Here is a 57,671-nt window from a genome sequence, read left to right on the forward strand (position 1 = left end):
ACCCTTTGAACTCGTGCCCTTCTGAGGGTCTTTGACGTTATGAATATAAATACCGATCATTCCTTTTCCAAGCATGTGGCTTCTGTTTATTTCATGCCTTACCCAAGGTCGATTAAATGTATCCGAACCAATAAGCACTACAGTGACCGACGTCCCTTTGAGTTGCTTTTCAATCCAGTTTTCGATTGCTTTGTCGCTGCTTTTTTTTAGAGTTTCCCAATCGGCCTTATCCATGAAAGGCTGGGTGTCGTTTCCATTTCTAATGCGCCAAGAATTTCGGACTTGGGCAACTCGCCGAATATCATTTTCATAGTGGAAGCTAAAAAATACTTTCCTTGCCATATTTACTCCTTGCTTAATAAATTAAGAAAATCTATTACGATAGATATCAGTTCGTTTGGTTTTTCTATGGGCTTACCTAAAGCTTCGAATGCTTTCTTAATGTCATCTGATGAATTAGGAAAATAGTCGCCGAAACTAGTATTTATCTCTTCCCAGAGTTCTCGTGACATGAATTCACTGCCGCCAACAGGTACAAGCAACAAACCTAAATCTTTTGCTATTTCAAATTCTTTTCTTACGCCATCAGCATTGGCTACTTTCCCGTTAATAATCTTGTTTCCCATGATGAACAATGCTATACCTGCATGTCCAATGAGGTCTTTGCGATATTGCTTCCAAGTTGCTTCGCGTTCATCTTCATCAGCAATGAACTGAGGAAAGGGTCGCATGATAAGAAAGTCTTCAACGTGTCCAATGCCATTACGATATATTTCAGAAATTGCTCCTGAAATAATGGCATTGCCGATGCCAAGACCGACTCCAGTTGCAATTTTATAGCCTTGATCAATCATTGTAATACTCAATGTGCTGAGAGCTAATTCTGTATCCACTTGCGACCACTGACCAAAGTCACTTGCACTACCAGAAATGAATACGGTTTTTCGGCTAAATGCACGCTCAATGGCGTTGAGTATCTTAGGTATTTCTGAGTATTCTTCTACAAGCAAAGCCTTTATATTGAAACGACGTAAGTCACTAATAACTAACTGCTGTTTAGTATTAGCATGCTGGAATTCGGCATCAGAATCGTATTCTTTTGCATTGCAGGATTTAAAAATACAATAGTGCTGGCGTTGATTTTTTTTAAAGTAAATCCTAATCCGACTGAGGATGTAGTCTAAGTTTGGATCAGTAAAACTGAAACCTAGAAACAAAAATGTTTTGGATACCAAGTCGCCTGAAAGTGCATTCACGAAAGGCTCATAATCAATGGTGTATTTTTCGTAGTCATCTTTCGTTAGTACTGTTTGATCTGGATGTTCTATGTCACCATGCATTTTGTAGACTACAACATCTCGTCTTGGCTTTGTTGTGGCTAAGTGATTGTTTGTATATTTAGCGTCTACAATCTTTCCATTTTCTTTTAAGGCATCTTCAATCAAACGATCGTAGTTGGTTGTCCAATAAGTGCTTATTGGTAGTTTGGCTAAGATACGGTGGCTATCAGAGGGTTCTTTGTTAGAGGAGAGTTCATTAATCAGTTGTTGATTGATCCGGTGGCGACCATGTTCGTTATTATGAAATTGTGCAAGGCTGACTAAATCTTGTTCTTTATCAATATCTAATCCGAGCTCATCTACTAAGGGTCTCAGCAACTCTTTCCAGTTAACAAATCCTGCGGGCGCTGACAATCCGGCACCTGCAAATATTGCAGCATTGTCTGCTTCAATTTCCTTAAGGTATTGCTTTATGAACTGCTTAATGTCTCGATTCATCACTATTCCTCATCAAACTCAGAACTACTAAATCGCAGCACATTACAATTTTCTTTTATCGTGCGCTGAAGTGCTTCATCGAAACCATCTTTAGACATAGCTTGAATTTCTACGGATATTGACACTTCAACACCAAGCTTGGCAGTGAATTGCTGCACCACCTCGTCAACGATAGTGGCGAATTCCATTTTTGCTTTCACAGGGTCTAGCTCTATATTGCCGTAAAACTGTTTTTTTATTGCAGTTTGAATAGGCGGTGGAGTTGGTGAAGAACCAACTGGTACTGGTTGTGGCTGAACACAATTGGAGGTTCCTGACGCACCTGGAGTCAAAGGAGCCGTCGGCTCGCTGCCTGTAGAAGATATAGGCGTGGGTTTGGTACGCTCGCGATATTCAATGGCGGCTTCACGCTCAATCAGTAATGACGATTCGTCCAATGCTGGCATGGAGCCACAACCAAAAACAAAACCTAAATAACGGTCACCATCTTTACCCGAGGCAAAGCCAAAGTAATCTTCGCTCTCCAAGCCTGAGGTGATGGCATTTTTGAATACTTGATCATTGATCAGGCGAGGCATGTAAAGGTAATGGCAGCTGTCTTGCCATACTTTTAATGCGCTCACGTTTTTGACGTCATCTTTAAAATACCATTTCTGTAGAGTGTTACGCAGGTGAATAGGACTCCACTCGGAAGTCAACCATTCTTCTTCACGTAGGGTATTTTCAATCTCGGCGATCAGATTTTGTGTGGCAGGTGATACAGAAACAGCCTCCCATGTTAATTCTGGTTTACCTCTTATGAATTCTTCAACTGGGCAAATAATCCACTTATATGTTTCGCGTACAATTTGCTTTAAGCTTTGTTCCGCCACTTCTGTATTGCGTATAGCTTGTTTAGACAACGATACCGTTAAGTCCAGTTTTCCTTCTGTTACATCTGACACGATGCTTTTCCAAGCAAGGTAAGTTTTCCCTGCATCATTTAAACGACTGACAACATCATAATCTGCGGCAAAGAAAATAAGGCGGTTTTGTTTTTGTCGAGGCTGATCACCACGATTGCGAAGTATTTCTTCGGCGGCTTCGTAAGTTAGTCTTGCATCACCACGGCTATAGGCTGCACTGGGTGGTAACACAACTAAACGTGGACCAGTTGCATAGTCGTCTGGTATATCAATCGATGGCGTGAAGATATGGATCCCGCCAAAACAGTGATTACGGCCAAATATACGAGCGACACTCTCCTTTAATAAAGGGTGCAACTCTTGTTGCTGATTTATATTTTGTTTGCGACTTTCCATCTCACGACGCAGGTTTGGTCGTGTGTCCAAATAGTAACGCTCTTGTTCTGAGTATAAGTAGTGCAATCGGTCACGTAAGCGTTTTAGCACATCCTCAAACACGCCAATTGTTTGCCGAGGTTGGGCACAACCCAATAAGATGTGTTCTTGGTTAATTCCTTTAACACCCTGCGCTGCATTTGAAGGCGCGCTACCCAAAAAAATGGTTCGCATTGCACGACGTGCCGCTTGCACACTACCAAATCGCGTATCATGGCCATCAAGATCAGCAGGCTCTGACCGTGGTCCATCTACTTCTTTTTCCAGAACGGGTTCCCATCCTTGAGGCAGGTAGTGAATGCTCTTATTACGCACATTGCTGTCATCTAGGGGGATAGATCCAGGCATAATCAATGCATCTTTATTGTCTGAATTCCAAAGGCGATGGATGACAATCGCCATGTACTGTAAGACACCACGAGTGCGTTGGAACTTATCAAGCGTTGACCAATCCTCATATAAACGATCAAATACCTCAGGATGAATCGGATAAGATTGACAAAGACGTTCAAAGTAAACATTTGATTGTGTTTCTAGGGGAAATTTATCGCTGTGGGTGCGATAAAAATCTGAAAACTGACGGCTAATACCTTCGACTTCTAACCTCTCACCGGCTGATTCAAATAACCGTCTACGCACAATTTCAAAGGCCTCGGTGCTGGCAACGGGTTTCCAAATTGACTCAACACGGGCAAAGTATTTTTCTAAAGATTCTAGCGCGCGCTGACCCATTATACCACCTACTTCCAACTCGGATTCTGGCAAAGAAGCCAAAAGAATGGCGTTAGGTACGGCTTTCATAGCTTCAGTGAGCGCCTGAATAAATGAAATATTGCTATCGAAGGTACCGGCTTTAAATTGTTTACCCAATTCTAGCTGACGAACGAAAGCAACTAACTCGTCAATCAGAATAACGCAAGGCGCAGCTTTTTCAATCAACTGGCGCAATACCTCTTTTCCAGGGGAGGTTCCATCAACATCGCTTTGTGCAACCATGTCATAACCTTCTTCACCCAAAAGTTGCCATGCGAGCTCGCCCCACAAGGTATTCACTTCAAATATCTTGTTTTCTGCGACATGTTGTTGTGGCTGGCTAGGTGATAGTTTGATACCATCGATCACAGCAACATTGGCGTAGGGTAAATCATGAATGCCCGCTTCATCTAATAGTGATGAAATGCCTTCCAGTTTATCGGTGCTCACCTGGCGTGACGCCAAATGTAAAACTGCCAACATAGTATGCGTTTTACCACCACCAAAAGCAGTTTGTAGCTGAATGACCGGGTCGCCGCCTTGGCCCACTAGGCGCTGGGCCACCGAAATTAATAATAAACGCATACCTTCGGTAATAAAGGTACGGGAGAAGAATTTCTCAGCATCTTGGTATTCATTAGTAGCGGTACCAGAAGCCACTTGAGAAATATCTGCTGCAAACTCAGACTGCTTAAAAGTGCCTTCTAATACGTCTTTGTGAGGCCGGGCAATTTCACGCCATGGTTTTAAACTCATTCTTTTTTCCCCTAAAAATCTAAATCAAGTCCAAGCTGAGTCCCACGATGGCCAACTACGTGTGAAGCAGCAATAATGGCATGCCAGGAGCCAATCAGTTCGTTATAGGCTCGGGCTTCTTCTGCCCACTTTTTTCGTTCGCACAACGTATATAAGTGATAAGCCAATTGGCGTATTTGCTCACCTTTCTCTGGCATACGTGCAAGTAAAGCACCAGCCTTTTCTTCCCCGTGTTGATTCATTTCGCGAATTATATGGTGACAAGCTTCCCATATAGGTATTCGGTTATCTGTTTTAGGGTTCCAGTCAGTAGGGTATTCGTTCCATTTTAATAATCTTACTTTTCCAGAACCCGACTCAATCACACCTGAAGCATTTACACCAGGTAGGGAAGTGCCTTTTGCTTGCGCAAGTATATCTGCATCACCAAAATTACCTGTATCCCAACCTACACTACTAAACCAGTCAATACAAAAGCCTGTATCAGCATCCTCTGAACCAACACCACCTAAAATTTCATCTTTGGTCTTATTAATGATTTTGAGTGCATCATGCACACTCATTGATGTGCCATCTTGATTTAGAACAGCTTCATATTTTGAATAGATAGCCATGCCAGGCCCAATTGCAGATTGCGCCATATCCACTGGCTTAACAACAGACTGACCAAGAGTCCCTCCCATCATGGCATCTAATGCTTCTGGTAATTCAGAACGAAGCTCTCGCTGGAATTCACGTCGAGAAATTGTTCCAGAGCTCGTTTCTCGACGATGACAAACTAGAACAATCGATGAAGCCAACGCGTTCCAATTTTTTTTCAGATTTCCAGTTAACTCAGTTCGAACTGGCCATGTGCCTGAAATAACAAAACCTGCACGAATCACTGATTCCAAAAATGTTTCCCAACCCGTGGAAGATGTACCGGATTCATTTGTTTCGGATGAGCGGAATGCGTAATAAATGGTTACTGGAAACGCAGGATGAGAATTGACAGCAATTCGATGCATGACATCTGTCATACCTTTCATGAAAAATTTCTCAGCGTTTTCTCGCCCTCCATGACGTTTTTGGTCAGCGACCAGTTCCTCGTGTTTAGGCACTAACATCGTAGAGTAAGTATCAGGTAGAAAAGTTTTTAAACTACGACGAAGCCAGACATAGAAAAAGTCTGAGAGATCTGCATAGGGTATATTATCGTAATATGGTGGATCTGTAGAAATTACTTGATTCTTGTAATCAGCAGACTGTGCATCTTTTTGAAATGCAACACCTTTTTTACCTTCTGCGGGGAGCGTCGCAATTGAGTCTGCTAAGTATTCAATTTGTCCGTAAAAATTTCCAGATGAATTGCTAAAAGGATTCCCTTCTGCTGTATCCCAAATCATGGGTAAAGCGTGTCGAGCAAAAACTTGTTGTATCTTTTCAGCACTGTTTTCCCAGAAAGTATTTGTTGACTGACGGTTAGCCAATCGGCTAATTCCTATACCGAGGTAAATACATATCGCATCAGCATAGGCAGTTGCACCGTATCCCCCTTCATTTAGTGTGGTTTTGTCATCTTCAATGCCTGCTTTTAATGCATCAGCATATATTAGCTCATGCATTTCAATAAGCTTTTCAGCAAATGTATTCAGCGCTAACGTCTGACGATCCATAAATAGGTCAGCCACAAGTGAAGGGCCATAATTGATCACACTCATGTACTGTGGGTGAGTAGCTAGAGGAAAATCTGGCCGCCAGTTAGGTTTGGCAGACAAACCTAACTGTTCTTGTTCTGGCGTAGCCTCAGCATAAATCCTACCTTTTTTTCCTTCAGCCACTATGCCCAATAACTTCCAACCCATACGACCAGCTTTTCCTTCAGCTTTGACGTAATTTGCTGGAATTGGGCTGCCAGTTAAGATACAGGTAAAGTTGGCTCCTCTCGCTGATTTTGTGCCGGAGTTTATTTCTTCTGGTTTTTCAGGAATTCCTCGGTGAAGTTCAAATTTATACTCAAGGCCATCAATCATGGGCTTGATATACACTTCCTTTCCTTTTTTCTTACACAGCCAGAAAGTTGATACCAATGGGACATGTTTTCCGTGTGCTGCTGGGTTGGGGCTAGCAACTGTTCTTCCCCAAAGCCATGCTATAATCGTTGCATCTTCTCCACCAAAGCTTTCATGTACTTTTAATTTCGGATAATAATCTCCAATTGCCTCAAAGGCTTTATCTGATAAAACTTTTGCATAGCGTCTCACATCTTCAGCAAGACCAGTTGCTAGTTTCCAATTTTGAATTATTTTTTTTTGATTCTCTAATTCTGGACCTATGGGGGGTTGATTTGCAAAACGTGGTGGAATCTCAATCATTGCTTTATTGATTGTGACAGCTACTGGGTTTAAATCTGTAGAAATGGGTTTAAGGCCAAGACGCTGTGCTTCAACAGGTATTGTGCCACCTCCTGCAAACGGATCATGAAATTCTGGCAAAACATCTGGATCAAAACCGAATTTACCATCGTTAAGTTCACAGGTTTCTTTCCAACTTTTGATGATTTCTTGGCGTGCACGATCCAGTAGCTTTTCATTATTGAGATTTTCCCATTTCACCATTTCGCGGATAATTTCGAATAATTTTTCACGTTCTGCATCTGCTTGTTTTTTAGTTTTACCCTTATACCAGCCTCGGTCACCTCCTGGATCGTTTACCAACTGTGCAAATAAAATTGCGCGAGCAGTAGCTAGAGGACGACGAGCCCACCACAAATGCAAGGTTGATGGATGGCCTTTTCGAATCGATTTTTCACGAGTTGCGTGCATGTTAATATCATCAAGTGGTAATGCTACCTCAATCAATTTTTTGGGAATTTTTATATTGCTCATTTATCTGCCTTAAATAGTTTGCTCAGGCGCAATTGCTTTCGACAGTAGGTCACTGAGATCATAATTAATACTAGCTACACCAAAGTCTGGTTCGATGGTAAAAGGCGTTTTTACATAAAACGGCCCTTCGAATTCTTCTCCATCGACAATGACTATGGCGAGCATAAATTTGTCTGCTTGGTTTAGACCGTAAATTATTTCATTACGGCTTACAGTGATAGTGTTTTGGCCTTTGGCTCGTCCTTTCACTTCAATATGTCTATCCGGTCTGATTGAACCGTCTGCATTAGTGGGTGGGCGCGAGGTAATATCCCAACCACATTTTTCTGTACCTACATCGTTTACCTCAAATCCAAAACTGCGCTCGATATTAATCACGGCATTCATTGCGATATTCTCTACTCGCGAGCGGAATTCAGCATCAACACTAAATTGCGTTTCACCCTTCCGATGAGCTAGCAAGCCTTTAGGGATGACCAATGCTCCCCCCATCACCACTGGGGTGCTGGATACCACATTTTTCAGTGCACCCAGTTCAGCTTTACGCTGCTCTAATCGAGCGGTGAGTTCATCTACTCGACGACGCGCCATTTCGGGTTGCATGCGTGGCTGTTTTCCAGCATTTACATCGTCTTGCAGTTTAATATAACGGTCAGACCAATAGTTGATCTCTTTTACCAGTCTCTCATTTACTGCTGCGAGGGTTTTATTGGCCTGGCGTTCGCGACGTTCTTTAACTTCACTGTAATGCTCTGGTACTAACTTATGTGAGGCGTACTTTAGTGCCAATTCTTCTAAGCTGTTGTTAAGCCAGTTAGCATTCAGAATGTCACCAACTATCTTATGGTCGTAGTCGTCGATGGGCTGTAGATCTAAGTGAGGTGCCCAGCCTGCATTAATGGCATTACCTTTCTCATCAATTTCGATGAACTGTAATCGCCGCGACGCAATATTGGCTGAGTTATCGCCCTCCCTTACAGTATGATTCACCATAAAAAGCACTTTGGGATCCAGGCCATCATCGTTTGGATCAACCAGTACTGCGCCTTGTTTGAGTTTGGGGCGATGGGCCTCTAAAATTAAATCGGTTACAGCATGCATCAATGGGTGCATTGGGTGAATCATGTCAGCCATGGGCTTGCCCTGCTGGCGAACATGGTTCTTTTCAAAGCAGATGCGTTCGTACTTGCGTAAAACAGGTGTTCTTGTTTCACCGATGATGCGATCACGTTCGCGAATGGCAGCGGGAACATGACGTATTTCAAAGCGGCCTGGCTCACGATTGCGCATCTCTCCGCCCAAGGTTTGAAAGGTTTCAGTGAAAAAAGCGCGGATAAAGTATGGCTGGAGTTTACGTGCTTCTGCTTTTTCCATTTCTGCTTTTACCGCATAGAGCTCTTCGAGTCCCATATGCTGCTCAACCAAAGCGTTACGACGAAGGATTTCTTTTAGGTGTTCGGCATCAAGCGCAGAGTCGATCACTTCATTCATCTTGGCTCTAGTTTCTGGTGCTTCGCCATATCGAATGGCATCAACAAGTAAATCTTTTAATGAGACATTGTCAAAGGCCTCACCAAGCACGTCGAAAACTTTTCCTCCTAATGCCTCTTTTTCTATTTCTATTTTGTCAAAGAGCTTTTTGAATACCTCGCCTTCACGAGTTTCTGAAGCAACAATGTTCCAGAGGTGGCAAACTTCTGTTTGACCAATACGGTGGATACGACCAAAGCGCTGTTCAAGGCGATTGGGATTCCAAGGCAGGTCGTAATTGACCATGAGATTGGCGTTTTGCAGGTTAACACCTTCGCCCGCAGCATCGGTGGCGATGAGTATAATTACTTCGGGGTCGTTGCGGAATTCTTCCTGCACTTTGCGACGCTCATCTCGGTTGGTGCCGCCATAAATGGTGCGAACAGCATTCTCGTTACCGAGCAAGTCGCTAACACGCTTGGCCAGGTAATTCAGAGTGTCTTTATGTTCAGTAAAGATTATAAGTTTGCGACGAGCACCGCTGGTTGTGAGCATTTCTGGTTTGTCTTGTAAAAGGTAAGAGAGTTCTTCCCACTTTTTATCGTTACCTGATTGGACGACTTTGAGCGCTTGGTCCTCAAGATCTTTTAGAATAAGTATTTCGGCTTCTAGTTCAGGGATGGTTTCTGATGCAGAAGCTTGGTCTACCACTTGCTCTGAAAGAATCTCATATTCTTCTGCACTTAAATCTTCATCTATTTCATCAAAATTATCAGGTAAATCAATTTGTTTTTTCAGGTTGTACTCACCCAATGTTTCGGCAACACTATCCTTTTTAACTGCCTGTCCTCGGGCCATTAGCTTGGTTTCTTCTAAGCGATCTTCCAAACGTTTACGGCGACGTTTCAGCGATTGGTAAATTGCTTCTGGGCTGGATGCGAGCCTTCGTTGCAACATGGTTAATGCAAAACCGACATTATTTTTCTTTTTACTATCGAGGTTGTCAGCACGGTTCATCTCTTCACGAACATAAGTGGTGACCTGTTCGTAAAGTGACGCCTCCATAGGGGAGAGTTCATAGTTGGCGGTATAGGCTCTACGCTCCGGGAAAAGTGGTGTACCGTCAAATTTAAGCAATTCTTCTTTAACCATGCGGCGCATCATATCTGATACGTCAACCTTGTGCGCACCTTCTCGGAATTTGCCATAGAAGCGGTCGCCATCTAGTAAGGACAGCCAAGTTTGGAAATCCTCTTCTTTACCATTGTGCGGGGTTGCTGTCATCAACAAGAAATGGCGGGTAATTGAGCCGAGCATTTCACCTAGTTGAAAACGTTTGGTCTTGTTGATCTTTGAGCCGAAATAACTAGCCGACAGTTTATGTGCCTCATCAACGATGATTATGTCCCATTCAGTGTTTTTAAGCTTTTCTTGGAATTCTTCGTTTCGAGACAATTGATCCAAACGACAGATAAGTTGGTCGGCTTCATCAAAGTAATTGCCTGAAGCGCATTGCTCTTGTTTTTCCCTGCTGAAAATATCAAAGGTGACACCAAACTTTTCTAATAATTCATCTTGCCACTGTTCGGTTAGAGAGCCAGGTGAAACGATGAGTATGCGTTTGGCATCGCCACGCATGATGAGCTCACGAATTAACAGGCCTGCCATAATTGTTTTACCGGAACCTGGATCATCTGCCAGCACAAATCGTAGCGGTTGTTTTGGAAGCATGGCCTCGTAAACAGCGGATATTTGATGTGGCAGTGGCTCCACGTTTGATGTATGCACTGCCATCATAGGGTCAAACAAGGCTGCTTGGCTAATTCGGTAAGCTTCAAGTCCAAGCTTGAATTCCGCTCCAGGGGCGTCAAATGCCCATGGCCGGCCAATAGTGGCAAGTTCAAGGCGAGCCTCATCCGAACGAAACAGCATTTGCTCACCGAGATTGCCTTGGCTGTCTTTATAATAGACCGTGATAGCTGCATCACCGATTGGCTCTACCTGTACTACGCGCACAATCTCTTCTGCTTGGATGCCGCGAACCTGGGCGTCTTTTTTAATATCTTCTAATTTTAACATATATCAGATTCTTGCTTTGATCCTTTCTTAATCCAACTATCAACCTCATTAATTTTGAATTTCCAGAGGCGACCGATCTTACTGGCAGGCATGCCTCTTTCATTAATCCATTTGTAGACCGTATCTCTTTTAACTCCGAGGTACTCGCCAATTTCATCAACTGATAACCACCTATCATTCATTGCTTTTCTCTTATGATTATTTTTGCAATATAAAACAAGTATAGCCAATGAAAATTAGATTACATTAGGCTAAAGAGGTATAAAACCGGTTTATATTAATGAATTTATTTTGATCAATCAATTTTAAAGCATGATAATAGCCAGAGTGTACTAATTTTGATTTATTTGGTAGGTGCATCTGTTCTTTTAAGTCTCAAAAATCATAAAACAGATCTGGTATGACAGAAATTAAAAGCGTTAATGACTAATTAGCATAGTGAAATAATGAAATAGGTTGTGTGCTTTCGATGTTCCTAAGAACTCTTTTCCAGCCAATACCTGGCTGAGCAATAAGGGGCTGGCTTCAAGTATTTGAGCTAGCCCGTTGCAGTCTAATTTACTGTAAGACAGGATATAATCAATCAAATATTTCTGAGTATCTTTTTTTAATTGAAACTTAACTTCAATAACAGGCTCTGAAACCTCGATAAAACTTTCCATGTACATCCTCGCTTTCATATTATTACGGCATAGTCCAGTCGAAAAACAGTAAACCATAGCCACAATATCGATAAAATTAGTTTTTTTACATGGAAAAGATCAAAGGTAAAATGCAATTTTGAGCAATTTATTGACTTTTGACACTTATCTCAAGCAGTTGTTATAACCTCCGAGAGTTCTGAATCGTTTGTTTGCTCGATAACAGGTTTGATTCGCTTCGCGATCAAGTAAAGGAAAACAGCACCTAATATTGCCCACATACCCAGCTGGTTAAATACATGCAAGTAATCACTATTAGATAGTAATGGGTTTGTGGATTCACTTTGGGTCATAGCATTGGAAAAGTAATGTGATAAAGATGCTGATACACCTGATACCATCATCCAGGTGCCCATAAGCACTCCCTGTAGATGTGGAGGGGAAATTTTGCCAATCATGGCGTAGCCAACTGGGCCTATCAGTAACTCTGCAAATGCTTGTGTGGTGAAATAGAGCATTATCCAATAAACACTAACATATCCATGCTCATTAGCAGAGACGATACCGCTGGATAGGCATAAGAAAGAACATGCCAATATCAGAAATGCCCAAATAAATTGTTTGGTTATTGATATATTGTGCCCTTTTACTTGTAGCCGTGTTAGCACGGTGGATAACAACGGAGCGCCGATAATGATCACCATGGCATTTATATTCATAAGCCATTGGGTCGCTATTTCATAATGGAATAAATGTTTATCAACATTGTTTTTTATAAATAATGTTATGCCCATTGGGCCTGTGAAGTAGATCATCCAGAATAAGATGGATGTTACTGTCAGTATTAGAAAAGTCATTATCTTTTGCTTATCCAAAGTCGATTTTTGATGGTAGCCAAGATACAAAATGACAAAAAACATAATAACGCTAAGGCCTACTACTACTCCATTACTGAACTGAGTTTTATGAAAACAAAGCAGAGTGAATGGAATAAGAGATAATATAATTCCCCAGCCAATAGATTTTTTGAAGTTTAGTGAAGCTTTGTTTTTAACTTTGAGCAATGAAGTATCTCTATCATTCAAATTTGCCCAGTAACCCCACATGAGCAAAAGCGTAATGACGTTTGGAATTATGCTGGCATAGAGGAGAGTTTGATATTGATTGGAGTAATCAAAAAAGCCGCTGATGATGTAGCCAGAGCAAAAGCCTATATTCATGTAGGAATAACTCAAGAAAAAGGCTTTGTCTCTGCGATTATCATCAGGTGCAAACCGTTGTGTCAGAATACTGTTGTAAGCGGTAGTATTTAAACCACATCCAACCAGAAATAAACTCAATCCAAGATAAAGCAAAGACTTAACTAAAAGTGCCAAAAGCAAAATTCCAATCGTTTGTATGGCTGTGGTAATCAAAAATAAGGCTCTGTTACTTAGATATCGTCCGCCAACCACTCCTCCAAGCAAATGGAGAACATAATTAAATGCTAGAAACAATCCAACAATGCTGTTTGAAAGGGTATTAGACAATCCTAATTGTTTAGTGAGAAACAGGGATAATGAGGAATATAGAATTGCATAGGAGAAGGTTGAGAAAGCCTGTATTAAATACAGAGGTATGATTCCCTTTGGCATTTTATCTGATAACAACATATTTTTTCCCTAAAACTATTTTGGAAGGTGACTCTACCATTAAAAATGGCTAAACTTAATCCCTTTCTACAATTATCCTGATTTTCAAGGGATGATAATTGATATTCAATTGCTGTATGGGTGTTTAGGAATGAACAAGATTAGTAGAGTTTCATGGGATGAAGTCAAGCATCAAGTTAATCAAGTCAACGAATCGATATACCATGTTATTGAAGAAATTAAGCCTGGGAATAAGATACCTTTCTTTATAGCTCGTTATAAATTTGGTGAGCATTTCGGTATTAAAAATCATGCATATCTGCCAACCAGCAGTGGTCAAATTGAAAAGATTGACAGCAAGCACACCGATAATGAGTTATTCAATAGTCTTGGATACGGTAAAAATAGTTTACCCTTGGGCTTAATACTGGATAAATTTTGTGAGTGGCATTTTTTCGGTGAAGATAATCGCATCTTTCCTGACTGTGTTCAGGGACCTGGTGCAATTTTTAATATGCAGGTTATTTTTGATGAGGATCAGACTGTAGATAATAATGTGCTATCTGTTTCTTCTGGCGCACTTTCATCCTTTTTATTGCCTAATATTGGTTGTAAAAGGAAGCATGCAAGAATTCAGAAATATTTTAATGTTAATGCTCCGGCTCCTAAGTCTCCTTACGAACATTACTTGGTATTTAAGGATATATTGAAGGATAAAAATACTATTGATAACTGGTATAGCGAGATTCTTTATTTTTCTGAGCAGTTTATCAATGAGGTGAAACATAATGACAAATGGCTTAAATTAAAGCTTTACTTCTCCGAGTCATTAAGAAAAAAACTGACGCAAAATACCTACGATGCCTCTTGTAACGATTTATTTCTCAGCGCCAAGAGTATTAATCGTTTTAGACCTACGCCATTCATCATGGATACAGCAAAATATATTTTTAATATTTGTATGGGTTCAGGTGTAGGAGTGAAGCCGGCAATTGATGAGCAATACTTTCCAGTTAAAACGATTCAGAAAATTTATAGTGAATGTTATGATTTAGAATATACACCGACTGTAATGGTGCCGTCAGCTTTGAATAGTCAATCAGATAGTGTTTACTATCCTTTACAGTGCCCATTTGCCAAGATTAATACATTTAAAACCAATCAAAGTAACAGCGCTTATAGTGAGCTGGAAATGCTGAAAAATGTATTATTGTCATATCAGTCTGAGTTTACCGCAGATAATAGCTCCGCATTTGGAAGCCCGCTCTACTATGTAAGTAAACAAACAGAATTTTCTTTTTACCATTATAAATCCTCTAGCAATAAGGGCATTATTGGTTCTGAGGAATTAGAAAATACAGATAACAGGTTTGCATTTTCTTATTGCAATGACAAACCACAATTTGCCAGCGATGCGAAGTTATTCAGAGGTTGCGTAAGATTAAGAAAACAATAAGGTATATGTTATTTCAGTATTAAATCATCAACTGTTAGATTGAGCAGATTCAAATATTTGTCGCTAATTGCATTTTTTTTCATTGGTGGAATATATATTGTTGTAATTGAGGAAATAACTGATTGATCCAGATGACTGAGTTGAATCCATTCAATTCTAGGTGAACAGGTGGGCAGAGTAGGGGCCTCATATAGACAGATTGAGTAGGTATCTGGATAGAAGCCACATAAATAATCTTTTAGAATTGACAGATTGTTAGTTTTTTCCCCATCAATCCTGCCAAAGTTTGCTACTTGCCAAAGTATTAAATGCGCATGAACATCAATGCAGCGTTCAAATAATACCAGTTCAGTAGCTTCAATCGAAAAGCACCCTTGATCACCTGGATCAATTTCAAGATCACTAAACAAGCAGTCCTGGGTTGATACTGCTGGTAAAATAATGGCTTCACCACCGCCTTTTTTAATTTGTCTTACTGCATTAAGTGCTGAGTCTGCAAAAACAGTAGGGTGGCCATAAAAAACAACGCATAAAATTGAAACATTGTTATATTCTTTAACGATGTAATTTGTTAGAGCCTGGTATGCTTCAATTCGTTTTTCGCTACTAAAATAGATGGAATCTAACGATTCAGAACTTTTCGCCTCTCGTTGAATCCATTGTTTAAGGTTATCTTCATTGATAAGGTAGAGAACCTTATCAGCACTTTGAATAACCCGTTTAGTTTCTTCGGTTAAATGAGAAATGGATTTTATTCCCGACCCTACTACTATGAGTTTATGCATTAATTTTTTTACTATTCACTATCGTATTGTTTTCAGGCTTGTAGTGCCTTTGTATTGAAACTATTTTATTAGCATTAGCTTGCTTCTGTTTGTTTTGATTTGAATCTAATAATAAATCTTTGTGGCTGATCAAATACTCATTCCCTACAGCGTATTCAAGTTTGTCCATTAAACTCATTTTGATATCACCTTACATTTAATTTTGATAGCCATTGTACAAATAAAATTCTTATAGGTATAGCCTTAAAAAATATTTGCAGTAATGTGCTCAATATGATGTAATAAATACTCGAAATGAGTAATTATGATTTGAGAGTTACAGGAGTTGAGAAGTCATGAGCAATATTCATCTAATCCCTCGATTAATTCGTCTAAGAGACGCTCCTACATATTTAGGTATGGATCGCCATAGATTTAATAAAGATGTAAGGCCAAATCTGGTTGAGATACCCATGGGGACTCAGGGTATTGCTTTTGATCGACTTGATTTAGACGCTTGGGTAGACGATTATATACAGTGTAGTGGTCGTCCCGCGGCAGTTAAAAGTAGGAGTTTGGAACTATGGGACGAAAAAGAACGCCAGGGCTGCAAAAGCGTGGCAGCGTCTGGTGTATTGATAAAAAGGTCTTCGGACGACGACTTTGCGAAAGCACTGGTACTGACAACCTCGAAGAAGCGGAAAAGTATCTCGCAAGGCGCCTCGAAGAAATAAGACTGGCAACAGTCTATGGTGTTCGCCCTAAAAGAACATTCAAAGAAGCCGCGACTAAATTTCTGATGGAAAACCAACACAAACGCAGTATCAGTGATGATGCTGGTCGCTTGCGAGAATTGGTGAAGTACATTGGAGACATGTCTATTGAAGCAATTCATATTGGCAGTTTGCAATCCTTTATTGAAGGTCGAAAAAAGGATGGTGTGAGTATGCGAACTATCAATCATGGCTTGAAAATTGTTAGACGTATATTAAATTTAGCTTCTAGTGAATGGATGGATGAGTTCGGCTTAACCTGGTTAAACTCAGCGCCAAAGATAAAACTTTTACCTGAGCCAGATTTAAGGAAGCCTTATCCATTAAGTTGGGATGAGCAGAATAAGCTGTTTCAGCAACTACCTGAACATCTGAAAAATATGGCATTGTTTGCTGTAAACACAGGATGTAGGGATAGTGAAATATGCGAGCTGCGTTGGGATTGGGAAATACAGATTCCAGAATTACCTCATATCATCGTTTTTATTGTACCAGGTGAGTTGGTAAAAAATGGTGAGGAGCGATTGATTGTCTGTAATGAAACAGTTCGCGAAGTAATAGAAGGGCAGAGAGGTAAACATCCGACCCATGTCTTCAGCTTTAAAGGTCGACCATTAAGTCGTATGTTATCGACTGGTTGGCGACAGGCTAGAGAAAAAGCGAAATTGCCTGAAGTAAGAGTGCATGATTTAAAGCATACGTTCGGTAGAAGATTGAGAGCTGCAGGGGTAAGTTTTGAAGACAGGCAAGATTTACTTGGGCATCGTTCAGGAAGGATTACAACTCACTATTCTTCAGCTGAGCTGCAAAGTTTATATCAAGCTGCGAATAAGGTTTGTGAAAATCGTAAAAGCGGGGTGATATTAACCTTATTGCGAAACCCAAAGAGTCGACCTGCCAGTCAAAATACTTTAAGGGAAAGTCACGTAAGTTTGTAAGTGCGTGAGCTAGGTCACGCAAAAGTCACGCAAGGACTTTTGTGTTAAAACAGGTAATCAACGTAAGTTATTGATTTTAAAGGTCTAAATTGGTGGGCCCACTAGGACTTGAACCTAGGACCAACGGATTATGAGTCCGCTGCTCTGACCAACTGAGCTATGGGCCCGAAGAGGGGTCATTTTAAACTGATTTTGCTTTATGTTCTACTGTTTTTTTCATTTTTTAATTGCCGTTCTTTGAACGGCAATTAATTTATCCTTCATCGCCTTCTAGGAAGCTACGTAGTTTCTCTGAACGTGAAGGGTGTCGCAGTTTTCTTAGTGCTTTTGCTTCGATTTGACGTATACGTTCACGGGTTACATCAAATTGTTTTCCTACTTCTTCCAGGGTATGGTCGGTGTTCATTTCGATACCGAAACGCATACGCAGAACTTTGGCTTCTCGTGGAGTTAGTGTTTCCAATATTTCCAGAGTTGCTTCTCTTAAGCCTTCTGCGGTTGCCATATCAATTGGCGATTCGATGTTGTTGTCTTCAATAAAGTCGCCTAAATGAGAGTCATCATCGTCACCAACTGGGGTTTCCATGGAAATCGGTTCTTTAGCAATTTTCAGTACTTTGCGGATTTTATCTTCGCTCAGTTCCATTTTTTCTGCTAATTCTTCCGGTGTTGCTTCACGACCTGTTTCCTGAAGAATCTGGCGTGATATACGATTCAGTTTGTTGATGGTCTCAATCATATGTACCGGTATACGTATGGTACGTGCCTGATCCGCAATGGAACGGGTAATCGCCTGTCTAATCCACCAGGTAGCATAGGTAGAGAATTTGTAACCGCGACGGTATTCAAATTTATCTACTGCTTTCATCAGTCCGATGTTTCCTTCCTGAATCAAATCCAGGAACTGCAGACCACGGTTGGTGTATTTTTTCGCAATGGAAATTACCAAACGCAAGTTTGCTTCAACCATTTCTTTTTTAGCACGTCTTGCCTTAGCTTCACCAATAGACATTTTTCGATTGATGTCTTTAATTTCACTAATGATTAGTCCGTATTCAATTTCAAAAGAGGCTAATCGACTTTGCAAGCGTAGAATTTCATCTTTATATTCTTCTATCCGCGGTAAATCCAGTTTTTTAGCTTGTTTAGCGCACAGGGTTTCTAACCAGTTCAGATCAGTTTCCTGGCCTGGGAATGTGTCAATAAAGAGTTTGCGTGGAATGCGCGCCTTCTCAATACACAGACGCATAATTCCGCGTTCAAATTCTCTGATGTGATTTCGTAATTGACGGAAATGCCGTGTCAATCGATCCACCTGTCTTGAAGTGAGCTTCAGCTTCAGGAAGGAATCCGACATAATTTCCAGTAATTCAAGAGTCTTTTTATTCGTTCTGCCGTGTTCTTTTAATGCACTCATTGCATTATTGAAATTTTCACGCAGTTCATCAAAATACACTTTGGCTTGTTCGGGATTGGGGCCATCATCGACTTCGGCCAGTCCACCTTCACCATCTTCGTCTTCTTCATCAACAACACCAAGTATGACTTCTTCTTGTTGATCTTCATCCAGCATGGAACCAATATTGGCGGCAGGTGCTATTTCTTCATCTGTGTCAGCAAAACCACTAATGATTTCATTAAGTCGTATCTCTTCAGCATTGAAGCGATCGTAATCATCAAGAACTAATTGTACTGTTTCTGGATAGTGAGCAAGAGATTTGAGAACTTGATAAATCCCTTCTTCGATACGTTTGGCTATACGTATTTCGCCTTCACGGGTCAGCAATTCTACTGTTCCCATTTCCCGCATGTACATACGTACAGGATCTGTTGTTCTACCTGTTTCTTTATCAACAGAAGCCAGAACCATGGCCGCTTCTTCGATATCAGGCACTTCTTCAGTATTAAGCAGGAGTGCGAGTTCGTCATCTCCGGGTGGTTGCTCAAATACTTTGATGTTCATGCCTTCAAGCATGCTTATGATGACATCAAAATGCTCCGTATCTACTATGTTAGGTAGTAGGTCGTTAATTTGACTATAGGTCAAATAACCTTGTTCTTTACCAAGGCTAATGACTTTGGTAATTTGTGAGCTTTGCTGTTCTTGGTCATTTGTGGTCATAGGCACTTCTTTTAGGTACAATTAGGATCTACAAAAAGGGTTTGATTATAAACCGGGTAGCCTCAACATACCAGCTTTTCAGATTTTTTATTTTTCCAAATCGGTCTGAAGATGTCTTTCTTTTAACATTTGCTGTAAATTGTTGCGCTCTGTTTCAGTTAAACCCTCTTTCCGAGATTTATCTATCAATTGTCTTATTATAAGCTCTTTATTTTGTTTTTGTAAAAATAATAGAGTATCAACAAATTCTTTTATCAATTCTTGTTCTGGAACCTGATGATCCCAGGAGGCTAATCGGTTAATGGCATCAAAATAATTGGTAGTACGCCAGTATTCAATTAATGTTGCTGTAGTTGCTTGAGGATTTAATTCTAGTTGATGAAGAATTTGCAGTAAAATGTGATGTTCTTTTTTATGCAGCAAACCTGGATTGATTTGCGGCGCGATTCGTTTGTAAATTTCAGGGTTTTGTAACAGTAGTGCGATGGCTATTCTCAGTGGTGATCTGGAAATGGTTGTGGTCTGTTCTGTTGTATTGGTTTCCGTCTGCTGCGCGATGAGTTGATTGAGTCTGTGGTTATCTATGTGAGTCAAACGTGCTAAATCATCGACCAATAACTGTTTGAAAGAACCTTCTTCCATTTTTTGTAAAAAGGGTTTGGCGGAATTAATGAGTTGCGTTTTTCCTGCCGGGTTCTGAAGATTGATGTCCTTGGCTAAACTATCAAAGAAGAATCGATGCAGGGGCATTGCTTGTTTAAGACGGGCTAAAAAATTATCTTTACCTTCTTCGCGCACCAGACTATCGGGATCGTGACCTTCAGGTAAAAACATGAACCCCGCATCCAATCCCGAGTTCAGATGAGGCAAACTGCTTTCCAGTCCTCTCCATGCCGCCTGTCTACCCGCTGCATCGCCATCAAAACAAAAAATGAGGTGTTTGGTATGTTTCGCTAATAATTGGATGTGGTAGGTGCTCGTAGCTGTACCTAATGTTGCTACGGCATTCGTGATTCCGTGTTGCGCCAGGGCAATAACATCCATATAGCCTTCAACCAGAATAATATATTCGGCAGTTTTGTTTTGACTTAAAATCTGGTGTAAGCCATAAAGTTCACGGCTTTTCTGAAAAATTACTGTTTCAGGTGAGTTCAGATATTTGGGTTTTTGTTCGGGATCCAGTACACGCCCACCAAATCCAATGATACGCCCATGACGATCATGGATTGGAAACATAATTCGGTTTCGGTAACGGTCATATATTTTTCCGTCATCATTTTTAATCAGCATGCCTGTCGCGATTAATTCACGTTGATTTCGGGGAAATGATTTTTCGAGATTATGCCAGCCTTCAGAAGCAAATCCTAATTGATAGAGTTTGGCGACAGCTCCGCTGAGTCCTCTTTTGCGAAGATAATCAATGGCAATCTGTCCATCGTGTTTTAATTTTTTCTGATAATGCTGGCTTACTTCAGACAATAATTTGTAGAGATCGTTGGATGAGTTATTTTTTTCTACCTGACCGTCTCTGGGTACGGTTAAACCGAGTCGAGCAGCCAGAGTTTCAATAGCATCAATAAAACCTTGATTCAGGTAGTTCATCACAAAACTGATTGCATTTCCTGACGCGCCGCAGCCAAAACAGTGATAAAACTGTTTTTTGGCTACAACATTGAAGGAGGGGGATTTTTCATTATGAAATGGGCAACAGGCAATATGGCTTGTTCCTCTTTTTTTCAGAGGAACATAACTGTCTATTAATTCAACCAGATCGGTACGATGCAGGAGATCATCAATGAATGGCTGTGGAATTAAGCCAGACATAATACCCCTTAGCTCAATTTGGCCTTGATTAAGGCACTCACTTGAGTCATATCAGCGCGACCTTGCAGCTTTGCTTTAAGCTGTCCCATCACTTTACCCATATCAGCCATCTTCTCTGCTCCGGTTGCAGTAACGGCTTCATTGATCATCTGCTCGATTTCTGCCGCAGATAGGGGTTCAGGCAGATATTTGGAGATGAGTTCCAGTTCAAATTGTTCCTGAGCAACCAGATCATCTCGATTTGCTTTTTCATATTGGGAGATGGATTCTTTACGTTGTTTGGTCATTTTGTCCAAAATGGCCAGCATACGCTCTTCAGTAACTTCAATACGCTCGTCTACTTCAATTTGTTTCACCGCTGCGGTGATTAAACGTAGTGTAGTCAGCAAATTTTTATCTTTAGCGCGCATCGCATCTTTAATATCGTTATTGAGGCGTTCTTTTATGGACATAATTAATTCCTTAAAAACCAAAAGGCCACATGAAAATGTGACCTTGGTATCATATCTGACTATTCACCTAAATATTGATTTTGGTGAATGAATACGTAAATCTTATTTACGTCGGTGTTTCATGCTGCGTCGTGAAGAAGTATCGCGAGAAATTTTTTTCAGATGACGTTTTACTGCAGCAGCTTGTTTGCGTTTACGCTCAGCGGTTGGTTTTTCATAAAATTCACGACGGCGTAATTCGGTTAAAATACCGGCTTTTTCACAAGAGCGCTTGAAACGGCGCAGTGCATATTCTGGGTTTTCGCCTTCTTTTACACGAACGGTAGGCATTAAACTAATCCTCTGGTTATTTGATCTCAATAGGTGGGCAATTCTAGTGCTAGTTGAAGCACTCGTCAAGTCCAAACTAAATCTTTCTTATTATTTTGTTAATTATTTATTATAACTCAATTTTATCCAATGTGATAATTGTCTTTTATTTATTGAATGGATTTGCAGTGTGCATGATTTATCTCGAACACGATTTTGGGTATCAAGAATTTAATAAGCCGTCATCAGAAAATGAATCGCAGGGATTTAACTTTTAATTCATGATTGAGCTTGTGATATAATGACAAATGGTTATTGATTGCCAGTATTGAGGTAATGTATGCGCGTATTAGGTATAGAGTCTTCCTGTGATGAAACAGGGGTCGCAATTTATGATTCAAAATCGGGGTTATTGGCTCACGCACTGCATTCACAAATTGAAACCCATAGACTACATGGGGGAGTCGTACCGGAACTCGCATCAAGAGATCATGTCAATTATTTAATCCCTTTGGTCGATGAAGTGCTTAAGCGTGCTCAATTAAATAAAAAAGACCTGGATGGCATAGCTTATACAGCCGGGCCAGGTTTAATCGGGGCATTATTGGTAGGTTCTTGTTTTGCAAAAAGCCTTGCTTATGCACTAGAAATTCCTGCTCTGGGAATTCATCATTTGGAAGCTCATTTACTGGCAGCAAAAATGGAAACTCCAACCCTGGAATTTCCATTTATCGCTTTACTCGTTTCAGGCGGCCATTGTCAACTCATCGAAGTAAAAAATATGGGTGAGTACCAATTATTAGGGGATACCCTGGATGACGCAGTAGGCGAGGCTTTTGATAAAACCGCCAAATTAATGGGTATTCCATATCCTGGTGGTCCAGTATTAGCCGGACTCGCCGATCAATGTGCCTCAACGCCTTATCGCTTTCCTCGTCCCATGACTGACCGACCAGGATTGGATTTCAGCTTTAGTGGATTAAAAACCTTCGCATTAAACACCTGGAATCAAAGCGCAAAGGAAGATTCTGATCGTTCAGAAATCGCAAAAGCATTTCAACAGGCTGTTGTAGAGACTCTGATTATTAAAGCGAAAAGAGCAATACAGCACTCCAATTGCAAGCGTTTGGTTGTCGCCGGTGGAGTAGGGGCAAATAGCGCCCTGCGTTTGGCTTTAAAAGAGTGGATGACGAGCATCAATGGTGAAGTCTATTTTCCCGCTCTTGAATATTGTACAGATAATGGTGCAATGGTCGCGTACGCGGGGTGTTTGAGAATGGAGTTGGGGGAGCGGGATTTGGGGTGGGATGTGGTTGTCAAAGCCCGCTGGCCCCTCGCCTGAACGGGCGTATTTGGCGCATCTTGCGAGATCTCCGCTCTAAAAAAATGCTCATGTACTTGATGTACACTCCGCTTTTTTTAGATCGGTGATCTCGCAACTTGCACTCAAATTCGTCCGTTCAGAGGTTTAGTGCAATTTGGCGTATTTTGCGAGAACTTCGTTCTAAAAAATGCTCATGTACTTGATGTACACTCCGCTTTTTTAGATCGGAGATCTCGCAACCTGCACTCAAATCCGTCCGTTCAGGTGTATTGTGGTTTTTTGTAAATGGGATTTGGCAATGATGTATCTTGGTACATATTGCGAACGAGATTTAACAACGTAGCCCGTATTAGGCGCAGCCGTAATACGGGGATTTCGGAGCCTCATCAGCCCCGTATTACGGCTGCGCCTAATACGGGCTACGTTCCTACGTGGTTTAGCAGGATAGTTCTTACAACCAGCTGCTTAAAATCCGCCCGTTTAAGAGAAAGGTGAGTACTTAATAGAAGTACTCGCTCTATTGTTCTTCTTTGGGTTTTGGGGATTTGGGTTTTGTTGTCTTTGCTTTTTTTGTGGGCTCTTCTGCTTTGCTTGCTTTCTTTGGTGCGGCTTTTGTCGTTTTAGCGTTCTTTGTTGGCGCTTTTGATTTAGGCGTTTTTTCTTTTTCTTTGACTGTTACTTTTTCTATTTTGGATTCTGCTGCAACTGGCTTTTGAGTTGGAACCTCTGCGTTTTCATTAATCACAGGGGGTGATTCCATGATGTCGTGGATTACGTCTGGTTTAAATTTTATTTTAGGTTCTACACCATCAATTAATCGGTTAATGTTGTTCTTGTGTTTGTAGAGTACCAGCAAGGCAATAAAGAATAATGGAGGGAATATATCCAGCCGACCAACTATTAGTAATGAGTAGAAGGGCGATAAGGATATGGCTACGATAGAAGCTAAAGATGAATATCTAGAAAAATTAGCTACTAATAACCATGTTGCGGCAACCATGACCCCAATAATAAAGTGAAAGCCCAGCAATGCTCCAATCGCTGTAGCAACACCTTTTCCTCCTTTAAATTTAAAAAATACTGGAAACATATGACCAATAACAGCAGCTAAAGCTGTAAATGCTATAATTGCCGGGGTCGCGCCAAGTACTTTTGCAATTAATACAGGAATGGTTCCTTTAAGAACGTCCCCAACCATCACTAATGCCGCATATTTTTTCCCTGCTATGCGTAGGACATTAGTCGCGCCTGGATTTTTTGATCCTTCTTCTCTTGGATCAGGTAAACCAAATACTCGACAGACTATGATTGCAGAGCAGAATGAACCCATTAAGTAAGCAAGAATTACCAAGAATAGAAATAGAGTCACCGGGAGCTCCTTAAGCAAAATTATTTTTTATTATGAGATAATCTTTATGTTCTAGCAACTGAAAGTTATTCATTATGAATTGAGTGATTCGAGTGAATAAAATTCAATAGGCGGGTTCTTGATGAAGCCTGTTCAATTTCAGTGATAATGTCTCTATTTATAGAACTTCAAGGTAAAAAAAGAGCCTGCAGGTTATTGGTAAAGCGTCTTCCTAATGGAGATACTTGCCAATGATCATGAGTCAGAACGATAAGATTTTTATCCTGAGCTGTTTTTAATTTGGGGAGCAACAGATTTAAATCCAATCCTGTGGTTTGATTGAATAATTCCAGCGGGATGGGTTGTTCCAGGCGAGTAGTATTTAACATGAATTCGAACAATAATTCTTCATTAGTTACTTCTTCAATATGAGCCAAGTACGGTTTGTCCTGATTTAAATAATCTTTAGGTTGACGGTGTTTTCTGGTTCTCAGAATCGCGTGAGCTGTGGTAATTTTTCCATGTGCTCCGGCTCCAATTCCTAAATAATCGCCAAATAACCAGTAATTCAGATTGTGTCGCGCTTTTTTGTCAGGCTGTGAGAACGCTGAAATTTCATAACGTGTATAACCAGATTCTTGTAATAGGTTAAAACCTTGTTCTTCTAATATAAAAGCATCATCTTCTGATGGAAGAGGTGGTTTTTCTTTGTAAAATACAGTATTTGGTTCTATGGTTAATTGGTACCAGGATAGATGTTCTGGGTGATAACTTAATGCCGTGGTCAGATCAGCAAGTCCTTGTTCGACACTTTGATTCGGCAAACCATGCATGATGTCGAGATTAAGATTATCAAAACCGGCATTTCGTGCAGCAAGGATGGCAGCATGGGATTGATGTTCATCATGAATCCGTCCCAGAGCTTTTAAATGCACAGGGTTGAAACTTTGAATGCCCAGGGACAGTCGATTGATTCCTGTTTGTCTGTATTGTGTAAAACGCTGTTGTTCAACACTTCCAGGATTGGCCTCCATAGTGATTTCAATATCGGGAGCGAAAGGAAGCAGTTGCTTTAACTGGGTAAACAAGGAGTCATAGGCTTCTGCTGAAAAGAGGCTGGGAGTGCCACCTCCTATGAATATTGAAGTGATTTCTCGAACCGGAAATCGGGATAAATCGGATTTTAAGTCTTCAATTAACGCACGAACATAATGGTCTTCCGGTAAAGCATCAGGGCTTTTGTGGGAGTTAAAATCGCAGTAAGGGCATTTACGAATGCACCATGGAATGTGGATGTATAAAGATAAAGGAAGCATTAAAATTTTTAGACTGGCTTGTTTGAGAATGCGATAGTATCATGACAACTGTTTTGTCACCAAATAAGTGATATTGAACTATGAGAGAAAAGCCAATTTGCAATCAGAGAACGGTGATAGCCAAATCACGGTTGTTTACAGTAGAAGAAATGCATTTAGAGTTTTCTAATGGCGCGAAAAGAATTTATGAACGCATTAAAAGTCATGGACACGGCGCTGTGTTGGTAGTTGCGTTAACTCCTGGAGAGTCATTACTATTGGTTCGGGAGTATGCTGCGGGGACTGATAATTATGAATTGGCTTTTCCTAAAGGAGTTATCGATAGCGGTGAAACTCCTTTAGAGGCAGCAAATAGAGAGTTGCGGGAAGAAATTGGATTCGCGGCTAAAGAACTTCATTGGTTACGCACCATGAGTATGGCTCCTGGTTATTTTGGATCGCGAATCGAGGTGGTTATCGCTCAAGGATTGTATCATTCACCTTTGCAAGGGGATGAACCGGAACCACCAGAAATGGTTGAGTGGCCCCTAAGTGCTGCTTTGGAGTTATTAGAAAAACCGGATTTTACCGAGGCGCGCAGTATTGCTGCGCTATTTTTAGCTAAAGAGTGGTTAGATAAGAGGAAATAACATGTCGAAGAAACGAGTGAGAGTCGCGGTAACAGGCGCAGCAGGGCAAATAGGTTATGCGCTATTGTTTCGGATTGCGTCAGGCCAAATGTTTGGAGCTGACACTGAAGTAGAATTGAATCTTTTGGAACTTGAGCCTGCTCTTCCCTCACTGGAAGGCGTTGCTATGGAACTGGATGATTGCGCCTTCCCATTATTAAAACGTATTGTCTGTACCGCTGATATGAATACGGCAATGGATGGCATTAACTGGGCATTATTAGTTGGTTCAGTACCACGTAAACAAGGTATGGAGCGTTCTGATTTATTACAGATTAATGGCGGTATATTTACCAAGCAGGGTCAGGCAATTAATGATTACGCCAGCGATGACGTCAGAGTCTTTGTTGTTGGTAATCCGTGTAATACTAATTGTTTGATTGCCATGCATCATGCAAAAGACATTCCCAATGATCGGTTTTATGCAATGACCACCCTTGATGAATTAAGAGCAAGAACTCAATTGGCTAAAAAGGCTGGTGTTGACATCACGGATGTAACTCAAATGACAATTTGGGGTAACCATTCTTCAACTCAATATCCTGATTTTTATAATGCTAAAATTAATGGCGTTTCAGCAGCCAAAGTGATCACGGATGAATCCTGGTTGAAAGATACTTTTGTGTCAACTGTTCAACAACGAGGCGCCGCGGTAATTAAAGCACGTGGTTCTTCTTCTGCTGCCTCAGCTGCCAATGCTATTATTACTGGCGTTAATCATTTAGTAACGGATACTCCTGCAGGTGAATCGTTCTCTATGTCCCGTCGATCTCAAGGAGAATATGGCGTTGATGAAGGTTTGATCTTCTCTGTTCCATGCCGACGTGAGAAAGGTGAGTTAATTGTAATTGATAATTTACATTTAAATGAGTTTGGTCAAGAGAAGTTTAACATCACTCTAAATGAGTTGAGACAAGAACGCGATACAGTTAAAGATCTGGGATTGCTGGATTAGGGGCTGTTGACATTTTCGATTTCGACGTCCCGCGACTTGTTCGCGGGATCCAGTTCGATCTTGATGAATACATTATGTTTGATAATGATACTCGATCTCTGGATCCCGCGAACAAGTCGCGGGACGTTGGAAATAAATAGATGAATTGTCAACACACTCTAGAACATTTAGATTTATTTCACCTGGAATCCATGTTCCAGGTTTTATCCCCTCAGTTTTATACGTCATCCCCGCTTTCGCGAGGATGACGATCTTATAAAATGTGCTAATTAAGACTAAGCAATATGACTTTTTTATAAAGTGAGGTTCTTTCAAGCATTATCCTTGGGATCCCGATTTAAAAACCGGGTTTAAGTGACTCTGATTCAACCATAGTGGGTACTGACGGTTTTCTTTCATGACGATTAGCGTATTCTTCACTTTGATAGATTTGAAAAAATATAGAATTATCCAATATGGGTTTGGCTGTACCGTTACGTAATAGGGTTGAAACCGATCGACCATTGGATAAGATGTCATTGATTTTATGTACTAATAACTCCACCTGTTCAAAAGGTTCCTTTTGTTTATGTACCATGTTGGGCGAATGATGAATTATTGCTTTTGCTAACTGTTCGTCTGTTAAATACAGAATGAGTCGAGATTGAGATATTTTAATAAAGTTTTTTTCGGAATTCATAATCAAATCAAATAGAAATTCCGGGTGTTTTTTTAAGTGTTCATTCAATTTCTGACTAAATCCATGCCTGTCGCGATTGTCCAACATGGCCTGGGTCAATTCATTATGATCCAGTTTGGCATTCGGTTTTCCTGTTTTTGCAGTTAGCCAGACGATCAAGTTATCTTCAGCTCGTGAATGGTTCAGAGCGCTGAATTGAAATTTTGAAGATACTTTCGGATGCGACAAAACGATATTCCAATCTATAGAGGGCATATGATGAAGTTTAGCCATCGCGTCCATGGATTTTCTGATGGCATCAAAATTAACCCTCCATTTTTCAATATTAGGAAGAGCTTCTCTAATTGCTCGCAGTAAACTGATGAATGTATTTTTTGCATTAGGATTATAGTGTTCTGTTGCTTCTTTTAGTTGTTGAACAGCTGGATAGCTGTACTTCCCATTTCTCATTGCTTCTAAATGAAATACAGATTGTAAGGATTTTAGCAATGCGGAGAATGGGTCTTCCATACATAATGTTCCTTTATAGGCCCTTCTATAAAAGTAGTTTATAAAAGTCATAAAAGCCAAATTTTTTACACAATGAAGTTAAAATTATACTTATAATCAACAAAATCTATTGTAATAATAAAAACAATCAATTTTATTTATTTTTTGATTTCACCTAAATTAATGGTGTGAGTTAGATTAATTTACCGAGGAGTATTTTTATGATTACCGTAGGCAATAAATTTCCAATTTTTCAAATTAAATCAACCGTCAGTAATGATTTGAATAATGCGTTTCAAGTTATTACTAATGAAACGTATCAGGGTAAATGGTTAGTAGTATTTTTCTGGCCTAAAGATTTTACTTTTGTTTGCCCTACTGAAATCGCTGAATTTGGTAAATTGTATTCTGAGTTTGCTGATCGGGATGCTCAAGTGCTTGGAGGCAGTACAGATAGTGAATTTGTACATTTGGCATGGAGAAATCAGCATCCGGATTTAAATCATTTACCATTTCCAATGCTGGCTGATGTAAAACGGGAGTTGTGTAGTCAATTAGGAATTTTAGATGAGCAGGAAGGTGTCGCCCAACGAGCTACTTTTATTGTTGATCCTCAAGGAATTACCCGTTTTGTAATGGTTACCGATTTAAATGTAGGACGCAATCCAGCTGAAGTGTTACGAGTTCTAGATGCCTTACAAACAGATGAACTCTGTCCATGCAATTGGAAAAAAGGTGAAGAAACCATCCATTTAAAATAAATACACACAGAGGTATGCACCATGATTGAGAATATTAAAAACTTTTTACCAGAAATTGCTAAAGACATTCGCTTAAATCTAGGCAAGGTTCTGGATGTTTCCTTAAACGATGGATTGAGTAAACAACAGGTTTTAGGATCTGCTCTGGCTGTTGCCTATTCGTTGGGCGATAAAGAATTAATTACAGAAATCAAGGAGGAAATTGATGATGAACAGGTGATTAATGCCTCACAATTGGCAGCAAGTTTAATGGCAATGACCAATATTTATTATCGATTTGTTCATTTAACAGAAAATCCTGAAGTGGAACATATTCCTGCCGGGTTGAGGATGCAGGGTATGATGAATCCAGGCGTTGACAGAGTTACTTTTGAAACCTTGTCTTTGGCTGTTTCTTCACTTAATGGATGTGGTACTTGTATCAGTTCCCATGCCCATCAATTAAAGGAACACGGATTTTCAGCCGCAGCCATAGCTCGTGTAGGCAGAATAAGCGCTGTAATTCATGCGGTCTATGTAAGTAAACGATTTCAATAGTTGGTGATTTTTAGAAGACTTCGATTAACGACAAGGTGCGGGTATAAAAACCCGCAACCGAATAAGAGAGTGTTACTTAATTACACCACAGGCTATTCGAGCTCCACCACCACCTAATGGGGGAGTATCTGTATAATTGTCACCATCGGCATGAATCATAGCAGTTAAACCCTTTAAATCATTTAATTTTAATCGAGGAGCAAGAGTAGGGGTGTTGGCTATCCCTTCTTCGGATACATAAAGTACCGGCAGATCACCCAGATGTCCGTTACCGTAAGGACCCTGATGGCTATTGGTATTGGCGGGATCATAATGACCACCTGAATTCATACCGTCAGCACCGCAATCAGCATGTTGGTGCAAATGAAAGCCATGCAGTCCAGGAGTGAGTCCTGTCAGATTTGGCTTAATCAACAGACCAAAGGGTGTTTCGGTAAATACTACCGATCCAACGGCGTGCTGATTGACTCCAGTTGTATTGATTGTAGCCGACATTTCTGCTGCATGGGCTGCATTGAAGCTGAGAAGTGAGGCAATAATTAGAGTAGAACATTTTGTCATATTTTTTATCCCTAGTGTGATGTTCGTGTCATAAGTATTACTCAAGATAAAGATTTATACCACAGGTCTTACGAAAAACACCCAATCACTTATTCAAAAGGAATTCGGGAGACGTCATCTCGAACGCAGTGGGAGAGCGCCTGAAATGGGTATGGTGCCTGCTTTTGGAGATCCTTCACTTCGTTCAGGATGACGTAACAAGATTTAAGTAAAACATTCGTCATCCCGAGTGAAACGAGGGATCTCCTGATTGTGGCAACTAGACAGTTATTCTACCACCTTGAAGGAGATCCTTCACTTCGTTCAGGATGACGAAATTTCATAGAATGACGAAATTTCAGAGGCAATTGAGACGATACACCGATACTTTTTGCCTCGACCTTGAGGTTTTTCGTAAGTCTTGTATCAACCAGAAAACTCTAAAGTAAATTCATTGTTTTCTGCATAATTTCTCATTAAATTCATCTCTTTGTAAAAAAGTGGTTGCTGTATAATAAGCAGGGTTTATACTTTCTATTTTGATGTCTTTAACTAGAGAGCACTCATGGAATTGAGAATTGATAATACCCCATTTAAAGCCTTGTTCCAGCCATTGGATTTAGGGTTTACCCAAATTAAAAATCGTTTGTTGATGGGGTCTATGCATACAGGCCTTGAAGAAGATAAAGAAAGTTTAATGCGTTTGGCAGAATTCTACCGTGAACGCGCTTTAGGCGGGGTCGGTTTAATTGTGACTGGTGGTTTTGCCCCTAATCGAGCAGGACGTTTGGCTCCGTTTGCGGCGAAACTGACCAACAGCAAAGAACAGCATCGACATGAATTAGTGACTCATACCGTACATGAAGCTGGCGGTAAAATAGCAATGCAAATTCTGCATGCCGGTCGTTACGGCTATCACCCATTTATCGTTGCTCCCAGCGGCATCAAATCGCCAATCAGCCCATTTAAACCTTGGGTAATGAGTCAATGGCGGATTAAAAAAACCATCAAACATTTTGCCCGTTGTGCTCGGCTTGCTCAAGCGGCAGGTTATGATGGGGTAGAAATAATGGGTAGCGAAGGGTATCTGATCAATCAATTTATCGTATCCCATACGAATCATCGCCGGGATGAGTGGGGCGGAAGTTATGAGAACCGTATTCGCTTTCCTGTTGAGATAGTACGGGCTGTTCGTGAAGCGGTTGGTGAACAGTTCATTATCATTTATCGCTTGTCCATGCTGGATCTGATTGCTGAAGGAAGCAGCTGGGAAGAGGTAGTTATTTTGGCTAAAGCTATAGAACAAGCGGGAGCCAATATAATCAATACCGGTATTGGCTGGCATGAGGCGCGTATTCCTACAATTGGAACTATGGTTCCTCCTGCAGCATTTACTTCTATAACCAAGCATTTGAAACCGGAAGTGAACATTCCGGTTATCACCTCCAATCGTATTAATACCCCAGAACTTGCCAATCAATTGTTGGAAGATGGGGTCTCGGATATGATTTCCATGGCCAGACCATTTTTGGCTGATCCACAATTTGCTGAAAAAGCAAAACGTGGTGAATCTGAAGCAATTAATGTCTGTATCGCCTGTAATCAAGCCTGTCTTGATCAGGTTTTTGTTAACAAATCAGCGTCCTGTCTGGTTAATCCACGTGCCTGCAATGAAACAGAAATAGTCTATCAAGCGGTTCACAAGCCTAAATCGATCGCGGTCGTGGGCTCAGGTCCAGCTGGGCTTGCTTTTGCCGCTGTAGCTGCAGAACGAGGGCATCAAATTACTGTATTTGAACGAAGTGATCGTTTAGGAGGTCAGTTTAATTTAGCGAAACAAATTCCAGGCAAAGAAGATTTTCAGCATACACTGAATTATTTTAAGTACCAATTGCAAAAGTTTAAGGTCGATCTGCGTTTGAATACAGAGGCAAATGTGGATTTGTTAAACGACTTTGATGAAGTGGTACTTGCCACAGGCATCAAGCCTCGTACCCCGGATATTAAAGGTATCGATCATGAGAAAGTGGTCAGTTATATTGATGTAATCAATCGAAATAAACCAGTTGGTGAGCGAGTAGCGATTATTGGAGCTGGAGGCATTGGATTTGATGTCGCTGAGTTTTTAACCCATGAGCATCAATCAACCCTTCATCAATTTTATGAGGAATGGGGTATTGATATTAAAGGAGAACATCGAGGCGGGCTTCGACCTGCGCAAAATACTCCAAGCCCTCGTGAGGTTTTTTTATTGCAACGTAAAAACGAAAAAATGGGAAAACGTTTGGGCAAAACTACAGGTTGGATTCATCGATTAAGTTTAAAGCATAAAAAAGTCAAGATGATTTCAGGGGTAAGTTATGAAGCCATTGACGATCAAGGTTTACACATTAAATTGGATGAAAAACCACAAATTTTAAATGTTGATACTGTAGTTATTTGTGCGGGGCAAACCGAGTTAAAAGAATTATATGATCCGTTAAAGCAAATGGGTAAATCAGTTCATTTGGTTGGGGGTGCTTATAAAGCTTTAGAACTTGATGCGCGCCATGCGATCGATCAAGCATGCAGATTGGCTGCTTTAATATGAGCAGTCTTGCTGTTGTTATTAATCCAGAATCAGGTGGTGGGCGAGGTAAAAAAATCTGGCTGAAGGTTCAATCGGGATTAAGTATACTATTCGATAAAATTACTTTCAGGATGTCTGCTGGCGTAGATGAACTGGTGCCTCTGACACAGGAATTATTGTCTGATCATCCGGATTATTTATTAATCATTGGTGGAGATGGCACTTTAAGTTATGCGATTAATGGTATTATCAAACAGGATAAAATAGAGATTCAAAAAACTAAAATCGCTTTTTTAAACGCGGGATGTGGGGGCGATTTTATAAAACAATTTCCGCGGCAGGATATTAGCCAATTTTTAGACCGATTAAAAAACAACCAATTTGTAAATTGTAATATTGGCAAAATTAATTTTTTTGATCAGCCTTCCCATTATTTTATCAATATTGCCAGTTGCGGTCTTTCAGGACAGGTTGTTTCGACAGTGAGTAAAAGTCGATGGTTAAAAAAGCTGTGCGGTTCGGTTAATTACTTTCTTCATTCATTAGTGGCTTTATTTACTTACAAAAGACCGACAGTACGAATTCAAATCGATGATGCTTCATTCTTTGATTGTTCTCTACTTTTGTTAGCAGCATGCAACGGCCAATTTTTTGGCGGTGGTATGCATGTGGCTCCAACGGCAAAATTGGATGATGGGCTCATTGATGTAGTGCTCTTTGGTGATTTCACAAAATTAAACGCTCTACTAAAATTACCTGAAATATATTCAGGAAATCATATTTTGGATAAGAAGGTTCAATACTTACAGGCAAAAAAAATAGCTATTGAACCAAAAGATAACAGTATTATCAAGGTTGAGGCAGATGGGGAATGCATTGGGCATTTACCTGCAACATTTGAATTATTAGAAGATACTTTTGCACTCATCGTTTGACTAAGCTCCAACGACGTATTTTAAATGCACTACAGAACTTCCTGGTGAATTAAAGCTGGCGTTCTGTTTCTTGTCCGTGAGCTGTGCTTACTGTTTGTTCTAATTTGAATCATTGTTGACAGAAAAAAACCTATATTTTTAAAAGCAAAAGGGCTGCTTTTTAAGAGAATATAAATAAATATAGTGCATCATCCTGTTTATTTTGTTATTATACTGAGCAATTTTTATATTACTTAACCTTTTCAGGTTTACGCTTTACTATATCAGGAACACTATGACTCAAGAAATTACCAATTTCTCTGCTTTTAATTTTTCAGATGCTTTAAATAAAGCACTAGAGGATATGAAGTTTACAACTCCTTCTCCTATTCAAGCACAAACTATTCCGTTGTTATTGCAAGGGCGCGATGCTATTGCTTTAGCTCAAACAGGTACTGGTAAAACTGCTGCCTTTGCTTTACCGATACTTCAGAATTTATCACCTACCATACAGGGGACGCAGGCTTTAATTATTGCTCCTACTCGTGAGTTAGCTATTCAGGTTGCTGAGCAATTTGAACTATTAAGTAAACATCAACGTGGCACTACTATTGCTGTATTGTGTGGTGGCCAGGAGTATGGTCGTCAATTAAAACAATTACGTGGTGGCGCACAGGTTGTGGTCGGAACCCCGGGCCGTATACTGGATCATATAGACAAAGGTACTCTACCTTTGGACAATTTACGTACTTTTATTCTGGATGAAGCAGATGAAATGTTGCGTATGGGTTTTATTGAAGATGTTGAAACGATTCTGGCGAAGTTACCTGAGAAAAAACAAATCGCATTGTTTTCAGCGACTATGCCACATCGCATTCGCCAAATCGCCAATACCTATTTAACTGATCCGGCTTCAATCGAAATTCGAATGGAAACAGCTACAGTAAAAAGTATCGAACAGCGATTTCTGTTTGCTTCAGGTCATCAGAAACCTGATGCCTTGGTTCGTGTTTTGGAAGTTGAAGATTATCAGGGTGTTATCGTATTTGTTCGTACCAAAAGCAGCACAGAAGAAGTTGCAGAGTTATTGCAACAGCAAGGACTGCGGGCAATGGCTATACATGGTGATATAACCCAGGCATTGCGTGAACGCATTATTTCTCAATTTAAACAAGGTGCTATTGATATTTTGGTTGCTACTGATGTCGCGGCACGTGGTTTGGATGTAGAGCGTGTAACACATGTTATTAATTATGATTTGCCTCACGATAATGAAACGTACGTGCATCGAATTGGCAGAACAGGAAGGGCAGGTCGTTCTGGAGTAACTATACTGTTTGTGACTCCTAAAGAATCACGTTTAATCAGCAGTATTGAGCGACATACGCGTCAACGTATAGAAAAAGTCAATGTACCTAATGATCATATGATTCAAGTGGCCAGACAACAGCGCTTTATGGCAAATATAACAGAGCGTCTGGAACATGCAAATCTACCATCCTATAAGCGTATCGTTGAAGAATACATTAAGGAAAATGAAGTATCAGCAGTAGATGTCGCAGCAACCCTCGCATTATTGCTGCATAAAGATTTGCCCTGGAAAAAAGAATTGGCCTTACCTAAATCTCCTCGACCAGCTAAAGAGGGTCGTGTCAGCCGAAATGGTGATGGTCGCTCAGAGCGTACGTCACGTTTTGGTGAAGACAGAAAGGGATTTGGAGGCGACCGTAAAAGCTTTGGCGGTGATAAAAAAGCTTTTGGCGGTGAACGAAAAAACTTTGGTGATGATCGCAAAAAATTTAATGATGAATCAACAGCCCAGGATTTGTTCCGAATAGATGTGGGTAAAGTTCATGGCGTAAAGCCCGGGAATATTGTCGGGGCTATTGCTAATGAAGCCGGTTTACAAAGTCGATATATTACCGGTCTTAAAATTCATGAGGATCATTCTACTGTTCGACTTCCTAAAGGCATGTCTAAGGAAGTAGTTCGAGATCTTACTAAAGCATGGGTTTGTGGTCGACAACTGAATCTAACCTTAATCGGTAGTGCTTGAATAGACAGGTAGCAGCGACAAATGTCATCCCGAATGCGATGAGGGATCTCCTGAAGGTGGTGCAGTGCCTGCATTTGGACTTCACTGCGTTCAGGAGCTGAGGTATCCCCTCATAATTCTAGTGAGGATAATTAGTTACTATTCAGTATAAACGTTCGTCTTTGCGAACGTAGTGAAGCAATCCAGAACACAGTTCCAATAAGGCTCCGATGTGGATTGCTTCGCTTTGCTCGCAAAGACGGGTATTCATAGGATCATTGAGGCTTAAATAACTACATTTTCGGTGTTATTAATTTTGAAGGGATACCTCAGTTCAGGATAACGTCATAACTGAGGGATCTCCTGAACATGGTGCAGTGCTTGCCTTTGCATATCATTCACTACCTCCAAGATGACGAAATTGTGAAGAGACAAAATCTGGTTGTAACTCTCTAATCTATAATAATAAATGTTCCAGTTTTGATTTATCCTTTCAGTCCTGTTTTTAAAAAATCCAATGTAATGATGTGAGTTGAAGTAATGGGTGTTACAGTACACGAAGCGCATGATTTTTCTGTGGCAGATGATGGTTCAACATCGATGTCGTATGCAAAAATAAATCAGTTATATCCTGATTTGGTAATTATCAAGGACGGTCATTACAAAACACAAATTGGAGGTGTATCCAGACCTTGGACACTGTTTAATTCCGCAGATCCTTCTCAGCCTCCAAAAATCAAAGATTCAATATCTTTTGCCAATGTTTATAATGAATACGGTGCAAGCAGTGATTTTGTTGAGTCGCCATGGAAAATTCATCTGAGTATACACCCTGATGATCTGGGTAAAGCATGGGATATCATTTATGCCTTCTTGTCTTCGCGTGGAGTTCCCATTTTTAAAACGACACGATTGGCTGTTTCACGAGTATTATATAATCAAATGCATCAGGTAACTGCTGAGTTTTTGGAGAAGCGCAATCTGGCGGTAGAGGATAAAAATCAGTCACTTCAGGATATTGTTCGCGTGTATCATGGGATGCAGATTACCATTTATATAGAGCTTGGAAAAGAGAGTTCTTATAATGCCCTTCTACAAGAAATCGAGCCTCTTTTATATAAGGCAGGAATAACTCCTGGTATTATTGATAAAAGCGACCGGGCAATAGGTATATACAGTTCAGTGAGAAATGTGGGTAAAGGTTATACGTCACATGAAAAGGTTTCTGGATATAAAGCAGCCGAAGAGAGAGACATTTTTAAAGCAATTAAATACAAACTGAAAGACGTTCACATCAATTGGAATACTCTGGATTACAAAAGGCACATTTTAAAAGCTCAAATGACGTTGCAACAAGTAGTTGATGCCAGAAGAAAGTATGAAATGGCACTATTCAATAAATCTGAGTTCATACAGGCTTGTGATGTAGCAACCGAGTATTTTGAGCGTTGGCATCAATTGATTAAACGAGCGCCAGATGCAGCGGAACTTTCGATCAAGAATCAGGGCTTGATGGAGCAATTTAAAAAATGGATCTCTGATGGTCAATACCTGATCCCTTCGATTAGAAAGGAAAAAATCAGGAAAATCAAAGAGGCAGAGGACATACTCCAAGCCACTTCTGAATCATCCAATCTTAATGATATTCCTCCGCAGAGGATTCAACGACAGTTTGCCCGCAAGAATTTATTGGGCACTTTACCAGCTGATTTTATCAAAAAACATTCGGGTATCTTGTCTGTTCCGAATGAGAAAAAAGGTGATACAGCGAGCATCATCAGAACATTGTCTGAACATAGAAGAGAGGCTTTTGCTCATTTGAAGTCATTTACTGTCCCTCAGAAGAAAAGAACCCTTGTTTTACACGAGAGTGAAATTTTACCTGTTTCTAAAGTTAAACCTGAAACCGGTAGGAAATTGTTCACGGGACAAAAATCTGCAGCTACCACTTCATCAGTACACCAAAGTCAGGATTTGCAGCATACAAGAACGAGGTTGATTTCCAATCTGGGGTTTTTTGAACACTATTTCTGGTTGGGGGGATTAAGTGGCGCCACTCTAGGATTGGTAGGGGGAGCAAGCTTCATTTTGTTCTGTTTTCCGCTGACTCTGGAGCTGGCGCTGATGGTTGTAGCACTTGTAACTGTCTTGACTGGAATAGGTTTTCTTACCGGTAACTTTATTGATATGTCATTTTTGGGGCAGACTACTCAAGCGAAAGAGAACTTGCAGGCTTCTGAATCTTCTGCTGCATTTTTATCTCCCGCGCGCTTGTCTCCTGTACCGGAATTTCGTCGAGTGGCCTCAGCTCCTGTAGCGAAGAGCGAACAGGAACGTTCTATACCTTGGAATGTTGGATTGCAAAAGGAGACGGTGAGTACATCATCTGATAAAGATGAACTAATTGTAAATAATAGGGCTAATTTATAATATAAAAATACATTTTAGCTTGCCTTTAATCTGTATCGAATTTAATATCCCCGACCTGAAAAATAACATCAATACTCAGTTGAGGACATAACGTGAAAAATAATCCAAATAATTTTTTTAGATTTAAAGAAAATAAAGTTCTAAATGACGAGAAGCGAATAAAACAGGACGAAACACCTTATAAATACACTCAAAAAGCCAAGGGAACTCTTCATCATTATATAAAAGATGAAGTTCAAGATGTCCTTGAAGAAATTCATGGTCATTATCATTATGACTATGACAGTGATTCAGACTATGATGTTACTTCTGAGGAAGATTTAAATGTAATGGATTCATCAATTCGCTTGGGGTCATAATTTTGTTTTAGAACGAGCGTCAGTTTCATCTGACGCTCGATATTTAGTTAAATCTAAGTTTTATGGCTTAAATATAATGGAAGCTCCAATTGCTGTTACCACGCCGATAGCGGTTAAAGCAGTGAAAAAGGTATAATGATTTTCCTGTACGAAATTTTGCGGTGCATCGGATGGTACTTCTCTGCTGACTTCCGCTTTTATAACGTTACACTTTTGAATTACAGCAGTAATACGATCTTCAGCAGATGTATTGGATGAGAGTAAAGGCTTGTAATGATCTTGCCAAAATCTTTGTGCCAAAGTGACTTGCATTGATAATTCCGGGGCAGTCAGAAATCGGCAATTTGCACGCGCAGTGGCTTCAAAAAAAGCAGCAGAGAATTTAAGTTTATCTGTATCAGTCCAAAGATCAGAATCAGGAATAGATGAGTTGGAGTAGTATCGGCTCTGTTCAGATTGCTGACCAGCAAAATCGGTGATCGCAAGATCCAGTTGTTCTGAATCGGAGAGGATCTCCATAAAAGAATCCAGGCATACTAAAACATATTCCTTTTCAAACTGGGTCATTTTCATATCTCAAAAATGCTCACTATAAATTCGTTTATATTTTAGATCAACATGAAAATTAGTGCGCATGTTTTTACTTCCAATTTAGAGGAAATTGATTAATAACCTTGTTTCAGAATATAATGATCAATGTTTTTTTAAAAAAAAATCAATTAACTAAGGGTATTCATGAAACTATTAGCTACCGTGGGTGCTTTTTTATTTTCGGGAATTGTTGCTGCTACACCACTTAATAATATCGTTATATTCGGTGATAGCTTATCTGATAATGGGAATTTATACGAATTCATGCAACACCAATTACCTCAATCTCCTCCATATTTTGAGGGGCGTTTTTCTAATGGACCCGTTTGGATTGAACGCTTGATCGCTTCGTATTTTCCTAATGATCCGGCATCACACCTGAACGATTATGCTATTGGTGGGGCAGGAGTATCTGAAGAAGATGAAGACGATGATGTTTTATTTACCCTGAGAAGAGAAATTAAAACGTATCTGCTGACACATGACGACAAAGCAAGCGAAGACAGTCTCTTCGTTGTTTGGATAGGTGCGAATAATTACCTAGGGATGCCTAGTGAAATTGAACAAACATTGATTGATGTCAATACAGGCATTACCCATGGTTTGCAAAAACTGGCTGATAAAGGTGCGAAAAACATACTTGTTCTTAATTTACCTGATTTAGGCAGGACTCCTGCTGCCATAGAGTTTGGTTCAATTGAAACGATGAGTTATTTTTCCAGCCAACATAATGAGGCATTAAATAAAACGCTTGCCAATATGAAACAAACCTATCCCGATGTGAATTGGTTATATTTTGATATGAACTCGGCATTTAATGAAGTATTGGAACATGCAGCAGATTATGGCATCACCAATATAACAGGTACTTGCGCGAATTCGATAGCGGATGAGATCACCCGTAAATCTGTTTTAAAAATGGTTTCCAAGGTGACTCCTGGAACAACAGGAGATGGATGTGATGGTTATCTGTTTTTCGATCTAGTACATCCTACTGCATTTGCACATCAACTAATGGCAGATAAGGCTCGCGTCATGCTGGACGCTGCTGGTGTTGAACTTTCCGATAAACCCGTTTAATACTGTATAAACCGGGATAAAGCAATCCCGGTTCGTTATTCGATAAACTCTATAGGGACATATGGAACGAATTACACGGATGATCCTTATTTTTTTCTTTATTTCTACCAGTCTATGGGCAGATCAATTAGAAATCTCAATAGATCAAAATTCTGTTCGTTTGCCCTATTGGCCTGCACAAAAACTCCATTATGGAGCGGTGATGATTGTTCATGGAGGAGATCAGCCACAATGGTCGGAATTATTGGCTCAATGTGCAAAACAACTGGCAGCAAATGGTTGGTCCGTAGTGCTGTTGAATTGTAATTCAGATAATTCTGTCCCTTGGATTAAACAGTTACCTGAAGTAATCAGTTCTTTAAGACAAAATAAAAACAAACGCATAATCATGATTCATTATGGTGAGCAATTAAACCAATCTCTTGATTATTTCAGTAAGCCACAATCCAAGATGATTAATGGATTGGTGTTGATTTCAGCATATGGTGAATCCAGTACCAAGGATAAATCACTCTCATTCCGCTTTCCCATTTTTGATGTTGCCGGTCAGTTTGATTACGAAAATGTATTAACGCAAATGCATCATAGAAAAAAAGAATTTAAGGATCGGCCTTATCTTGCTGTAGAAATGCCAGGTGCAGATCATGATTATGAATATAATCAACGTTTATTAGTCTCTTTTGTACACGGATGGATGACTAAATTGCCAGAAACGCAAACACAGCCTCGCCCTATTTTAGAGTCTTATATTGAACCCGTATATTCCTCACAAAGTCAGATTGTTTCTATTACTCATTCGGATTGGACTGGCTTTATAGATAATCCTGTCGAGCCTTGATGGATTACCATCCTTTACTTTGACAAATGAGTTCATAAGCTTTCATGATTTTATGTGTTTTATCATTAGCCAGTTTAATCATTTCTTCTGGTAATCCCTGCGCGATTAATTTATCTGGATGATTACGGCTTAATAATCGTCTGTAAGCCCGTTTTACTTCTTGTTTACTGGAGTCGGGATTTACTTCTATTAAAGCATAGGCATGTGCCAGATTATTTTGTGGGGATTGCTGTTTATATTGGTATTGCTTCTGCGATGAGGAGGAGTGGCTGTATTCCCTATAATGGTGTTGTTGCTGTTGTTGATACGTTTGTTGCTGAGCCTGCTCTTGTTGCTGTTGTGCATAGGAACTGTAACTGAAATCCTCGTAAAATCGATATTGTTTATGCAGTGGAGCAAAGCCTAGGCAAGCAAAAACAATATCCAGAACTTTAATTTTGGGGGTTGTCAGTCCATCTACCTGGGCCGCACGATATTGAATGTCCACGAATAGTTTCAGTAACTCGCGGTTATCCCGGCATATTTTTTTTAATTGAAACAGTGCGGAATCTAATTTAAATTGTTTTTGTTTTCCTTCATTGAATAAACGTTTGGCAAGTGTTGTTTGCTCAGAACTCAGGCGCATCTCCTTCATGAGTAATTTTGCCATGTTAATTTCTTGTTCTGTAACACGACCGTCGGCTTTTGCTATGTGTCCCATTACTGAAAAAGTGGTTTCAAAAAATGCTTTTTGAACTGCTTTTCTTTTTTCGGAAAGATAGTACCAATGTGGGTTGGTAAAATGGCTGGCTAATCCTCTATCAAAAAAATTACCAACAAGTATACCAAACAGAGCTCCAAGAGGTCCTGCGGTTAAGTATCCAAAGAAAGCTCCGAGAAGTTTTCCCCACCAGGTGGATAATGTAAAAAATTCCCTAAAAGTCATCGTTGATGTTAATCCTCAAAGGGTATAAATGATATATGACGTCATATATTTAATATATGTACAAGAAGTTGAATTATCCAACAGAATTAATAAAAAAGCCAATTTTTCAATAGAGTACTAGGGTGTGTTGACAATTCATCAAAATATTCCCAACCTCCCGCGACTTGTTCGCGGGACGTCGAAATCAGAATTGTCAACATACCCTAATGAATCTAATATAAAAGTAAAACGATTGAACGTGTTCAATTCAATTACATGTGATTCGATTGGCTGGTTTTGACGAATTCACTAACTTAAAGGGAATTTGGAGTACTTGTCAACAGCAGGTAACGCAATTCGGTAGTGATATATCGCACAATTCACTGTTTTGGGTATATACTGTGCCCTTTTGGGATTTTGGTACACCTCTATGCGATTGATTTATTCATTATTAATGTATTTGCTTACTCCTTACATACTTCTCCGGCTGTGGTGGAAAGGTAGAAAATTACCGGGATACAGAACCCGAATTTTGGAGCGTTTTAGTATCGGTGTTCATGATAGCAAACCGGTAGATGTCTGGCTTCATGCCGTTTCTCTGGGTGAGGTTATTGCAGCCATACCCTTGATTGATGCCATGCTGGAGAAACATTGGTCTGTTTTGGTTACGACTATGACGCCAACCGGTTCAGAACGAGTAAAAGCGCGTTTTGGTGATAAGGTGGCACATCGATACATACCTTATGACTTGCCTGCGGTACTCAAACGATTCTTCAAGCAGGTACAGCCTCGCATTGGGGTCATTATGGAAACTGAACTGTGGCCTAATTTAATTAATCAGGCTCATGCAGCTAAAGTTCCCTTATTGCTGGCTAATGCGCGTTTATCCGAACGATCATTGAAAGGATATATGAAGCTTAAAGTTTTATTTAAACCAGTTCTGAATCAATTTTCCGCTATTTTGGCTCAGAGTGAAGATGATGCAAAACGGTTTATCGCTCTGGGGGCCAGGACTGATATAGTTCAGGTTTTGGGAAATATGAAATTTGATTTACAAACCAATACAATCGATAGTGCCCGGTTTAATGAGTTAAAAAGTCATTGGGGAAGTGAACGAGTTGCGGTAATTGCCGCCAGTACTCATGATGATGAAGAATCACGTATTTTATCCGAGTTACCTCGTCTGCAAAAAGCGATTCCTAACGTAGTATTATTAATTGCCCCACGTCATCCAGAGCGCTTTCAAACGGTGTATCAGCTGAGTGTTCAAGCTGGGTATAATACCGGCTTGCGAAGTGACTTGAATACTGTCTCAAGCGCGAACGAAGTAGTGATTTTAGATTGTCTTGGTGAGTTGTTAGGTTTATTTCAGATTAGTGATTATGCCTTTGTTGGGGGGAGTCTGGTGCCAGTGGGTGGGCATAATGTTCTGGAACCTATCGCCATGAACGTTCCTGTTTTAAGTGGAAATCAGGTCCATAATTTTAAAACAATTTGTACTGATCTCGAAGAAGCCGAGGCTATACAGATCGTAAGTCAGGCAGATGAATTAATCGATGCCATTATCAAATTACATCAAGATAAAGAATTTCAGAGTCGAATGGTAGAAAATGCTACTGCGGTTCTTGAACAGAATAAAGGCTCGGTAATAAAGCATTTACAAAAAATTGAATATTCTATGAACCAATAACGTTATGACGTTAATTTCACTCAACCTGGGTTGATGCTTTGTGCAGCGTCAGCCTGCATTATTTAAACAGACACACTTCGATTTATTCTCTTGTTTGAACCGGTTGTAGAAACTCGTCATCTCAGTTATGTAAAGATGACGAGTATTGGACTGTTTTGTAACAGGGCATGATAATTGATGAATGTAAAGTTTAACGAGGTCTCTATGAACCTTGATTTTGTCGTTCCTTGATTTCGGATAAAGTTTTGCAATCGATGCATAAAGTGGCCGTTGGTCTTGCTTCCAGTCTTTTCAGACCAATTTCTATGCCACAGGCCTCACAGTAACCAAAATCGTCATTTCTTAATCGTTCCAGTGCATCTTCAATTTTCTTAATGAGTTTGCGCTCACGGTCACGTGTACGTAATTCAATACTGAACTCTTCTTCCTGGCTCGCTCTGTCAGAAGGGTCAGGAAAATTGGCTGCTTCGTCTTTCATGTGCGTCACAGTTCGGTCAACTTCTTCCATTAATGATTGACGCCAGGCTAGCAATATTTTTTCAATATGTGCTAACTGCTTTTCATTCATATATTCTTCCCCATCAGCTTCCTGATAAGGGGCAATTCCCATGCTTCCTATTGCGTCGTTTTTCACGTTGTATAATCTCTCATTGGTTTTATCAATTAATTGTTCTGTCATTTTGGCCTCCGTCTCCAACTGTTACTCTGAAACGAGCTTTACAGAAAATGGCTAGGTATACCAAATTACTGCAGCATCATCAACAAAATAATGTTACCTATTTATTAATTAAGGATGCCAACCTCCACTAACCCTATCATGACCTTGAATATCCTGCCAACATTGAACATTTTTATATCCTAATTTATTAAGTATAGCGTTAAGATGGATTTTTTGATCGTATCCATGTTCAAGTAATATCAAGCCACCGGGTAAAAGGCATTCATAACTGTGCTGGATAATATATTGTAGATCAGCTAATCCATCTTGACCACTGGCTAAAGCACTTAGTGGTTCAAATCTGACATCTCCCTGTTTTAAATGAGGATCCTGCTCAGCAATATAAGGTGGATTGGAAATAATAGCATGATAATGGTGTCTGGGGAGAGTACTAAACCAGGATGAATGATAGAAATGGACGTTGGTAATTCCAAGGTGTACTGCATTGTCCTGCGCGACTTTTAAAGCTGCTTTACTGAAGTCGGAAGCGATAATCTTCCACTTGGGCCTTTCACTGGCAATTGCCAGGGCAATAGCCCCACTCCCGGTACCCAGATCCAATATGCAGGTTTCGGGTGTGTCAGGTATTAAATCCAGGGCTAGTTCTACAAGAAGTTCCGTTTCATGTCTCGGGATTAAAGTATCTTTGCTTACTTTTAAATTCAGAGACCAGAATTCACGTTGGCCTGTCAGATAGGCAATAGGCATCCCCTCGGCGCGTTGCGCGATTAACTGCTGATATGCTTCCAATTGACTCGGGTTTATTAATGCTTCGGGATGGGCAAAAATATAAGCTCTGTTTTTATGTAATACATGGCTTAATAAGAGTTCTGCCTCCAGACGTGATTCAGCATGGGGTTTGTCAAGTTGTTGCATGGCTCGTTCAAGAGCCGTGCGAATATCAATCATGTCGGCCCAATTCCGCAAGTAACTCAGCATGGTATTCGCGTTTTAATGAATCGATTACCAGGGATAAATTTCCTTCCATTACATCGTTAAGTTGGTAGATGGTCAGATTGATCCGATGATCAGTCAGACGCCCTTGAGGGAAATTATAAGTTCGAATACGTTCGGAACGATCTCCTGATCCTACCAGTGATTTACGGGTTTGTGCCTGTTCTTTTTTTTGTTTGCTTTGTTCTGCATCCAATAAGCGGGTTTTTAACAGGGACATCGCCTTGGAGCGGTTTTTATGCTGTGAACGTTCATCCTGGCACTCAACGACAACACCAGTCGGTATGTGAGTAATTCTAATCGCGGAATCGGTTTTGTTTACGTGCTGGCCTCCCGCTCCAGATGAGCGGTAGGTATCAATGCGTAAATCATCCGGATTTATTTGAATTTCATCAATTTCCTCAACTTCTGGCATGATGGCTACCGTACAGGCTGAGGTATGAACTCGCCCCTGAGATTCGGTTTCAGGAACTCGTTGTACACGATGTGCGCCTGATTCAAATTTGAGTTGGGAATAAACTGCATTGCCGCAGATTCTGGCAATTATTTCTTTATATCCCCCGTGCTCGCCATGGCTGGCACTGATTAACTCAAGCTGCCAGCCTTGATTTTCCGCATATCGGCTGTACATACGATAAAGATCGCCAGCGAAAATCGCGGCTTCATCTCCGCCTGTTCCTGCGCGTACTTCCAGATAGATATTTCGTTCATCGTCTGGATCTTTAGGAATTAAATGCCATTGTAATTGCTCATCCAAATCATCTATCAGTTGTTTTGCACCATCCAGTTCCTCTTCCGCCATAGACGCTAACTCTGCATCATCGCCATCCAGCATTTCCTGAAGGGAGTTCAGATTATTTTTAGCCTCAATATAAGACTCATAACAGGTAGCGACGGGTTCCAGTTGTGCGTATTCTTTAGATAACGATTTGAACTGATTTTGGTCGGCGATTACGGATGCTTCAGACAGTAAACGTCCGACTTCCTGAAAGCGTTCCAACATTTGCTGTAATTTTAATTCAAGAGATTTCTTCATAAGGTGTTTGACATCAGGTTGTAGTATTAAAGAGATATTGTGCCAAAGCCAATAAATCTTCTCGTCCATCCCAGGCTATTTGTCTCAGGCCGGTGGTTGGATTGTGAATTAACTTATTGACCAGGCGCTCGCTAAATTCATTTAAAACAGAGGACTGACTTTCTCCCGTGGATAATTTTTTCAGGGCACGTTGTAATTCCAATTGAGCCAATTGTTGCATTTGATTGCGATAATCACAGATTACGTCTTTGGCTCTTAATGAGCGATGCCAGCGTATGTAGTTATCGAGTTCACTTTCGATTAATTGTTCTGCCTGAAGTGCCGCATTGCGTCGTTCATTCATCCCATTTTCTATCATGATTTGCAGATCATCAATATTATAGAGTTGTACCTGATCCAATTCTTTAACATTGGTTTCAATATCTCTGGGGACTGCTAAATCCAGAAAAAACATGGGAGCATTATTTCTTTGTTTCAGAGCATGTTCCACCAGACTTTTATTAATGAATGGGAGGGGGCACGCGGTTGCAGAAATAACGACATCAGCCTGAGGAAGGTATTGAGGAATATCACCAATAGACAGTGTGTTCCCTCCGAAAGAATCGGCAAGTTTTTTCGCATTTTCAAGGGTGCGACTCGCAACCATGAACTGATGCACACCTTGCTGGTGTAAATATTTGGCTACCAGGGAAGTGGTTTCTCCCGAACCAATTAAAAACACATTCAGAGATCGGAAATTTGTAAATAATTGGCCGATCAATTGCACCGCTGCATAGGCAATAGATACCGGGTTCGCTCCAATTCCACTGTGCGTTCTTATTCTTTTTGACGCACTGAATATGTATTCGAATACTGGCCTTAGTTGAGATTTGACCGTGCCTAATCGGCATGCTTGATGATAGGCTTGTTTCATTTGGCCAAGAATCTGAGGTTCGCCTATCATCATGGAGTCCAGTCCGCTGGCGACTCGCAGAGTATGTTTTATACCCTGGTGACCTTCGTGCAGATAGAGAAAGGGTGTCAGTAAATCCTGTGGTATGTGATGTTCATGAGCTAACCAACCTGCGATAACGTTGGGATCATCTGTATCACAATAGATCTCGGTGCGATTGCATGTTGATAAAATAGCGGCCTCATTAATTTCAGGAAGACTCATCAGTCTATTTAATAATGAATCCTGCATAGCAGGAGGCAGAGCGACTTTTTCACGCACGTTTATTGGAGCAGTTTTATGATTGAGCCCGCAAGCAACAAACACCATGGAATCTGAATTCTTAGTTAGGACTCGCGAAAAATGCCCGGTTTCTTCGTTAAAAGATATTTTTAATCAGGGAATTTTAGGGTTATTCGTAAGTCAAGTTAGTAATAAAAGTTAATTGATGGATTGTAACCGATTCACGGTCAAATTTGTAGAGAATGAAGAAATTCCTTGTATTTCTAAAGAACTTTTTTAATTGGCCGCCAACAATGATAGCCACTTTTTGCACACAATGTGTAATCTGAAAAGGAGCGTCAAATGGATATTATCCTTCAAGGTCAACATAATGCTGATGAAACGGTGAAGAGTCTGGAGCGAGTATTGCAATTATTTAAAGAACGTTATCATGTTGAAGGATTTCGTGAAATTCATTTAACCGTTACATTAGTTGATGAACAGGGTGATGAGGTTGAACTCATTGATAGTGAATCCAATCAAGCCTATCGTGTATTTGAAGTCTATAGAAAAGGCTATGAGTTAAATGGAAGAAAAGGAATTCCCATGCTGCAATTAGTGGTAGATAATACCAGTAAATAGGTTGGCGGATTTAAAATACAGGAGTTCTCTATGGTTATGGCAGTGATCGCCATAATATTCACACTGATATTAGTCGTGGGAATACATGAAGCAGGGCATGCGCTGGCAGCACGCATGTTTCAAGTAAAGATTAAAAAAATATCAATAGGTTTTGGTAAACCCCTGGTTCAATGGAACAGTGCCAGTGGATGCGAATGGGTATGGGCTATGTGGCCATTGGGCGGCTATGTTCAATTGCTTAATTCAAGAATAAGTCCGGTGGATCCTGCAGAATATGCCTTCTGTTTTGACAAGAAACCAATCTGGAACCGTAGTGTTATTTTGATTTCTGGCGCTTTAGCCAATTTGATTACCGCCTGGTTGGCGTTTGTTTTTGTATTCTATATTGGTCTGAATTATCGATTACCTTTGGTGCAATCCGTTCAACCCAACAGTATCGCTGCTCATGCTGGCGTAATATCTGGTGATCAATTTATTGCTGTTGATGGATACAGTACGTCATCGTGGCAGGATGTTGGGATGCAACTGGTCATTCTGTGGGGAAAAAAAGAGGTTAATATCTCTTTGAAACAGCCTGATAATCAGGAAATCAAGGAATTAAAAATCAATTTAAGTCAGATAAAATTTACTGGCACTGAGCGTTCGCTATTGTCTGGTCTTGGTATAAAACCTGATTTATCAGCCCCAACCGGATTGTTTCAAGCACCTTCATTGTTACAGGCTATTAATAAAGCAAGCAGAGCTATGGTACATCTGTTTTATTTTTTTCTGATGATATTAAAACAATTATTTACCGGGGTCATTCCGTTTACCATTTTGCTCGGGCCTTTAGGTTTGTTTGCAGCTTCAGTTGCCTCTTTGATACAGGGGATTGTTGTTTTTTTCTATTTTATAGCCAGTTTAAGTTGTGCAGTTGCATTGGTAAATTTATTTCCCGTTCCCGGGCTTGATGGTGGGTCTATACTCTATGCGCTTATAGAAAAAATCCGTGGAAAACCTATTTCTGTAGCAATGGAAGTCTTATTACATCGATTAATGGTCATTGTGTTTACCGTTGTGCTGGTTAATCTTTTAGTGAATGATTTGAGCCGATTTTTGCATTAATCCCGATGAAGTGTATGGGATGATGTGCGTATTTTCGGGTTTGAAACAGAGTGTGTTTTTACCCTGGTTTATCTGGTAAAGAGTGAGTCACTGTTCTGGCACAGCACCAGACATCCACTTGTTTAATTCCGGTTTTTTTCAGCGCCAAGGCTAATTCATTAGCAGTATTTCCGGTAGTGAGGAGATCATCAATGATAGCAACATGTTCATAAGGCAAGGGCGTTGCATGAAATGCCTTACGTACATTTTTTTGTCTTTGCTCTCGGTCCAGACTGGCTTGGGGCGCTGTATTAATTCTTTTTTGGCAACTGGTTAAATCATAAGGTATCTTTAATTTTCGAGCTAATTTTTTGGTAAGAAGCGCGGCCTGATTGAATCCGCGTTGCTTGATTCTGAGGGGATGCATAGGAACCGGAATTAAGCATTGGGGGATATCCTGTGTTTTTTGTAGGGCATCAAGCATTAACTGACATAAAAAATTACAGAGATGGAGGCCATTTTGGTATTTGAATTGATGAATAAGGCTGCGCAAAGGCTCATCAAAAGTATAACCGATAATCGCTTTATCATAATGTGGTGGTTTTATAATACATGATCCACAAATGAGGTATTGTTCATCAGGAAGGGGCGATGCACAATGGATGCAAGCAGATCCTAAAGGTTTTATCAATCCCACACAAAAAGAACATACTGCAAGAGGTCCTTTATGAAATTGGTTGCAGAGTGTGCATATTGAGGGCAGACGCAAACTCTGTGTTATACTGAGCAATTTCTGACGCACGAGCGTTGGATTTCCTATATATTAACTTATCCTTGGTCTTATGATGGCTGTCAAAAATGAAATTAGCAAGGCATTTAGTAACCATGCCGAAGAATATGAACGTGCCGCTAAGGTCCAGCAAGAGATTGGAGATCGGTTGTTTGAGCGTCTTCATTATTTGAAAATTGCTCCTCAGCGAATTCTTGATCTGGGATGTGGTCCTGGCTCGTTTTCAAAGGAATTATCCTTACTTTATCCTAAAGCTCAGATTATTGGATTGGATCTGGTTCCAGGCATGTTAGCTCTCGCCAGAAAAAAACAGACCTGGCGCCGAAAATGGTCTTTAGTTGCCGCAGATATGAAGCATATGCCTTTTGCAACCGGAATGTTTGACTTGGTGTTTACCAATCAGGTAATTCACTGGGCCAATCCATTGGCTCAGGTTTTTCGTGAAATTAATCGCGTGATGAACGTTAACGGCTGCCTGATGTTTACTACTTTGGGACCTGATACATTCAAGGAACTTAAAATGGCTTGGTCTGGCGCGAATCATTATGCTCATGTTAATCAGTTTAGTGATATGCATGATATTGGTGACAGCCTTATGGCGGAGCATTTTTTAGATCCTGTTATGGATATGGAATTATTATCGGTTCACTATGAGACCCTACCCAAATTAATTGCTGCATTGAGAGCTCAGGGAGTACGAAATATAAATCCTGAAAGAAATCATGGTTTAACCGGTCGGACTGCATGGCAACAATTTGAAAAGAATTACGCTGGGTTGATTGCTGATAACGGTAAGTATCCTTTGACTTATGAAGTGGTGTATGGACATGCATGGAAGGGCGAACAGAGGAAAACTGATAAAGGCATTGAGACCTTAATCCCGGTATCACAGATTCGGATTAATAAAGCTTAGATTGAACGAATTCTATTCGTCTATTCAATATAAAATTCGTCTTTGCGAACGGAGTGAAGCAATCCAGAACAGCTATCTAATAATGCTCCGTTCTGGATTGCTTCGCGTTGCTCGCAAAGACGGGTATTTATAAGGCCATTAAGACATAAATATATGCATTTTTGGCGTTATAAATTATAAGGGGATACTTTAGGTCACTAAGCCTATGCGGCAAGGCTACAAGACTAGAGGTAATTCTAGCAAGGATAATTATCTTCTATTCAATATAAAATTCGTCTTTGCGAACGGAGTGAAGCAATCCAGAACAGCTATCTAATAATGCTCCGTTCTGGATTGCTTCGCGTTGCTCGCAAAGACGGGTATTTATAAGGCCATTAAGACTTAATCATATGCATTTTTGGCGTTATAAATTATAAGAGGATACTTTAGGTCACGAAGCCTATGCGCCAAGGCTACGAGGTCAGAGGTTATTCTAGCAAGGATAATTATCATCTATTCAGTATAAAATTCGTCTTTGCGAACGTAGTGAAGCAATCCAGAGCACCTATTCAATAATGCTCCGTTCTGGATTGCTTCGCGTTGCTCGCAAAGACGGGTATTTATAAGGCCATTAAGACTTAAATACATGCATTTTGGGCGTTATAAATTATAAGGGGATACTTTAGGTCACGAAGCCTATGCGCCAAGGCTTCGAAGCGAAATTCCTTTACTTAATGAGGGGTAACCCCAACAATACCGAACAGGTCGCGGTAGGTTGCGAATGTGTCAACGCACCCAGGCATCATTATTCAGGAATAATTGCTTCTATTGTGCAATTGCCTGGTTAATTCAATTAAAGCGATCGCTTTTTTATCAAATACTTGGAGTGAATCCAGGGCAATTTGATAATGCTCCGAAATTTTTTCTTCCAGTTGGTTTTGGGTATAGAGTGTAGCAAAGGTGGTCTTTTGATTTGCTGTATCTGATGATCTCCCTTTACCAAGAAGGTTTGCTGGCGCATACCTGTCCAGATAATCGTCTTGCATCTGGAATACCAGACCGATATGTTTTGCATAATCCCTAAGCGCTGCTTCAGTGTGTTCGTGAGTCGTATTTTGCGCAGCCAATACCATTTCAAAACAGGCCGTGATCAGTTGACCAGTTTTGAGAAGGTGTATTTTTCGCAGTTCTTCTTCGGAAACTGAAGAAGATGCCAGTTTGGTCAGATCAAGGCATTGTCCGCTAACCATCCCGCTTACACCGCTGGCTTTCACTAATGTTCTGGTAATTGAAACAATCTGTGATGGGTTTAATAATCCTGGTAAATGAGTTAATAATACTTCAATAGCCAATGCCTGCATTCCATCGCCAACCAGAATTGCGGTAGCCTCATCGTACGCTTTATGACAACTTGGTTTTCCCCTCCGTAAATCATCATCATCCATGGCGGGAAGATCATCATGTATTAATGAATAACAATGCGTTAATTCTATGGCTGCAGCAATAATATCAAGAATTTGAATATCGATATCGAGCAGTTCACCAGCTAAATAAACCATGATGGGCCTGATTCTTTTGCCACCCGGGAATAATGAATAATTTAATGCTGAATAAATACGATCTGCAGGAATATGCGTGGTATTCAGTATCTGTCTGAGACAGTTCTCATGACGTTGGATATAGGTATCAATCACTTGTTGGCTCATCCGATTGGGGTTCAGAGGTAGAATGAGAGGCCGTAAGCGTTTCTATTTTTTGTTCGGCCTGATTCAGTACATCCTGACAACGTCTGGCTAATCCAATTCCTTTTTCAAATTGTTTTAGAGAGTCCTCAAGAGAGAGTTCGCCTTTTTCTAACTGTTTAACTATTTCTTCGAGCTCTGTGACTGATTGTTCGAAATTAATGCCTTTACTCATTAGAGTTCTCAATATCCTGAAATGCTGTGATTATACTGAGTTAGGCTGAGGATTCAACTTTCAATTGGGGTTGAATTGGGACACATGATGACCTGAATCTTCAATTAAAAAAATTTTTAATAAAATCTTAATGTAGAGCATGTTAAACTTCTGTCCAAAAAAGGCCATGAATTATTGATTTTAAGGAGTCTTATATGAGTCAAGTGGAACAAAGTTATACTGACTTCAAAAAAAATATGTACGATACGTTCAATCTATCAATAACGCCTCTTAATCTGTTGATTACACTTTTTAGAGGAACGGCTACAAAGGAAAATAGTGATCTTGTAAGAGGTTTTTCTTTATTTTTTGCACTCATTTCAAGTCCCGTATTGTTACTTGCTATTCCAGTGACTCTTGCATTAGGGGTAATAGCCGGAGTGGTTCTGACCGTGTTTTTACCTTTTCAATGTGTATTATCTTTGTTTCAGGATCTGAGATCAGCGCATGTAATGAACACGAAACACGATGTTATGAAGCCTGATTTAATGGATGCTTCCGAGCAGCTGGTTGATCATCTGGAGCCTGATCCCTCTGCAGGAGTCCATTTTCCACCGCTATTCAATTATGATGAGCAAAAAGCCACTCCTGTAATAGCCGTACCCTCAGTTACGACGTCTTTATCTCCTCACTAGGGTCTGTTGACAATTCAACTCCCCCTCTCTACGTGCCGCGCTTTATGCGCGGCATCCACTCATCCTGTATTAACATATTACAACACAAGACCCGTAGTTCAACTGGATACCGCGCATAAAGCGCGGTAGGTAGGCGATTTGGGTCAATTGTCAACACGCCCTAATGAAGCTATTGTGCTCCATTAATAAAATTCCTTAGGTAATTATTTTAACTATCAGTTATCATTTATCACTTAATTGTAATGGATTAATCAAGGTTAATTGTAATGAAGATAAAAACCCAGTTTGTTTGTAACCAATGTGCAGCAACGTTCAAACAGTGGGCTGGGCAATGTACTCAGTGCGGATCCTGGAATTCAATATCTGAAGAAGGAATCGTACCTGAGAACCGAAATTCTCGAAGTGGCCAATGGGCTAATCAGCGTTCTGTGATCACTGCTGTTGAAGACGTAGTTATGGATAAAGAGATTCGCATGGACTGTGGATTATCTGAATTGAACAGAGTGTTAGGTGGTGGTTTGGTTTATGGTTCTGTAGTCTTGATCGGGGGCGATCCAGGGATTGGTAAATCCACTTTGTTATTACAGACTTTGGCAAATTTATCCATGCAGGAAACGGTATTATACGTTACCGGTGAAGAATCCTTACAACAGGTTGCCATGCGAGCTCAGCGACTGGGTTTACCTCTTGCGGGATTGCGGTTATTGGCTGAGACTCAGGTGGAGTCGATAATTGCCCATGCCCAAAAGGAACAACCGCGAATTATTGTAGTCGACTCCATTCAAACTATTTTTACCGAAAGCATCAGTTCAGCACCCGGAGGGGTAAGCCAGGTCAGAGAGTCTGCTGCTCAATTGGTACGTTTTGCCAAAATGACGCAAACCGCTGTTTTTCTCGTAGGCCATGTTACCAAAGAAGGTACTCTGGCGGGGCCCAGGGTTTTAGAACATATGGTTGACAGTGTTCTTTATTTTGAAGGGCAAAGTGACAGCAGATTTCGGGTGATTCGAGCCATTAAAAATCGCTTCGGAGCCGTTAATGAACTCGGTGTCTTTGCGATGACCGATAAAGGTTTGAAGGAAGTGGCGAATCCTTCAGCAATATTTTTATCACGACAACCGGAACCCACTCCCGGCAGTGCGGTGATGGTGACCTGGGAGGGCTCACGCCCGATGCTGGTTGAAGTTCAGGCCCTGGTTGATGAGGCCCATGGACAACAGGCTAAACGAGTAACTGCAGGGTTGGAGCATAATCGACTAGCAATTTTGCTTGCTGTGCTGCATCGGCATGGGGGTATTGCAACCTACGATCAGGATGTGTTTATCAATGTGGTGGGCGGCGTTAAAGTCACAGAAACAGGCAGCGATCTGGCTCTGTTGGCTGCCGTAGTTTCCAGTTTGCGAAATCGGGTCTTTGATAGTGAAACCATTATTTTTGGTGAAGTCGGTTTGGCTGGAGAAATCAGGCCTGTACAGAGCGGTCAGGAGCGGATTAAAGAGGCAGTAAAGCATGGATTCAAAAGAGCAATAGTTCCTTTTGCTAACGCTCCCAAGCAACAAGGTTCCACCATGATTATTGAGCCGGTAAAATATTTGCGGGATGTATTGGAGAAAATGTGATGTTCAATCGTACTGTATCAGAACGGGTTCAACTTGATGATGAAATAAATTCCTTCCAGAGAGATGGCGCGGTCTGTCTCCGTCAATTATTGAGTGCGGATGAAATCGATACCTTACGTCAGGGCATAGAGCTAAATTTATCCAATTTAAGTTCAAGAGCTAAAGTGGCGAGCAGATCGGATGATCCGGGTTTTTTTGTTGAAGATTTTTGTACCTGGCAAAATAATCCGTTTTACCAAAATATCCTATTTGATACCCAACTTGGAGCTGTTGCGGCTCAGCTAATGCAGAGCCAGGACGTAAGGCTTTATCATGATCATTTACTGGTAAAAGAACCCGGAACGCGTCAAGTCACACCCTGGCATCAAGATCAACCTTATTATAATGTGGCGGGGAAACAAAATTGCAGCTTTTGGATTCCGGTAGATCCGGTGAGCAGGGAATCCACTTTGGAATTTGTTGCCGGCTCTCATTTAGGGCCATGGCTAATGCCCAGATCGTTTATGGACAATCAGGCTAAATGGTTTCCTGAAGGAAGTTTGCAGGAGTTACCTGATATTGAGCAGTCAAGAGAGGATTTTCCGATTATCGGTTGGGATATAGAACCAGGTGATGTGGTCTGTTTTCATATGTTGACCTTACATATGGCAAGGGGAGTAAATATTCAGCAGAGAAGGCGAGTGTTTTCAGTACGTTTTCTAGGGGATGATATGACTCACGCGCCAAGATCATGGGTTACTTCCCCAGATTTTCCGGGACTGGTTGATGAATTACCTGCTGGAGCCAGAATGGATCATCCTTTATTTCCAACTGTGCTTAAATAGGGGGAATGTTTTGAAACAACCTATAGAAGTGATTAGCATATTCATCAGTTTTGACTAAACTTATTATATAAAAATTAATAAGTTGAGCCTATATATGGATATAACTCCTTTTTTTAAATTGATGGTTGATAAAGAGGCTTCGGATTTATTCTTCAGTGTGGGAGCTCCTCCCAATATTAAAATTCAAGGGGTTACTTCACCTATAGGTCAGGCTGCGATTAAGTCGCAGCAAATGGCTGAAATCGTTTTATCAATAACCAATGATGAACAACAGAAGGAATTTGAGGCCAATATGGAACTGAATATGGCCTTATCCATAAAAGGTGTGGGTCGTTTCAGGATCAATATTTTCCGGCAGCGTGGGGAAGTAGCGATGGTGGTGCGTTATATAAAAGGGATAATCCCATCCATAGAAGAACTAAGACTGCCGTTGATATTAAAAACCATAGTACAGGAAATTCGCGGTCTGGTATTGGTTGTTGGATCTACCGGTTCAGGTAAATCAACTACTTTGGCTGCCATGATTGATCATCGTAATCAAACGACTAGAGGTCATATCCTGACTATAGAAGATCCCATTGAATACCTACATGAACATAAAAAATCCATAGTCGATCAACGTGAAATTGGGATAGATACTTTAAGTTATGATAATGCTTTGAAAAATGCCATGAGAGAAGCGCCTGATGTTATTTTGATTGGGGAAATACGTGAACGGAACTCCATGAAACATGCTATAGCCTATGCTGAAACCGGACATTTATGTATTTCTACCCTGCATGCCAATAATGCAAACCAAACTTTGGATAGGATAATCAATTTTTTCCCGGAAGACGCAAAACAACAGATTTTAATGGATTTATCCCTTAATTTACGCGCGATCATTTCTTTGCGATTAATTCCTGGAATTGCTAATCAACGCATCGCAGCAGTTGAAATATTAATTAATACGCCCTACATTTCTGATTTGATTGAGAAAGGTAAAGTCGAGGAAATCAAGGAGGTTATGGCTCGAAGTACGGAACAAGGGATGCAGACTTTTGATCAGGCATTACTCAATTTATATAAAGAAGGTAAAATTACCAAAGAAAGCGCAATTAAATACGCTGACTCTAAAAATAATGTGGGTTTGCAAATTCGGCTTAATGAAGAAAAGAGCTTTGATTCTAAAGACGATAATCTAACTATCCAACCGGATGATTTAGATAAATTTTAAATAACACGCGCGTTTTGATTTTTTTGAACACTATGTTAAAATAATGAACTTATTATTTTTGACGTATCCTCATGGTTTCACTTTATCAAATTAAAGATATTGAACTCGGAAAGTCCTTGCTTTCCGGGCATGAAACCTATCCTGACGCAACCTATATTCCTCCTGATAAAAAA

The 57,671-nt window shown here is 40.4% G+C and carries 50 protein-coding genes and 1 tRNA gene (2 of these 51 cut by a window edge); 23 read left to right on the forward strand and 28 right to left on the reverse strand.

What is annotated here, in order from left to right; all coding sequences use genetic code 11:
• The 8 genes from Lqua_RS12440 to Lqua_RS12475 form a co-directional block, all read right to left on the reverse strand.
• On the reverse strand, window positions 1–342 hold the 5' portion of the coding sequence (locus Lqua_RS12440; RefSeq protein ID WP_058474607.1) for a TIR domain-containing protein. Its footprint begins 150 nt before the window's first position; 342 of the gene's 492 nt are visible here — the first part of the coding sequence; the start codon lies at window positions 340–342; its stop codon lies off the left edge, out of view.
• A gap of 2 nt (window positions 343–344) precedes the next feature.
• Complete coding sequence (locus Lqua_RS12445; protein ID WP_058474608.1) at window positions 345–1,778, reverse strand: SIR2 family protein; 1,434 nt, start codon at window positions 1,776–1,778, stop codon at window positions 345–347.
• A gap of 2 nt (window positions 1,779–1,780) precedes the next feature.
• Window positions 1,781–4,627 (reverse strand): ATP-binding protein, encoded by a 2,847-nt coding sequence (locus Lqua_RS12450; RefSeq protein ID WP_058474609.1) that lies wholly within the window; start codon window positions 4,625–4,627, stop codon window positions 1,781–1,783.
• A gap of 11 nt (window positions 4,628–4,638) precedes the next feature.
• Window positions 4,639–7,494: a DUF1156 domain-containing protein gene (locus Lqua_RS12455; protein WP_058474610.1), complete on the reverse strand. Its 2,856-nt coding sequence runs from the start codon at window positions 7,492–7,494 to the stop codon at window positions 4,639–4,641.
• A gap of 9 nt (window positions 7,495–7,503) precedes the next feature.
• Complete coding sequence (locus Lqua_RS12460) at window positions 7,504–11,043, reverse strand: helicase-related protein (RefSeq protein ID WP_058474611.1); 3,540 nt, start codon at window positions 11,041–11,043, stop codon at window positions 7,504–7,506.
• A complete protein-coding gene (locus Lqua_RS12465) occupies window positions 11,037–11,225 on the reverse strand; it encodes a helix-turn-helix domain-containing protein (protein ID WP_058450414.1) in 189 nt (62 codons plus the stop codon). The genes Lqua_RS12460 and Lqua_RS12465 overlap by 7 nt, the downstream gene beginning before the upstream one ends.
• Window positions 11,226–11,462: 237 nt before the next feature.
• Window positions 11,463–11,705, reverse strand: a complete 243-nt coding sequence (locus tag Lqua_RS12470; RefSeq protein ID WP_058474612.1) for a hypothetical protein — start codon at window positions 11,703–11,705, stop codon at window positions 11,463–11,465.
• A gap of 149 nt (window positions 11,706–11,854) precedes the next feature.
• Window positions 11,855–13,336 carry a peptide MFS transporter gene (locus Lqua_RS12475; protein WP_058474613.1) on the reverse strand — a complete coding sequence of 494 codons (1,482 nt, stop codon included), beginning with the start codon at window positions 13,334–13,336 and terminating at the stop codon, window positions 11,855–11,857.
• A gap of 130 nt (window positions 13,337–13,466) precedes the next feature.
• Here Lqua_RS12475 and Lqua_RS12480 point away from each other — a divergent pair, with 130 nt between their 5' ends.
• The gene (locus Lqua_RS12480; RefSeq protein WP_058474614.1) at window positions 13,467–14,771 is read left to right on the forward strand and encodes a hypothetical protein; all 1,305 of its coding nucleotides are present in this window, start codon (window positions 13,467–13,469) and stop codon (window positions 14,769–14,771) included.
• A gap of 8 nt (window positions 14,772–14,779) precedes the next feature.
• On the opposite strand, the gene Lqua_RS12485 is transcribed toward Lqua_RS12480, so the two are convergent.
• Both Lqua_RS12485 and Lqua_RS12490 read right to left on the reverse strand, forming a co-directional pair.
• On the reverse strand, window positions 14,780–15,556 hold the full coding sequence (locus tag Lqua_RS12485) for an SAM-dependent methyltransferase (RefSeq protein WP_058474615.1): 777 nt from the start codon (window positions 15,554–15,556) through the stop codon (window positions 14,780–14,782).
• The gene (locus Lqua_RS12490; RefSeq protein ID WP_058474616.1) at window positions 15,549–15,734 is read right to left on the reverse strand and encodes a hypothetical protein; all 186 of its coding nucleotides are present in this window, start codon (window positions 15,732–15,734) and stop codon (window positions 15,549–15,551) included. Before Lqua_RS12490 ends, Lqua_RS12485 begins: the two co-directional genes overlap by 8 nt.
• Window positions 15,735–16,118: 384 nt before the next feature.
• Between Lqua_RS12490 and Lqua_RS12500 the strand changes: the two genes are divergently transcribed.
• Entirely contained in the window at window positions 16,119–17,246 is a 1,128-nt protein-coding gene (locus Lqua_RS12500; RefSeq protein ID WP_420798063.1) for a tyrosine-type recombinase/integrase, read from the forward strand.
• A 90-nt stretch (window positions 17,247–17,336) separates the two neighbouring features.
• Here the strand turns inward: Lqua_RS12500 and Lqua_RS12505 are convergent.
• From Lqua_RS12505 to rpsU, 5 genes are all read right to left on the reverse strand, one after another.
• Window positions 17,337–17,413 (reverse strand) — tRNA-Ile (locus tag Lqua_RS12505).
• Window positions 17,414–17,499: 86 nt separating this feature from the next.
• A complete protein-coding gene (gene rpoD, locus Lqua_RS12510) occupies window positions 17,500–19,368 on the reverse strand; it encodes an RNA polymerase sigma factor RpoD (protein WP_058474619.1) in 1,869 nt (622 codons plus the stop codon).
• Window positions 19,369–19,455: 87 nt separating this feature from the next.
• Entirely contained in the window at window positions 19,456–21,192 is a 1,737-nt protein-coding gene (gene dnaG, locus Lqua_RS12515; RefSeq protein WP_058474620.1) for a DNA primase, read from the reverse strand.
• An 8-nt stretch (window positions 21,193–21,200) separates the two neighbouring features.
• Window positions 21,201–21,644 carry a GatB/YqeY domain-containing protein gene (locus Lqua_RS12520; protein WP_058474621.1) on the reverse strand — a complete coding sequence of 148 codons (444 nt, stop codon included), beginning with the start codon at window positions 21,642–21,644 and terminating at the stop codon, window positions 21,201–21,203.
• 102 nt (window positions 21,645–21,746) lie between these two features.
• Window positions 21,747–21,974, reverse strand: coding sequence for a 30S ribosomal protein S21 (gene rpsU / locus Lqua_RS12525; protein ID WP_018576467.1), 228 nt, complete (start codon window positions 21,972–21,974; stop codon window positions 21,747–21,749).
• Between the two features lie 319 nt (window positions 21,975–22,293).
• Here rpsU and tsaD point away from each other — a divergent pair, with 319 nt between their 5' ends.
• Window positions 22,294–23,295: a tRNA (adenosine(37)-N6)-threonylcarbamoyltransferase complex transferase subunit TsaD gene (gene tsaD, locus Lqua_RS12530; protein ID WP_058474622.1), complete on the forward strand. Its 1,002-nt coding sequence runs from the start codon at window positions 22,294–22,296 to the stop codon at window positions 23,293–23,295.
• 499 nt (window positions 23,296–23,794) lie between these two features.
• On the opposite strand, the gene plsY is transcribed toward tsaD, so the two are convergent.
• Window positions 23,795–24,646, reverse strand: a complete 852-nt coding sequence (gene plsY / locus Lqua_RS12535; RefSeq protein WP_058474623.1) for a glycerol-3-phosphate 1-O-acyltransferase PlsY — start codon at window positions 24,644–24,646, stop codon at window positions 23,795–23,797.
• Between the two features lie 167 nt (window positions 24,647–24,813).
• On the reverse strand, window positions 24,814–25,941 hold the full coding sequence (gene hemW, locus Lqua_RS12540; protein WP_058474624.1) for a radical SAM family heme chaperone HemW: 1,128 nt from the start codon (window positions 25,939–25,941) through the stop codon (window positions 24,814–24,816).
• 80 nt (window positions 25,942–26,021) lie between these two features.
• On the opposite strand from hemW, the gene nudE reads away from it, so the two are divergent.
• Complete coding sequence (gene nudE, locus Lqua_RS12545; RefSeq protein WP_058474625.1) at window positions 26,022–26,570, forward strand: ADP compounds hydrolase NudE; 549 nt, start codon at window positions 26,022–26,024, stop codon at window positions 26,568–26,570.
• Window position 26,571: 1 nt separating this feature from the next.
• Window positions 26,572–27,564 (forward strand): malate dehydrogenase, encoded by a 993-nt coding sequence (locus Lqua_RS12550; protein WP_058474626.1) that lies wholly within the window; start codon window positions 26,572–26,574, stop codon window positions 27,562–27,564.
• A gap of 337 nt (window positions 27,565–27,901) precedes the next feature.
• Here Lqua_RS12550 and Lqua_RS12560 read toward each other — a convergent pair whose 3' ends face one another.
• Complete coding sequence (locus Lqua_RS12560) at window positions 27,902–28,753, reverse strand: hypothetical protein (protein ID WP_058474628.1); 852 nt, start codon at window positions 28,751–28,753, stop codon at window positions 27,902–27,904.
• A gap of 200 nt (window positions 28,754–28,953) precedes the next feature.
• Here Lqua_RS12560 and Lqua_RS12565 point away from each other — a divergent pair, with 200 nt between their 5' ends.
• Both Lqua_RS12565 and Lqua_RS12570 read left to right on the forward strand, forming a co-directional pair.
• Window positions 28,954–29,493, forward strand: coding sequence for a peroxiredoxin (locus Lqua_RS12565; RefSeq protein ID WP_058474629.1), 540 nt, complete (start codon window positions 28,954–28,956; stop codon window positions 29,491–29,493).
• A 21-nt stretch (window positions 29,494–29,514) separates the two neighbouring features.
• Window positions 29,515–30,030: a carboxymuconolactone decarboxylase family protein gene (locus tag Lqua_RS12570; protein ID WP_058474630.1), complete on the forward strand. Its 516-nt coding sequence runs from the start codon at window positions 29,515–29,517 to the stop codon at window positions 30,028–30,030.
• Between the two features lie 72 nt (window positions 30,031–30,102).
• Here the strand turns inward: Lqua_RS12570 and Lqua_RS12575 are convergent, their stop codons facing one another.
• Window positions 30,103–30,591: a superoxide dismutase family protein gene (locus tag Lqua_RS12575; RefSeq protein ID WP_058474631.1), complete on the reverse strand. Its 489-nt coding sequence runs from the start codon at window positions 30,589–30,591 to the stop codon at window positions 30,103–30,105.
• A gap of 544 nt (window positions 30,592–31,135) precedes the next feature.
• On the opposite strand from Lqua_RS12575, the gene Lqua_RS12580 reads away from it, so the two are divergent.
• From Lqua_RS12580 to Lqua_RS12600, 5 genes are all read left to right on the forward strand, one after another.
• Complete coding sequence (locus Lqua_RS12580; protein WP_058474632.1) at window positions 31,136–33,160, forward strand: NADPH-dependent 2,4-dienoyl-CoA reductase; 2,025 nt, start codon at window positions 31,136–31,138, stop codon at window positions 33,158–33,160.
• Window positions 33,157–34,074: a diacylglycerol/lipid kinase family protein gene (locus Lqua_RS12585; RefSeq protein ID WP_058474739.1), complete on the forward strand. Its 918-nt coding sequence runs from the start codon at window positions 33,157–33,159 to the stop codon at window positions 34,072–34,074. The genes Lqua_RS12580 and Lqua_RS12585 overlap by 4 nt, the downstream gene beginning before the upstream one ends.
• A gap of 274 nt (window positions 34,075–34,348) precedes the next feature.
• Window positions 34,349–36,109 carry a DEAD/DEAH box helicase gene (locus Lqua_RS12590; RefSeq protein WP_058474633.1) on the forward strand — a complete coding sequence of 587 codons (1,761 nt, stop codon included), beginning with the start codon at window positions 34,349–34,351 and terminating at the stop codon, window positions 36,107–36,109.
• Between the two features lie 519 nt (window positions 36,110–36,628).
• Window positions 36,629–38,518, forward strand: a complete 1,890-nt coding sequence (locus Lqua_RS12595) for a hypothetical protein (RefSeq protein WP_058474634.1) — start codon at window positions 36,629–36,631, stop codon at window positions 38,516–38,518.
• 92 nt (window positions 38,519–38,610) lie between these two features.
• On the forward strand, window positions 38,611–38,877 hold the full coding sequence (locus tag Lqua_RS12600; RefSeq protein WP_058474635.1) for a hypothetical protein: 267 nt from the start codon (window positions 38,611–38,613) through the stop codon (window positions 38,875–38,877).
• A 60-nt stretch (window positions 38,878–38,937) separates the two neighbouring features.
• On the opposite strand, the gene Lqua_RS12605 is transcribed toward Lqua_RS12600, so the two are convergent.
• Entirely contained in the window at window positions 38,938–39,444 is a 507-nt protein-coding gene (locus Lqua_RS12605; RefSeq protein ID WP_058474636.1) for a hypothetical protein, read from the reverse strand.
• A gap of 168 nt (window positions 39,445–39,612) precedes the next feature.
• Here Lqua_RS12605 and plaA point away from each other — a divergent pair, with 168 nt between their 5' ends.
• Window positions 39,613–40,548: a GDSL family lysophospholipase PlaA gene (plaA, locus tag Lqua_RS12610; RefSeq protein ID WP_058474637.1), complete on the forward strand. Its 936-nt coding sequence runs from the start codon at window positions 39,613–39,615 to the stop codon at window positions 40,546–40,548.
• A gap of 61 nt (window positions 40,549–40,609) precedes the next feature.
• Window positions 40,610–41,386 (forward strand): alpha/beta hydrolase, encoded by a 777-nt coding sequence (locus Lqua_RS12615; protein ID WP_058474638.1) that lies wholly within the window; start codon window positions 40,610–40,612, stop codon window positions 41,384–41,386.
• Between the two features lie 4 nt (window positions 41,387–41,390).
• Here Lqua_RS12615 and djlA read toward each other — a convergent pair whose 3' ends face one another.
• Entirely contained in the window at window positions 41,391–42,311 is a 921-nt protein-coding gene (djlA, locus tag Lqua_RS12620) for a co-chaperone DjlA (protein WP_058474639.1), read from the reverse strand.
• 409 nt (window positions 42,312–42,720) lie between these two features.
• On the opposite strand from djlA, the gene waaA reads away from it, so the two are divergent.
• Window positions 42,721–43,980: a lipid IV(A) 3-deoxy-D-manno-octulosonic acid transferase gene (gene waaA, locus Lqua_RS12625; RefSeq protein ID WP_058474640.1), complete on the forward strand. Its 1,260-nt coding sequence runs from the start codon at window positions 42,721–42,723 to the stop codon at window positions 43,978–43,980.
• 202 nt (window positions 43,981–44,182) lie between these two features.
• Here waaA and dksA read toward each other — a convergent pair whose 3' ends face one another.
• The 4 genes from dksA to hemA all read right to left on the reverse strand — a co-directional run bounded on the left by dksA (window position 44,183) and on the right by hemA (window position 47,949).
• Window positions 44,183–44,659 (reverse strand): RNA polymerase-binding protein DksA, encoded by a 477-nt coding sequence (gene dksA, locus Lqua_RS12630; RefSeq protein ID WP_028384317.1) that lies wholly within the window; start codon window positions 44,657–44,659, stop codon window positions 44,183–44,185.
• Between the two features lie 108 nt (window positions 44,660–44,767).
• The gene (prmC, locus tag Lqua_RS12635; RefSeq protein ID WP_058474641.1) at window positions 44,768–45,607 is read right to left on the reverse strand and encodes a peptide chain release factor N(5)-glutamine methyltransferase; all 840 of its coding nucleotides are present in this window, start codon (window positions 45,605–45,607) and stop codon (window positions 44,768–44,770) included.
• Window positions 45,600–46,688, reverse strand: a complete 1,089-nt coding sequence (gene prfA / locus Lqua_RS12640) for a peptide chain release factor 1 (RefSeq protein ID WP_058474642.1) — start codon at window positions 46,686–46,688, stop codon at window positions 45,600–45,602. Before prfA ends, prmC begins: the two co-directional genes overlap by 8 nt.
• 13 nt (window positions 46,689–46,701) lie before the next feature.
• Complete coding sequence (gene hemA, locus Lqua_RS12645) at window positions 46,702–47,949, reverse strand: glutamyl-tRNA reductase (RefSeq protein ID WP_058474643.1); 1,248 nt, start codon at window positions 47,947–47,949, stop codon at window positions 46,702–46,704.
• 255 nt (window positions 47,950–48,204) lie between these two features.
• Between hemA and Lqua_RS12650 the strand changes: the two genes are divergently transcribed.
• Window positions 48,205–48,483 carry a hypothetical protein gene (locus Lqua_RS12650; protein WP_058474644.1) on the forward strand — a complete coding sequence of 93 codons (279 nt, stop codon included), beginning with the start codon at window positions 48,205–48,207 and terminating at the stop codon, window positions 48,481–48,483.
• A gap of 30 nt (window positions 48,484–48,513) precedes the next feature.
• On the forward strand, window positions 48,514–49,587 hold the full coding sequence (locus tag Lqua_RS12655; RefSeq protein WP_058474645.1) for a M50 family metallopeptidase: 1,074 nt from the start codon (window positions 48,514–48,516) through the stop codon (window positions 49,585–49,587).
• A gap of 58 nt (window positions 49,588–49,645) precedes the next feature.
• Here Lqua_RS12655 and Lqua_RS12660 read toward each other — a convergent pair whose 3' ends face one another.
• Complete coding sequence (locus tag Lqua_RS12660) at window positions 49,646–50,368, reverse strand: ComF family protein (protein WP_420798064.1); 723 nt, start codon at window positions 50,366–50,368, stop codon at window positions 49,646–49,648.
• A 43-nt stretch (window positions 50,369–50,411) separates the two neighbouring features.
• Here Lqua_RS12660 and bioC point away from each other — a divergent pair, with 43 nt between their 5' ends.
• On the forward strand, window positions 50,412–51,269 hold the full coding sequence (gene bioC, locus Lqua_RS12665) for a malonyl-ACP O-methyltransferase BioC (RefSeq protein ID WP_058474646.1): 858 nt from the start codon (window positions 50,412–50,414) through the stop codon (window positions 51,267–51,269).
• 788 nt (window positions 51,270–52,057) lie between these two features.
• Here the strand turns inward: bioC and Lqua_RS12670 are convergent.
• Window positions 52,058–52,954 (reverse strand): polyprenyl synthetase family protein, encoded by an 897-nt coding sequence (locus Lqua_RS12670; protein ID WP_115148778.1) that lies wholly within the window; start codon window positions 52,952–52,954, stop codon window positions 52,058–52,060.
• On the reverse strand, window positions 52,935–53,165 hold the full coding sequence (locus tag Lqua_RS12675; protein ID WP_058474648.1) for an exodeoxyribonuclease VII small subunit: 231 nt from the start codon (window positions 53,163–53,165) through the stop codon (window positions 52,935–52,937). Before Lqua_RS12675 ends, Lqua_RS12670 begins: the two co-directional genes overlap by 20 nt.
• A gap of 194 nt (window positions 53,166–53,359) precedes the next feature.
• Between Lqua_RS12675 and Lqua_RS12680 the strand changes: the two genes are divergently transcribed.
• The 5 genes from Lqua_RS12680 to ankK form a co-directional block, all read left to right on the forward strand.
• Window positions 53,360–53,839, forward strand: coding sequence for a hypothetical protein (locus Lqua_RS12680; protein WP_058474649.1), 480 nt, complete (start codon window positions 53,360–53,362; stop codon window positions 53,837–53,839).
• A gap of 266 nt (window positions 53,840–54,105) precedes the next feature.
• Window positions 54,106–55,458: a DNA repair protein RadA gene (gene radA / locus Lqua_RS12685; RefSeq protein WP_058474650.1), complete on the forward strand. Its 1,353-nt coding sequence runs from the start codon at window positions 54,106–54,108 to the stop codon at window positions 55,456–55,458.
• Entirely contained in the window at window positions 55,458–56,282 is an 825-nt protein-coding gene (locus Lqua_RS12690) for a phytanoyl-CoA dioxygenase family protein (protein WP_083501330.1), read from the forward strand. Before radA ends, Lqua_RS12690 begins: the two co-directional genes overlap by 1 nt.
• Window positions 56,283–56,376: 94 nt before the next feature.
• Window positions 56,377–57,498: a PilT/PilU family type 4a pilus ATPase gene (locus Lqua_RS12695; RefSeq protein ID WP_058474652.1), complete on the forward strand. Its 1,122-nt coding sequence runs from the start codon at window positions 56,377–56,379 to the stop codon at window positions 57,496–57,498.
• A 71-nt stretch (window positions 57,499–57,569) separates the two neighbouring features.
• Window positions 57,570–57,671, forward strand: the start of a protein-coding gene (gene ankK / locus Lqua_RS12700) for a Dot/Icm T4SS effector AnkK/LegA5 (RefSeq protein ID WP_058474653.1). It continues 1,818 nt past the right edge of the window; 102 of the gene's 1,920 nt are visible here — the first part of the coding sequence; its start codon is at window positions 57,570–57,572; its stop codon lies off the right edge, out of view.

This window comes from Legionella quateirensis, assembly GCF_001467955.1.
GTDB classification, from domain to species: Bacteria; Pseudomonadota; Gammaproteobacteria; order Legionellales; family Legionellaceae; genus Legionella; species Legionella quateirensis.

Bases quoted from the DNA above. Each gene is read 5' to 3' on its own strand.
- Lqua_RS12445 (WP_058474608.1), bottom strand. From the start codon at position 1,778: ATGAATCGAGACATTAAGCAGTTCATAAAGCAATACCTTAAGGAAATT.
- Lqua_RS12450 (WP_058474609.1), bottom strand. From the start codon at position 4,627: ATGAGTTTAAAACCATGGCGTGAAATTGCCCGGCCTCACAAAGACGTA.
- Lqua_RS12455 (WP_058474610.1), bottom strand. From the start codon at position 7,494: ATGAGCAATATAAAAATTCCCAAAAAATTGATTGAGGTAGCATTACCA.
- Lqua_RS12460 (WP_058474611.1), bottom strand. From the start codon at position 11,043: ATGTTAAAATTAGAAGATATTAAAAAAGACGCCCAGGTTCGCGGCATC.
- Lqua_RS12465 (WP_058450414.1), bottom strand. From the start codon at position 11,225: ATGAATGATAGGTGGTTATCAGTTGATGAAATTGGCGAGTACCTCGGA.
- Lqua_RS12470 (WP_058474612.1), bottom strand. From the start codon at position 11,705: ATGGAAAGTTTTATCGAGGTTTCAGAGCCTGTTATTGAAGTTAAGTTT.
- Lqua_RS12475 (WP_058474613.1), bottom strand. From the start codon at position 13,336: ATGTTGTTATCAGATAAAATGCCAAAGGGAATCATACCTCTGTATTTA.
- Lqua_RS12480 (WP_058474614.1), top strand. From the start codon at position 13,467: ATGAACAAGATTAGTAGAGTTTCATGGGATGAAGTCAAGCATCAAGTT.
- Lqua_RS12485 (WP_058474615.1), bottom strand. From the start codon at position 15,556: ATGCATAAACTCATAGTAGTAGGGTCGGGAATAAAATCCATTTCTCAT.
- Lqua_RS12490 (WP_058474616.1), bottom strand. From the start codon at position 15,734: ATGAGTTTAATGGACAAACTTGAATACGCTGTAGGGAATGAGTATTTG.
- Lqua_RS12500 (WP_420798063.1), top strand. From the start codon at position 16,119: ATGGGACGAAAAAGAACGCCAGGGCTGCAAAAGCGTGGCAGCGTCTGG.
- rpoD (WP_058474619.1), bottom strand. From the start codon at position 19,368: ATGACCACAAATGACCAAGAACAGCAAAGCTCACAAATTACCAAAGTC.
- dnaG (WP_058474620.1), bottom strand. From the start codon at position 21,192: ATGTCTGGCTTAATTCCACAGCCATTCATTGATGATCTCCTGCATCGT.
- Lqua_RS12520 (WP_058474621.1), bottom strand. From the start codon at position 21,644: ATGTCCATAAAAGAACGCCTCAATAACGATATTAAAGATGCGATGCGC.
- rpsU (WP_018576467.1), bottom strand. From the start codon at position 21,974: ATGCCTACCGTTCGTGTAAAAGAAGGCGAAAACCCAGAATATGCACTG.
- tsaD (WP_058474622.1), top strand. From the start codon at position 22,294: ATGCGCGTATTAGGTATAGAGTCTTCCTGTGATGAAACAGGGGTCGCA.
- hemW (WP_058474624.1), bottom strand. From the start codon at position 25,941: ATGCTTCCTTTATCTTTATACATCCACATTCCATGGTGCATTCGTAAA.
- nudE (WP_058474625.1), top strand. From the start codon at position 26,022: ATGAGAGAAAAGCCAATTTGCAATCAGAGAACGGTGATAGCCAAATCA.
- Lqua_RS12550 (WP_058474626.1), top strand. From the start codon at position 26,572: ATGTCGAAGAAACGAGTGAGAGTCGCGGTAACAGGCGCAGCAGGGCAA.
- Lqua_RS12560 (WP_058474628.1), bottom strand. From the start codon at position 28,753: ATGGAAGACCCATTCTCCGCATTGCTAAAATCCTTACAATCTGTATTT.
- Lqua_RS12565 (WP_058474629.1), top strand. From the start codon at position 28,954: ATGATTACCGTAGGCAATAAATTTCCAATTTTTCAAATTAAATCAACC.
- Lqua_RS12570 (WP_058474630.1), top strand. From the start codon at position 29,515: ATGATTGAGAATATTAAAAACTTTTTACCAGAAATTGCTAAAGACATT.
- Lqua_RS12575 (WP_058474631.1), bottom strand. From the start codon at position 30,591: ATGACAAAATGTTCTACTCTAATTATTGCCTCACTTCTCAGCTTCAAT.
- Lqua_RS12580 (WP_058474632.1), top strand. From the start codon at position 31,136: ATGGAATTGAGAATTGATAATACCCCATTTAAAGCCTTGTTCCAGCCA.
- Lqua_RS12585 (WP_058474739.1), top strand. From the start codon at position 33,157: ATGAGCAGTCTTGCTGTTGTTATTAATCCAGAATCAGGTGGTGGGCGA.
- Lqua_RS12590 (WP_058474633.1), top strand. From the start codon at position 34,349: ATGACTCAAGAAATTACCAATTTCTCTGCTTTTAATTTTTCAGATGCT.
- Lqua_RS12595 (WP_058474634.1), top strand. From the start codon at position 36,629: ATGGGTGTTACAGTACACGAAGCGCATGATTTTTCTGTGGCAGATGAT.
- Lqua_RS12605 (WP_058474636.1), bottom strand. From the start codon at position 39,444: ATGACCCAGTTTGAAAAGGAATATGTTTTAGTATGCCTGGATTCTTTT.
- plaA (WP_058474637.1), top strand. From the start codon at position 39,613: ATGAAACTATTAGCTACCGTGGGTGCTTTTTTATTTTCGGGAATTGTT.
- Lqua_RS12615 (WP_058474638.1), top strand. From the start codon at position 40,610: ATGGAACGAATTACACGGATGATCCTTATTTTTTTCTTTATTTCTACC.
- djlA (WP_058474639.1), bottom strand. From the start codon at position 42,311: ATGACTTTTAGGGAATTTTTTACATTATCCACCTGGTGGGGAAAACTT.
- waaA (WP_058474640.1), top strand. From the start codon at position 42,721: ATGCGATTGATTTATTCATTATTAATGTATTTGCTTACTCCTTACATA.
- dksA (WP_028384317.1), bottom strand. From the start codon at position 44,659: ATGACAGAACAATTAATTGATAAAACCAATGAGAGATTATACAACGTG.
- prmC (WP_058474641.1), bottom strand. From the start codon at position 45,607: ATGATTGATATTCGCACGGCTCTTGAACGAGCCATGCAACAACTTGAC.
- prfA (WP_058474642.1), bottom strand. From the start codon at position 46,688: ATGAAGAAATCTCTTGAATTAAAATTACAGCAAATGTTGGAACGCTTT.
- hemA (WP_058474643.1), bottom strand. From the start codon at position 47,949: ATGGTGTTTGTTGCTTGCGGGCTCAATCATAAAACTGCTCCAATAAAC.
- Lqua_RS12650 (WP_058474644.1), top strand. From the start codon at position 48,205: ATGGATATTATCCTTCAAGGTCAACATAATGCTGATGAAACGGTGAAG.
- Lqua_RS12655 (WP_058474645.1), top strand. From the start codon at position 48,514: ATGGTTATGGCAGTGATCGCCATAATATTCACACTGATATTAGTCGTG.
- bioC (WP_058474646.1), top strand. From the start codon at position 50,412: ATGGCTGTCAAAAATGAAATTAGCAAGGCATTTAGTAACCATGCCGAA.
- Lqua_RS12670 (WP_115148778.1), bottom strand. From the start codon at position 52,954: ATGAGCCAACAAGTGATTGATACCTATATCCAACGTCATGAGAACTGT.
- Lqua_RS12675 (WP_058474648.1), bottom strand. From the start codon at position 53,165: ATGAGTAAAGGCATTAATTTCGAACAATCAGTCACAGAGCTCGAAGAA.
- Lqua_RS12680 (WP_058474649.1), top strand. From the start codon at position 53,360: ATGAGTCAAGTGGAACAAAGTTATACTGACTTCAAAAAAAATATGTAC.
- radA (WP_058474650.1), top strand. From the start codon at position 54,106: ATGAAGATAAAAACCCAGTTTGTTTGTAACCAATGTGCAGCAACGTTC.
- Lqua_RS12690 (WP_083501330.1), top strand. From the start codon at position 55,458: ATGTTCAATCGTACTGTATCAGAACGGGTTCAACTTGATGATGAAATA.
- Lqua_RS12695 (WP_058474652.1), top strand. From the start codon at position 56,377: ATGGATATAACTCCTTTTTTTAAATTGATGGTTGATAAAGAGGCTTCG.